49 protein-coding genes, 1 tRNA gene and 1 rRNA gene (1 of these 51 only partly in view) are annotated in these 56,724 nt (G+C 66.0%); 15 read left to right on the top strand and 36 right to left on the bottom strand.

Annotation, left to right across the window (positions count from 1 at the left end):
• From DID99_RS17935 to DID99_RS17910, 5 genes are all read right to left on the bottom strand, one after another.
• Nucleotides 1-722, bottom strand: the 5' portion of a protein-coding gene (locus DID99_RS17935; RefSeq protein WP_044844206.1) for a ribonucleotide-diphosphate reductase subunit beta. 490 nt of this gene lie to the left of the window's left edge; 722 of the gene's 1,212 nt are visible here — the first part of the coding sequence; it begins with the start codon at nt 720-722; the stop codon falls past the left edge of the window.
• 363 nt (nt 723-1,085) lie between these two features.
• Complete coding sequence (locus DID99_RS17925) at nt 1,086-4,082, bottom strand: ribonucleoside-diphosphate reductase subunit alpha (protein ID WP_124667240.1); 2,997 nt, start codon at nt 4,080-4,082, stop codon at nt 1,086-1,088.
• Nucleotides 4,083-4,545: 463 nt separating this feature from the next.
• Entirely contained in the window at nt 4,546-5,136 is a 591-nt protein-coding gene (gene ampD / locus DID99_RS17920; protein ID WP_124571475.1) for a 1,6-anhydro-N-acetylmuramyl-L-alanine amidase AmpD, read from the bottom strand.
• The gene (locus tag DID99_RS17915; protein ID WP_124488231.1) at nt 5,133-5,447 is read right to left on the bottom strand and encodes a PP0621 family protein; all 315 of its coding nucleotides are present in this window, start codon (nt 5,445-5,447) and stop codon (nt 5,133-5,135) included. Before DID99_RS17915 ends, ampD begins: the two co-directional genes overlap by 4 nt.
• Nucleotides 5,448-5,460: 13 nt before the next feature.
• The gene (locus DID99_RS17910) at nt 5,461-6,354 is read right to left on the bottom strand and encodes an inner membrane protein YpjD (RefSeq protein ID WP_124571476.1); all 894 of its coding nucleotides are present in this window, start codon (nt 6,352-6,354) and stop codon (nt 5,461-5,463) included.
• Between the two features lie 90 nt (nt 6,355-6,444).
• Between DID99_RS17910 and ffh the strand changes: the two genes are divergently transcribed.
• Together ffh and DID99_RS17900 are read left to right on the top strand one after the other, a co-directional pair.
• Entirely contained in the window at nt 6,445-7,812 is a 1,368-nt protein-coding gene (gene ffh, locus DID99_RS17905; RefSeq protein WP_039317379.1) for a signal recognition particle protein, read from the top strand.
• A 94-nt stretch (nt 7,813-7,906) separates the two neighbouring features.
• Nucleotides 7,907-8,458, top strand: a complete 552-nt coding sequence (locus DID99_RS17900) for a hypoxanthine-guanine phosphoribosyltransferase (RefSeq protein WP_044844211.1) — start codon at nt 7,907-7,909, stop codon at nt 8,456-8,458.
• An 85-nt stretch (nt 8,459-8,543) separates the two neighbouring features.
• On the opposite strand, the gene DID99_RS17895 is transcribed toward DID99_RS17900, so the two are convergent.
• Nucleotides 8,544-9,152 carry a MarC family protein gene (locus DID99_RS17895; RefSeq protein ID WP_124667239.1) on the bottom strand — a complete coding sequence of 203 codons (609 nt, stop codon included), beginning with the start codon at nt 9,150-9,152 and terminating at the stop codon, nt 8,544-8,546.
• A 21-nt stretch (nt 9,153-9,173) separates the two neighbouring features.
• Nucleotides 9,174-10,910, bottom strand: coding sequence for a proline--tRNA ligase (locus DID99_RS17890; RefSeq protein WP_044844213.1), 1,737 nt, complete (start codon nt 10,908-10,910; stop codon nt 9,174-9,176).
• A gap of 217 nt (nt 10,911-11,127) precedes the next feature.
• Between DID99_RS17890 and DID99_RS17880 the strand changes: the two genes are divergently transcribed.
• Together DID99_RS17880 and DID99_RS17875 are read left to right on the top strand one after the other, a co-directional pair.
• On the top strand, nt 11,128-11,775 hold the full coding sequence (locus tag DID99_RS17880; protein ID WP_044844214.1) for an RNA pyrophosphohydrolase: 648 nt from the start codon (nt 11,128-11,130) through the stop codon (nt 11,773-11,775).
• Nucleotides 11,776-11,788: 13 nt separating this feature from the next.
• Entirely contained in the window at nt 11,789-12,397 is a 609-nt protein-coding gene (locus tag DID99_RS17875; RefSeq protein WP_044844215.1) for a CNP1-like family protein, read from the top strand.
• Between the two features lie 102 nt (nt 12,398-12,499).
• Here the strand turns inward: DID99_RS17875 and proB are convergent, their stop codons facing one another.
• The 4 genes from proB to rplU form a co-directional block, all read right to left on the bottom strand.
• Nucleotides 12,500-13,618, bottom strand: a complete 1,119-nt coding sequence (gene proB, locus DID99_RS17870; protein WP_044844216.1) for a glutamate 5-kinase — start codon at nt 13,616-13,618, stop codon at nt 12,500-12,502.
• A 90-nt stretch (nt 13,619-13,708) separates the two neighbouring features.
• Entirely contained in the window at nt 13,709-14,821 is a 1,113-nt protein-coding gene (gene cgtA, locus DID99_RS17865) for an Obg family GTPase CgtA (RefSeq protein ID WP_044844217.1), read from the bottom strand.
• A gap of 188 nt (nt 14,822-15,009) precedes the next feature.
• Nucleotides 15,010-15,273, bottom strand: a complete 264-nt coding sequence (rpmA, locus tag DID99_RS17860) for a 50S ribosomal protein L27 (protein ID WP_006476999.1) — start codon at nt 15,271-15,273, stop codon at nt 15,010-15,012.
• 24 nt (nt 15,274-15,297) lie between these two features.
• Nucleotides 15,298-15,609 carry a 50S ribosomal protein L21 gene (gene rplU, locus DID99_RS17855; RefSeq protein WP_006025184.1) on the bottom strand — a complete coding sequence of 104 codons (312 nt, stop codon included), beginning with the start codon at nt 15,607-15,609 and terminating at the stop codon, nt 15,298-15,300.
• Between the two features lie 210 nt (nt 15,610-15,819).
• On the opposite strand from rplU, the gene DID99_RS17850 reads away from it, so the two are divergent.
• From DID99_RS17850 to DID99_RS17810, 9 genes are all read left to right on the top strand, one after another.
• Nucleotides 15,820-16,815, top strand: coding sequence for a polyprenyl synthetase family protein (locus DID99_RS17850; RefSeq protein WP_044844218.1), 996 nt, complete (start codon nt 15,820-15,822; stop codon nt 16,813-16,815).
• Between the two features lie 148 nt (nt 16,816-16,963).
• Nucleotides 16,964-17,040: transfer RNA gene (locus tag DID99_RS17845), tRNA-Pro, on the top strand.
• A gap of 149 nt (nt 17,041-17,189) precedes the next feature.
• Nucleotides 17,190-18,476 carry an HlyC/CorC family transporter gene (locus tag DID99_RS17840; RefSeq protein WP_124571478.1) on the top strand — a complete coding sequence of 429 codons (1,287 nt, stop codon included), beginning with the start codon at nt 17,190-17,192 and terminating at the stop codon, nt 18,474-18,476.
• A gap of 82 nt (nt 18,477-18,558) precedes the next feature.
• The gene (locus DID99_RS17835; RefSeq protein WP_124571479.1) at nt 18,559-19,836 is read left to right on the top strand and encodes a GspE/PulE family protein; all 1,278 of its coding nucleotides are present in this window, start codon (nt 18,559-18,561) and stop codon (nt 19,834-19,836) included.
• A 5-nt stretch (nt 19,837-19,841) separates the two neighbouring features.
• Nucleotides 19,842-21,047 (top strand): type II secretion system F family protein, encoded by a 1,206-nt coding sequence (locus DID99_RS17830; RefSeq protein ID WP_124571480.1) that lies wholly within the window; start codon nt 19,842-19,844, stop codon nt 21,045-21,047.
• Nucleotides 21,048-21,092: 45 nt separating this feature from the next.
• Entirely contained in the window at nt 21,093-22,004 is a 912-nt protein-coding gene (locus DID99_RS17825; RefSeq protein ID WP_124488226.1) for an A24 family peptidase, read from the top strand.
• 84 nt (nt 22,005-22,088) lie between these two features.
• On the top strand, nt 22,089-22,697 hold the full coding sequence (gene coaE / locus DID99_RS17820; RefSeq protein ID WP_124571481.1) for a dephospho-CoA kinase: 609 nt from the start codon (nt 22,089-22,091) through the stop codon (nt 22,695-22,697).
• A 108-nt stretch (nt 22,698-22,805) separates the two neighbouring features.
• The gene (gene zapD / locus DID99_RS17815; protein WP_044844223.1) at nt 22,806-23,561 is read left to right on the top strand and encodes a cell division protein ZapD; all 756 of its coding nucleotides are present in this window, start codon (nt 22,806-22,808) and stop codon (nt 23,559-23,561) included.
• A gap of 28 nt (nt 23,562-23,589) precedes the next feature.
• Entirely contained in the window at nt 23,590-23,790 is a 201-nt protein-coding gene (locus tag DID99_RS17810) for a DNA gyrase inhibitor YacG (RefSeq protein ID WP_039317342.1), read from the top strand.
• 61 nt (nt 23,791-23,851) lie between these two features.
• Here DID99_RS17810 and DID99_RS17805 read toward each other — a convergent pair whose 3' ends face one another.
• The 4 genes from DID99_RS17805 to secA form a co-directional block, all read right to left on the bottom strand.
• On the bottom strand, nt 23,852-24,295 hold the full coding sequence (locus DID99_RS17805) for an NUDIX domain-containing protein (protein ID WP_124571482.1): 444 nt from the start codon (nt 24,293-24,295) through the stop codon (nt 23,852-23,854).
• Nucleotides 24,292-25,161 carry an ATP-binding protein gene (locus DID99_RS17800; RefSeq protein ID WP_044844225.1) on the bottom strand — a complete coding sequence of 290 codons (870 nt, stop codon included), beginning with the start codon at nt 25,159-25,161 and terminating at the stop codon, nt 24,292-24,294. Before DID99_RS17800 ends, DID99_RS17805 begins: the two co-directional genes overlap by 4 nt.
• A 19-nt stretch (nt 25,162-25,180) precedes the next feature.
• On the bottom strand, nt 25,181-26,422 hold the full coding sequence (gene argJ, locus DID99_RS17795) for a bifunctional glutamate N-acetyltransferase/amino-acid acetyltransferase ArgJ (protein ID WP_124488224.1): 1,242 nt from the start codon (nt 26,420-26,422) through the stop codon (nt 25,181-25,183).
• Nucleotides 26,423-26,565: 143 nt separating this feature from the next.
• Nucleotides 26,566-29,364, bottom strand: coding sequence for a preprotein translocase subunit SecA (gene secA, locus DID99_RS17790; protein ID WP_124488223.1), 2,799 nt, complete (start codon nt 29,362-29,364; stop codon nt 26,566-26,568).
• Between the two features lie 267 nt (nt 29,365-29,631).
• Here secA and DID99_RS17785 point away from each other — a divergent pair, with 267 nt between their 5' ends.
• Nucleotides 29,632-30,111, top strand: coding sequence for a DUF721 domain-containing protein (locus DID99_RS17785; RefSeq protein WP_124667238.1), 480 nt, complete (start codon nt 29,632-29,634; stop codon nt 30,109-30,111).
• Nucleotides 30,112-30,198: 87 nt separating this feature from the next.
• On the opposite strand, the gene lpxC is transcribed toward DID99_RS17785, so the two are convergent.
• The 18 genes from lpxC to coq7 all read right to left on the bottom strand — a co-directional run bounded on the left by lpxC (nt 30,199) and on the right by coq7 (nt 50,485).
• Nucleotides 30,199-31,116: a UDP-3-O-acyl-N-acetylglucosamine deacetylase gene (lpxC, locus tag DID99_RS17780; protein WP_124571483.1), complete on the bottom strand. Its 918-nt coding sequence runs from the start codon at nt 31,114-31,116 to the stop codon at nt 30,199-30,201.
• A gap of 240 nt (nt 31,117-31,356) precedes the next feature.
• On the bottom strand, nt 31,357-31,863 hold the full coding sequence (locus DID99_RS17775) for a peroxiredoxin (RefSeq protein WP_044844230.1): 507 nt from the start codon (nt 31,861-31,863) through the stop codon (nt 31,357-31,359).
• A gap of 189 nt (nt 31,864-32,052) precedes the next feature.
• On the bottom strand, nt 32,053-33,246 hold the full coding sequence (ftsZ, locus tag DID99_RS17770; protein WP_044844231.1) for a cell division protein FtsZ: 1,194 nt from the start codon (nt 33,244-33,246) through the stop codon (nt 32,053-32,055).
• 111 nt (nt 33,247-33,357) lie between these two features.
• On the bottom strand, nt 33,358-34,590 hold the full coding sequence (gene ftsA, locus DID99_RS17760) for a cell division protein FtsA (protein ID WP_044844232.1): 1,233 nt from the start codon (nt 34,588-34,590) through the stop codon (nt 33,358-33,360).
• A gap of 26 nt (nt 34,591-34,616) precedes the next feature.
• Entirely contained in the window at nt 34,617-35,369 is a 753-nt protein-coding gene (locus DID99_RS17755; protein ID WP_124520021.1) for a cell division protein FtsQ/DivIB, read from the bottom strand.
• A gap of 19 nt (nt 35,370-35,388) precedes the next feature.
• Entirely contained in the window at nt 35,389-36,330 is a 942-nt protein-coding gene (locus DID99_RS17750) for a D-alanine--D-alanine ligase (RefSeq protein WP_040143319.1), read from the bottom strand.
• A 1-nt stretch (nt 36,331) separates the two neighbouring features.
• Nucleotides 36,332-37,729 carry a UDP-N-acetylmuramate--L-alanine ligase gene (murC, locus tag DID99_RS17745; RefSeq protein WP_044844234.1) on the bottom strand — a complete coding sequence of 466 codons (1,398 nt, stop codon included), beginning with the start codon at nt 37,727-37,729 and terminating at the stop codon, nt 36,332-36,334.
• Nucleotides 37,726-38,829 carry an undecaprenyldiphospho-muramoylpentapeptide beta-N-acetylglucosaminyltransferase gene (gene murG, locus DID99_RS17740; protein ID WP_124667237.1) on the bottom strand — a complete coding sequence of 368 codons (1,104 nt, stop codon included), beginning with the start codon at nt 38,827-38,829 and terminating at the stop codon, nt 37,726-37,728. Before murG ends, murC begins: the two co-directional genes overlap by 4 nt.
• A 121-nt stretch (nt 38,830-38,950) precedes the next feature.
• Entirely contained in the window at nt 38,951-40,234 is a 1,284-nt protein-coding gene (ftsW, locus tag DID99_RS17735; protein ID WP_044844236.1) for a putative lipid II flippase FtsW, read from the bottom strand.
• The gene (gene murD, locus DID99_RS17730) at nt 40,231-41,742 is read right to left on the bottom strand and encodes a UDP-N-acetylmuramoyl-L-alanine--D-glutamate ligase (RefSeq protein ID WP_044844237.1); all 1,512 of its coding nucleotides are present in this window, start codon (nt 41,740-41,742) and stop codon (nt 40,231-40,233) included. Before murD ends, ftsW begins: the two co-directional genes overlap by 4 nt.
• Before the next feature lie 28 nt (nt 41,743-41,770).
• A complete protein-coding gene (gene mraY, locus DID99_RS17725; RefSeq protein WP_006752439.1) occupies nt 41,771-42,940 on the bottom strand; it encodes a phospho-N-acetylmuramoyl-pentapeptide-transferase in 1,170 nt (389 codons plus the stop codon).
• Nucleotides 42,941-42,956: 16 nt separating this feature from the next.
• On the bottom strand, nt 42,957-44,363 hold the full coding sequence (gene murF, locus DID99_RS17720) for a UDP-N-acetylmuramoyl-tripeptide--D-alanyl-D-alanine ligase (RefSeq protein ID WP_124667236.1): 1,407 nt from the start codon (nt 44,361-44,363) through the stop codon (nt 42,957-42,959).
• Entirely contained in the window at nt 44,360-45,898 is a 1,539-nt protein-coding gene (locus DID99_RS17715) for a UDP-N-acetylmuramoyl-L-alanyl-D-glutamate--2,6-diaminopimelate ligase (RefSeq protein WP_124667235.1), read from the bottom strand. Before DID99_RS17715 ends, murF begins: the two co-directional genes overlap by 4 nt.
• Entirely contained in the window at nt 45,895-47,742 is a 1,848-nt protein-coding gene (locus tag DID99_RS17710; protein ID WP_124667234.1) for a penicillin-binding protein 2, read from the bottom strand. Before DID99_RS17710 ends, DID99_RS17715 begins: the two co-directional genes overlap by 4 nt.
• A complete protein-coding gene (gene ftsL / locus DID99_RS17705) occupies nt 47,739-48,080 on the bottom strand; it encodes a cell division protein FtsL (RefSeq protein ID WP_044844241.1) in 342 nt (113 codons plus the stop codon). The genes DID99_RS17710 and ftsL overlap by 4 nt, the downstream gene beginning before the upstream one ends.
• Entirely contained in the window at nt 48,077-49,018 is a 942-nt protein-coding gene (gene rsmH / locus DID99_RS17700; protein ID WP_044844251.1) for a 16S rRNA (cytosine(1402)-N(4))-methyltransferase RsmH, read from the bottom strand. Before rsmH ends, ftsL begins: the two co-directional genes overlap by 4 nt.
• A 23-nt stretch (nt 49,019-49,041) precedes the next feature.
• Nucleotides 49,042-49,470, bottom strand: a complete 429-nt coding sequence (gene mraZ, locus DID99_RS17695) for a division/cell wall cluster transcriptional repressor MraZ (RefSeq protein WP_006400450.1) — start codon at nt 49,468-49,470, stop codon at nt 49,042-49,044.
• A gap of 388 nt (nt 49,471-49,858) precedes the next feature.
• Nucleotides 49,859-50,485, bottom strand: a complete 627-nt coding sequence (gene coq7 / locus DID99_RS17690; RefSeq protein ID WP_059608158.1) for a 2-polyprenyl-3-methyl-6-methoxy-1,4-benzoquinone monooxygenase — start codon at nt 50,483-50,485, stop codon at nt 49,859-49,861.
• A 277-nt stretch (nt 50,486-50,762) separates the two neighbouring features.
• Here coq7 and DID99_RS17685 point away from each other — a divergent pair, with 277 nt between their 5' ends.
• Nucleotides 50,763-51,920 carry a porin gene (locus DID99_RS17685; RefSeq protein ID WP_044844243.1) on the top strand — a complete coding sequence of 386 codons (1,158 nt, stop codon included), beginning with the start codon at nt 50,763-50,765 and terminating at the stop codon, nt 51,918-51,920.
• A gap of 387 nt (nt 51,921-52,307) precedes the next feature.
• Here DID99_RS17685 and DID99_RS17680 read toward each other — a convergent pair whose 3' ends face one another.
• From DID99_RS17680 to rrf, 3 genes are all read right to left on the bottom strand, one after another.
• Nucleotides 52,308-53,981: a long-chain fatty acid--CoA ligase gene (locus DID99_RS17680; protein ID WP_124667233.1), complete on the bottom strand. Its 1,674-nt coding sequence runs from the start codon at nt 53,979-53,981 to the stop codon at nt 52,308-52,310.
• Between the two features lie 136 nt (nt 53,982-54,117).
• Complete coding sequence (locus DID99_RS17675) at nt 54,118-56,193, bottom strand: molybdopterin-dependent oxidoreductase (RefSeq protein WP_124667232.1); 2,076 nt, start codon at nt 56,191-56,193, stop codon at nt 54,118-54,120.
• 391 nt (nt 56,194-56,584) lie between these two features.
• Nucleotides 56,585-56,697 (bottom strand): 5S ribosomal RNA (gene rrf / locus DID99_RS17670).
• Between the last annotated feature and the right edge of the window lie 27 nt (nt 56,698-56,724).

The following is a 56,724-nucleotide window of genomic DNA, read 5'->3' as shown; positions in this document are numbered from 1 at the left end:
ATCAGCGACTTCAGCAGCTTCTGATCCGCTTCGAGCGTGCCGGTCTTGAAGGCCGGGTCAGTCAGCGTGTGGATGAACGGGATCAGGAATTCGTCCTTCGCGCGGATCGACGTGACCTCGTGGTACGCGTTGAAGATCTCGCCTTCGTCGAGACCGAGCGATTCGACGATGTATTGGTACGCGTGCGTGTGGATCGCCTCTTCGAACGCCTGGCGCAGCAGGAACTGCCGGCACTCGGGCGCCGTGATGTGGCGGTACGTGCCGAGCACGATGTTGTTCGCGGCGAGCGAATCGGCCGTCACGAAGAAGCCGAGGTTGCGCTTGACGATGCGGCGCTCGTCCTCGGTCAGACCGTTCGGATCCTTCCACAGGGCGATGTCGCGGGACATGTTGATTTCCTGCGGCATCCAGTGGTTCGCGCAACCCGCCAGATACTTTTCCCACGCCCACTTGTACTTGAACGGCACCAGCTGATTGACGTCAGTCTGGCCGTTGATGATGCGCTTGTCTGCAACGTTGACCCGCGCTTCCGAACCGCCGGCGGGAACAGCCGATGCTTGCGGCGGCACCGCAAGATCGCCTTCGAAAATGTCGCGGACCTGATGGGCGGCAGGCGTTGCAGCCTGCATTCCGACAGCCATCCCTGCGGAGGTGCGCAACGCGTTTTGCTGCGCTCCGCTCGCGGGGGTTACGGCAGTCTTCTCGTCATCCCAGTTGAGCATAAATTCTCACCATCAATTTAGAACGGTTTGTACCATCTTTTCCTGAGCGATAAAAGGGCTCGCTCACGAAAAATCCTTTTTTCGATTCGCGTTGCGACCTCGATACAACACTTTGAGCAACGCATCGTCGTTCATGCAGCGCGCGACGTGTGTCGCACGTGTATCGCGAGGTGCGCTCGACGCATCGAACGCTGATCGAAACGCGACGTCGTCGGGGATGTTTCGATCGCTTGTCACTGCCTGCAACGCGAGTGCCGCGTTACAGATTCCTTATCATTTTTTTAGTTGAGAGCGGCGCACACTTCAACCTCGATCGGTTGTCGTGCGCGCCGCCCGAACCTTCTTCAGGTCATGCGCGCCGCGTTACTGGCAGGCTTCGCACTCGTCGAAGCCGGGATCGCCCGGGCGCATCGTGCATACCGGACCGTCCGCTTCAACCGGCGCGAGTGCCGGTGCCGCGTCGACTGCGCCCGACGACGACGCTGCGCCGCCCGCTGCACCGAAGCCGCCTGCCGCGCCTTGCGCGCCGCCGCTGCTCGAGCCGCCGCTCGTCGGCACCGCGTTCAGCGCGCCGTGTGCGACCGTCGACTTCTCGACGTGCGTCGCTGCCATCGTGCGGAGGTAGTAGGTCGTCTTCAGACCGCGCAGCCAGGCGAGCTTGTAGACCTCGTCGAGCTTCTTGCCCGACGCGCCGCCCATGTAGATGTTCAGCGACTGAGCCTGGTCGATCCACTTCTGGCGACGCGATGCCGCTTCGACCAGCCACGTCGGGTCGACTTCGAACGCGGTCGCGTAGATCGCGCGCAGGTCGGCCGGGATACGGTCGATGCGCGACAGCATGCCGTCGAAGTACTTCAGGTCGGCGACCATCACTTCGTCCCACAGGCCGCGTTCCTTCAGGTCGCGGACGAGGTACTCGTTGACCACCGTGAATTCGCCCGACAGGTTCGACTTCACGTACAGGTTCTGGAAGGTCGGCTCGATGCATGCCGACACGCCGATGATGTTCGAGATCGTCGCCGTCGGCGCGATCGCGACGCAGTTCGAGTTGCGCATGCCGTGTGCGGCGATCCGCGAACGCAGCGTCGTCCAGTCGAGCGACTCGGACGTGTCGACCTCGACGTAGCCGCCGCGCGCTTCCGTCAGCAGCTTCAGCGTGTCCTGCGGGAGGATGCCGCGATCCCACAGCGAGCCGCGGTAGCTCGAGTAGCGGCCGCGTTCCTCGGCCAGCTCGGTCGACGCGTAGTACGCGTAGTAGCAGACCGCTTCCATCGAACGATCGGCGAACTCGACCGCCGCTTCCGACGCGTACGGCGTGCGCAGCAGGTGCAGGCAGTCCTGGAAGCCCATGATGCCCATGCCGACCGGACGGTGCTTCAGGTTCGAGTTACGCGCCTTCGGCACCGCGTAGTAGTTGATGTCGATCACGTTGTCGAGCATGCGCATCGCGACGCTGATCGTGCGCTTCAGCTTGTCGTGGTCGAGCGCGTAGCTGCCGTCGGCCTGCTTCACCAGGTGGGCGACGAGGTTCACGGAGCCCAGGTTGCACACCGCGATTTCGGTGTCGCTCGTGTTCAGCGTGATTTCCGTGCACAGGTTCGACGAGTGGACAACGCCGACGTGCTGCTGCGGCGAGCGCACGTTGCACGGATCCTTGAACGTGATCCACGGGTGGCCCGTTTCGAACAGCATGCCGAGCATCTTGCGCCAGAGCTGCTGCGCCGGGATCTTCTTGAACAGCTTGATCTCGCCGCGCGCGACCTTCTCTTCGTAAGCCGTGTAAGCCTTCTCGAAATCGGCGCCGAACTTGTCGTGCAGGTCCGGGCAGGTCGACGGCGAGAACAGCGTCCAGTCGGCGCCTTCCATCACGCGCTTCATGAACAGGTCGGGAATCCAGTTCGCCGTGTTCATGTCGTGCGTACGGCGGCGATCGTCGCCGGTGTTCTTGCGCAGCTCGAGGAACTCCTCGATGTCGAGGTGCCACGATTCGAGGTACGCGCACACCGCGCCCTTGCGCTTGCCGCCCTGGTTGACCGCGACGGCCGTGTCGTTGACGACCTTCAGGAACGGGACCACGCCTTGCGACTTGCCGTTCGTGCCCTTGATATGCGAGCCGAGTGCGCGCACGCGGGTCCAGTCGTTGCCGAGACCGCCGGCGAACTTCGACAGCAGCGCGTTTTCCTTCAGCGCTTCATAGATGCCGTCGAGATCGTCCGCGACCGTCGTCAGGTAGCACGACGACAACTGCGAGCGGTGCGTGCCCGAGTTGAACAGCGTCGGCGTCGAGCTCATGAAGTCGAAGCTCGACAGCACGTTGTAGAACTCGATCGCGCGCGTTTCGCGGTCGATCTCGTTCAGCGACAGGCCCATCGCGACGCGCATGAAGAATGCCTGCGGCATTTCGATGCGGCTGCCGTCGACGTGCAGGAAGTAGCGGTCGTACAGCGTCTGCAGGCCGAGGTAGCCGAACTGCAGGTCGCGGTTCGCGTCGAGCGCTTCGCCCAGACGCTTCAGGTCGAACTGAAGCAGCTTGTCGTCGAGCAGGCCGGCGTCGACGCCGCGCTTCAGGAACTGCGGGAAGTATTCCGCGTAGCGGGCCGACATCTCGGCCTGGACCACTTCCTCGCCGAGGATCTCGCGACGGATCGTGTGCAGCAGGATGCGGGCCGTGACCTGGCTGTATGCCGGATCCTTTTCGATCATCGTGCGCGCAGCGAGGATCGCCGAGTCGTAGACCTGGCTCATCGGCACGCCGTCGTACAGGTTCTTCACCGTTTCCGCGACGATCGGCTCAGGGTTAACCGCAGCGCCGAGACCGTCGCATGCCGACACGATCAGCGCGCGCAGTGCGTTCAGGTCGAGCGGGCGCGTGACGCCGTTGTCGACGACGTTGATGCCGGTGCTCGACTCGCCGCCCGCTGCCGCTGCTTCCTCGCCCGCATGCTGGCGCTCGAGGTGACGCTTCTCGCGATACAGCACGTACGCACGCGCGACGTTGTGCTCGCCGCCGCGCATCAGCGCGAGTTCGACCTGGTCCTGGATGTCTTCGATATGGAACGTACCGCCGTTCGGACGGCTGCGCACGAGCGCGCGCACGACGTTGTGCGTGAGTTGCTCGACGAGTTCGCGTACGCGTGCCGATGCCGCGCCCTGCCCGCCATTGACGGCCAGGAAAGCCTTGGTCACCGCAATCGCGATCTTCGAAGGCTCGAACGACACCACGCTGCCGTTGCGGCGGATCACCTTGTAGTCGGCGAACGTGGCCTGCGGCGCGAGCGCCTGCGCGCCCTGTTCGGTCCCGCCGAGCGGACGGCTCGAGGCGCTCTCGTACTGGGACGTCGCGTTGTCGGTGGTTTGCATGTGCAAAGCTCCTGGTGTTGGATGGTGCGGAGAGAACCGCGGATTAAAACGAACGCTGCGCTATCGGATGCGCGAGCGGTAAGAGGCGAGCGATGCGTCGGGGAAGCCGGTTCGGTCGATGCGCGACAACCGATCCGGTCGTGTGCTTCGTCATGTGTACGCTGCCCCGTCGAAGTTCGCTGCGCTTGATTGCGACGCCCGGACCGCCCGGCCTGGCGCGCCGCACTGAGAACCCTGGCCGCCGGCGTTGCCCGCCGGCCGGTGCCGCTCGGGTTTCCCCTGCGACACACACTATATCTAGTACAGAACCGCTCAACTGGCACCAAGTATAGTGGACATTCCGGCGACATCAAAACGGAGAATTTTCGCCGGAGGTATTGACATCAACCCGGCCGCCCGGACGGGCAGACGCGACAAGGCATTGGTCGGAAAAAAAAATTTCGCCCGCTCAAAAACCCTGCGATCAGTGCTGACGGAAAGGAAAGTATTCGGCGGAAAACCCGGCATCGCTCGCGAAGCGTTGCCAATCGAAGTGCGGACCCGGGTCGGTCTTGCGGCCCGGCGCGACGTCCGAATGCCCGGCCACCGCATCGATCGGATAGCGTGCGGCGAGCGTGCGTGCGAGCACCCCGAGCGTCGCGTACTGTGCCGCGTCGAACGGCACGTCGTCCGCACCTTCGAGTTCGATGCCGATCGAGAAGTCGTTGCAGCGCGACCGGCCGAAGAACTCGGACGCGCCCGCATGCCATGCACGCTCGTCGCACGACACGAACTGCACGAGTTCGCCGTCGCGGCGGATCAGGAAGTGCGCGGACACGCGCACGTCGCGCAGGTGGCGCTGGTAATAGGGGTGCGTATCGCAATCGAGGCGATTCAGGAACAGCGCCTCGATCGCATCGCCGCCGAACTCGCCGGGGGGCAGGCTGATGTTGTGGACGACGACGAGCGTCGGCACCGCGCCCGCGGGCCGCGCCTCGAAATTCGGCGACGGCGCGTGGCGCGCTTCGCGCACCCAGCCGTTCGCGTCGACCGACAGCAGCGCTGCGTCGCTCATCGGGCGTCGTGGCCGCTCGCGTGTGCGCCGTGGCGCTGCGCGTGCTCGGTGCTGCAGAAGTATTCGCCGCCCGCGGCGACGGCGTCGCCCTGCGGCGTATGCACGCCGCACTCGGCGCAACGCACCATCGGTTCGGGCAGCGAGCGCGCGTCGCCGTTCGGGCGTGCCGCCCCGGCGCCAGGACCCGGTGCGCCGTCGTTGCCGCCACCGCGGCCGGCGCGCGCCTGCGCGTGCTCCTGGGCCTGGCGCAGCTTGCGCGTGAGCCACGAACCCGCGAAGAAGAGAAGAATCAGGAGAAGAATCTGTCGCATCGGAAACCTGCGTTCAAACCACGGAGCGGTGCAGCAGCACCTCGAAAACGAACCGGCTGCCGACATACGCGAGCAGCAGCGCGGCAAACGACACGAGCACCCAGCGCGCGGCGCCGCGCCCGCGCCAGCCCGACGTCTTGTGCGCGATCAGCAGGCCGCCGAACATCAGCCACGACAGCACCGCGAACACGGTCTTGTGATCGAGCCGCAGCGCGCGTGCATCGACCTGCTCGCTGAACAGGATCCCCGACGCGAGCGTCAGCGTCAGCAGCACGAAGCCGGCGCCGATCAGACGGAACAGCAGCTTCTCGAGCGTGAGCAGCGGCGGCAGCGTTTCGAGCCAACTCGCGATCCAGCCGGTCGAGCCGTCGCGCCCGCCGCTCCTCAGCGACTGCAGGCGCCGCTCGACCATCAGCATCAGGACCGCGTGCAGCGCGGCGATCGCGAAAAGGCCGTACGCGATGTTCGCGATCAGGAAGTGCATCTTGAACAGCGGCGCTGCGGCATAAGGCAGCACCCGCACGCCACCGAACACGAGCGGCAGCAGCGACGCGCCGCACGCGAGCGGCAGCACGAGCAGGCGCAGGCTGTCGAGCGGGAAGAAGAAGCTCTCGATCCAGTAGATGCCGGCGCCGAGCCAGAACATCGCGGACAGCGCGAACGCGAAGCCGAAGACCATCGCGTCGTGCGGGAAGATCGTCGTGTGCAGCAGCACGCCGTGCGCGACGAGCGCCGCGAACAGCAGCGCGCGGCCGGCGCCGCTCATTCCCGACGCGGCGGACGCCGGCACCGGCACGGCCGGCACGCTCGCGACGAGCGGCGTCGCACCCTGGCGGTGCGTGCGCCAGCCTGCGACGGCGAGGCCGCCGTACAGGAATGCGGTGAGGGCATACAGTACAATATCCATGTTCGAAGTTTACACTAGGCCCCCTTCCCGCGACGGCTCCCTTTTGTACGGTTCCGTTGCGCCTTCGGGCCCCACTGTCCATCGCTCCCCATGCTCGACAATCTCACTCAACGGATGGCGCGCGTCGTCAAGACGCTGCGCGGCGAGGCCCGGCTTACCGAGGCGAACACCCAGGAGATGCTCCGCGAGGTGCGTCTCGCGTTGCTGGAAGCCGACGTCGCGCTGCCGGTCGTCCGCGAATTCATCGCCAAGGTCAAGGAAAAGGCGCTCGGCGAGGAAGTGATCAGCAGCCTGTCGCCGGGCCAGGCGCTCGTCGGCGTGGTCCAGAAGGAACTGACCGCCGTGATCGGCGGCGACTACGAAGGCAAGGCCGCCGAGCTGAACCTCGCGGTCACGCCGCCCGCCGTGATCCTGATGGCCGGCCTGCAGGGCGCCGGCAAGACCACGACCGCCGGCAAGCTCGCGAAACTCTTGCGCGAGAAGTACAAGAAGAAGGTGCTGACGGTGTCGTGCGACGTGTATCGCCCGGCCGCCATCATGCAGCTGAAAACGGTGAGCGAACAGGTCGGCGCCGATTTCTTCCCGTCGACGCCGGACCAGAAGCCCGTCGACATCGCACTCGCGGCCGTCGACTGGGCGAAGCGCCACTACCATGACGTGCTGATCGTCGACACGGCCGGCCGCCTCGGTATCGACGAGGCGATGATGCAGGAAATCGCCGCGCTGCACGGCACGCTGAAGCCGGCCGAAACGCTGTTCGTCGTCGACGCGATGCTCGGCCAGGACGCGGTCAACACCGCGAAGGCGTTCAACGACACGCTGCCGCTCACCGGCGTCGTGCTGACCAAGCTCGACGGCGATTCGCGCGGCGGTGCCGCGCTGTCGGTGCGCCACATCACGGGCAAGCCGATCAAGTTCGTCGGCGTCGCCGAGAAGCTCGACGGCCTCGAGGTGTTCCACCCGGACCGGATGGCGAACCGGATCCTCGGCATGGGCGACATCCTCGCGCTCGTCGAGGAAGCGCAGCGCGGCGTCGACGTGCAGGCCGCGCAGAAGCTCGCCGACAAGGTCAAGAAAGGCGGCGACTTCGACCTGAACGATTTCCGCGCGCAGATCTCGCAGATGAAGAACATGGGCGGCCTGTCGTCGCTGATGGACAAGCTGCCCGCGCAGTTCCAGCAGGCGGCGGCCGGCGCCGACATGGGCCAGGCCGAGAAGTCGATCCGCCGGATGGAAGGCATCATCAGCTCGATGACGCCCGCCGAGCGCGCCAAACCCGAAATCATCAAGGCGACGCGCAAGCGCCGCATTGCAGCCGGCGCGGGCGTGCCGGTGCAGGAAGTCAACCGGATGCTGAACCAGTACGACCAGATGCGTACGATGATGAAGAAGCTGAAGGGCGGCAACATGCAGAAGATGATGCGCGGCTTGAAGGGCATGATGCCCGGCATGCGCTGATTCCGCCCGTCGGCCGGCGCGCGGGTTTTTGCCGTAGCGCGCGCCAGCCGTTCTGCTTCATTCTTATTTGTATACCGACTGCCCGCCAGAACTCATGAACCGCGAAGAAGCCCTCCACATTTTCGAACACTCCGAAGAGATCGTCTCGGCGGACGCCGTCAACGCGTCGATCGCCCGGATGGCCGAAGCGATCCGCGCCGAGATCGGCGACGCGTTCCCGCTCGTCCTCTCGGTGATGGGCGGCGCCGCGGTGTTTACCGGGATGCTGCTGCCGCATCTCGATTTCCCGCTGGAATTCGACTACATCCACCTGACCCGCTACCGCAACACGACGCAGGGCAGCCCGGAGATGCACTGGCGCGTCGCGCCGCGCGAATCGGTGAAGGACCGCATCGTGCTCGTGCTCGACGACATCCTCGACGAAGGCGAGACGATGGCCGCGATCCGCGACCGCATCCTCGACATGGGCGCGAAGCGCTTCATGTCCGCGGTGCTGTGCGAGAAGACGCTCACGAAGGCGAAACCGCTGCATCCCGACTTCTGCGGCTTCTCGGTGCCCGACCGCTACGTGTTCGGCTGCGGGATGGACGCCAAGGGCTACTGGCGCAACCTGCCGACGATCCGTGCGCTGACCGCGAACGTCTGATCGCCGCCCTGCCCGCTATATAAATGGAAAGCGGCGCTCCGGTTACCCGGAGCGCCGCTTTTTTTCGTCGGTACGCACCAACGCGTTACATCTGCAGCTGGTGCACGAACGCCTTGATGCCGGCGAGCAGCATCTCGACCGAGATCGCGACGAGCACGAGACCCATCAGCCGCTCGAACGCGGCGACGGTCCGCTCGCCGAGCCACTGCTGGATCCGTTCGGCCAGCACCAGCGTGATCGCGCAGACGATCATCGTGACCGTCAGCGCGCCGACCCACTCGAACATCTTGCCCGGCGCCTGCGACGTCAGCAGCATCACCGTCGCGAGCGCGGACGGCCCAGCGAGCGCGGGAATCGCGAGCGGCACGATGAACGGTTCACCGCCGGCGCGCGGATCGCTGCCGAGCGCGCCGTCCGGATGCGGGAAGATCATCCGCAGCGCGATCAGGAACAGCACGATCCCGCCGCCGAGCCGCAGCGACAGGTCGGTGAGGTTCATCATCCGCAGGAAGCGGTCGCCGACCACCATGAAGAACAGCAGGATCACGAACGCGGTCCCGACTTCACGCAGGATCAGCTTCACGCGCCGCTCGCGCGGCACATCCCGCATCGCCGTGATGAACAGCGGGATGTTGCCGAGCGGATCCGTGATCAGCACGAGGAGCACGGTGGCCGACAGGAAGGTGTATTCCACCGTGTCCTCCGGTCGAAGCGCTTAGCGCGCGAGCGCGGCGCGGATCTTCTCCGTCACCGTCGCCGCGGCCGCGTCGGCCGGCAGCAGCGTCGCCTCGGCGTCGCGGCGGCCCTGATACTCGATCTTGCCTTCCTTCAGGCCGCGCTCGCCGATCACCAGGCGATGCGGCACGCCGATCAATTCCCAGTCGGCAAACATCACGCCCGGGCGCTCGCCGCGATCGTCGAGGATCACGTCGATGCCGGCCGCGGCCAGTTCCGCGTACAGCTTGTCGGCGGCCTCGCGGACCATGTCGCTTCGATCGTAGCCCATCGGGCACAGCACGACTTCGAACGGCGCGATCGACTCGGGCCAGATGATGCCGCGCTCGTCGAAGTTCTGTTCGATCGCCGCGCCGAGAATGCGCGTGACGCCGACGCCGTAGCAGCCCATCAGCATCGGCTGCGGCTTGCCCGACTCGTCGAGGAACGTCGCGCCCATCGCTTCCGAGTACTTGGTGCCGAGCTGGAACACGTGGCCGACTTCGATGCCGCGGCAGATGTCGATCTCACCCTTGCCGTCCGGCGACGGATCGCCCTTCTTCACGTTGCGCACGTCGGCGACGTCCGGCTCCGGCAGGTCGCGGCCCCAGTTCACGCCGGCGATGTGATAGTCGACCTCGTTCGCGCCGACGACGAAGTCGCTCATGTTCGCGACCGTGCGATCGGCGATCACCTTCACCGGCTTCTTCGTGCCGACCGGGCCGAGGTAGCCCGGCGGCGTGCCGAACCACTCGACGATTTCCTGCTCGGTCGCGAAGCGGTGGTTCTTCAGCCCCGGCAGCTTCGACACCTTGATCTCGTTCAGGTCGTGGTCGCCGCGCAGCATCACGAGCCAGATGGTCGGCTCGGCGCCTTCGTTGTCGGTGGCGAGCACGATCGACTTGATCGTGCGCTCGAGCGGGATCGACAGCAGTTCGGCGACGGCCTCGCACTTCGCCTTGCCGGGCGTCGCGACCTTTTCCATCGCTTCGGCGGGTGCCGCGCGTTCGGCGATCAGCGGCAGCGCTTCGGCCGCTTCGACGTTCGCCGCGAAGTCGGACGTCGGACAGTAGGCGATCGCGTCCTCGCCGGTATCGGCGATCACGTGGAACTCGTGCGAGAAGTTGCCGCCGATCGAGCCGCTGTCGGCCGCAACCGCGCGGAACTCGAGGCCGAGGCGCGTGAAGATGCGCACGTATGCGTCGTACATCTTGCGATATGACTCGTTCAGGCCGGCCGCGTCCTTGTCGAACGAATACGCGTCCTTCATGATGAACTCGCGGCCGCGCATCACGCCGAAGCGCGGACGGATCTCGTCGCGGAACTTCGTCTGGATCTGGTAGAAGTTCACCGGCATCTGCCGGTAGCTCTTGATCTGGTTGCGCGCGATGTCGGTGATGACTTCCTCGTGCGTCGGCCCGATCACGAAGTCGTTGTCCTTGCGGTCCTTGAAGCGCAGCAGCTCGGGGCCGTACTGCTCCCAGCGGCCCGATTCCTGCCACAGCTCGGCCGGTTGCACGGCCGGCATCAGCAGCTCGATGGCGCCTGCCCGGTTCATTTCCTCGCGCACGATCGCCTCGACCTTGCGAATCGAACGCAGGCCGACCGGCAGGTAGTTGTAGATGCCGCCGGCGACGCGACGGATCATGCCGGCGCGCACCATCAGCTTGTGGCTGACGATCTCTGCGTCGGCCGGTGCTTCTTTGAGGGTGCCGATAAAGAAACGGGAAGCTTTCATGCGGACGGTTCCAAATACGGCGCCCCAGGCGGGGCGCCCGAAAAAGTTTCAAGGTGAAAAAGCTGCGCGCGACGAACGACGATGGCGCAGATGACTTAGCAGACAAATCAGGGACAATTCAGCCGGTGTACCCCGCGCGGTTTCGCTCCGTCACGGTGCGCAGCGCCCGTTATCTGTTTATAATCAAAGCAATTTTAAAGGATTCGAAGGTGGTTGTATGCTGGATCGTGAAGGCTTTCGCCCGAACGTCGGCATCATCCTCTTGAACGCGCGCAACGAGGTGTTTTGGGGCAAGCGGCTCCGCGAGCATTCCTGGCAGTTTCCTCAAGGTGGGATCAAGTACGGCGAGACCCCCATGCAGGCGATGTACCGGGAGCTGCACGAGGAGACGGGCCTGCACCCGGAACACGTCAAGATAATCGGCCGCACTCGCGACTGGTTGCGTTACGAGGTGCCTGACAAGTTCATCAAACGCGAAGTACGCGGACATTACCGCGGCCAGAAGCAGATCTGGTTCCTTCTGCGGATGGTCGGACGCGATTGCGACATTTGCTTGCGCGCGACCGACCACCCGGAGTTCGATGCGTGGCGCTGGAACGAGTACTGGGTGCCGCTCGATGCGGTGATCGAGTTCAAGCGGGATGTCTATCAGTTGGCGCTGACGGAACTGTCGCGCTTCCTGCGCCGCCCGGCGCAGCGAGCCGAAAAGCCGCGTGGGCCGCGTCTGTCGCGCTATCCGCGCGTCATCGGCGCGCAGGCCCAGCAGACGCTGACGATTGTCGACACATCGGTGGTCTGTTCCGAGATCGAAGTGGAGGCGAGCACGCTCGACGAGATGCCGCCCCGCGTGATCGTCGGCAAATGACGAGTCGGACTGCATGACCGGGCGCGACCTTGGTGTCGCGCCCTTTTTTTACGAGGAATGCATATTGAAAGCGATTGCTCTCGCGCTCGCATCGATCGTCGCGGCGGCCACGCTGGCCGGGTGCGCGAATTCGAAGACGCCGACCAACAAGGATGACAGCGAGTTCGTGTACCTGCTGGACCGCCAGGGCAACTGGAAGGAAAACCCGGTCGACACGCTGCCGCCGCTGCCGCAAGCGGGCGATCTGCTGCCGTTCAACGTGTCGCAGAACACGCCGCTCAAGTTCTCCGTCGATGCGAAGTCGCTCGCGGTCGGCAGCGACGGCGTCGTGCGCTACGCAGTCGTCATCACGAGCCCGGCCGGCGCGCGCAACGTGAACTACGAAGGCATCCGCTGCGACACCTACGAATGGCGTCAGTATGCAGGCCTGAATTCGGATCACGACGGCTGGGACCGCACGGTCGAGAACGACTGGCGTCGCATCGAGAACGGCGAGCTGAACGCGTACCACTCGGCGCTGTACCAGGACTATTTCTGCGCGAACAAGATGCCGCAGGGCACGACCCAGCAGATCCTCGAGAACATCAAGTTCCACCGCACCGCGATGAGCCAGCTGCGCTGACCGCGCAACCGAGGCCGGCTGCCCGGCCTCGTTTCGCTTCGTCACAACAAAAAGCCCGCGCGATGCGGGCTTTTTGCTGTCTCGCGACGCCTGGCCGAACGGTTACACGAGCACGAGGTTGTCGCGGTGAATCAGCTCCGGCTCCAGCATGTAGCCGAGCACCGTCTCGATCTCGCCGCTCGGCTTGCGGTGAATCAGCTTCGTTTCCGCGCTGCTGTAGTTCGTGAGGCCGCGCGCCACTTCACGCCCGTCGGGGCCGACACACGCGATCACCTCCCCGCGTGCGAACGCGCCCTGCACGCCAGTCACGCCGATCGGCAGCAGGCTCTTGCCGCCGGCCGTCAGCTTCTCGACCGCGCCCGCATCGATCACGACGTGCCCGCGCACCTGCAGGTGATCGGCCATCCATTGCTTGCGCGCGGCCATCCGCGCGGTGCGCGCGATCAGCTGCGTGCCGATCGCCTCGCCCGCCGCCAGCCGCACCAGCACGTCGGCTTCGCGGCCGCTCGCGATCACGGTGTTCGCGCCGCTGTGCGCCGCGCGCTTCGCCGCGAGGATCTTCGTCAGCATCCCGCCGCGGCCGAGGCTCGAGCCTGCGCCGCCGGCCATCGCCTCGAGCTCCGGCGCGCCCGCGCTGGCTTCCGCGACCAGCGTCGCATTCGGATCCTTGCGCGGATCGGCGGTGAACAAGCCCGTCTGGTCGGTCAGGATGATCAGCGCATCGCCTTCGATCAGGTTCGCGACGAGCGCGCCGAGCGTGTCGTTGTCGCCGAACTTGATTTCGTCGGTGACGACCGTGTCGTTCTCGTTGATGATCGGCACGACGCCGAGCCGCAGCAGCGTCAGCAGCGTCGAGCGCGCATTCAGGTAGCGCTCGCGATCGGCCAGGTCGGCGTGCGTCAGCAGGATCTGCGCGGTGCGGATATCGTGCTCGGTAAAGCGGCTTTCATAAACTTGCGCGAGCCCCATCTGGCCGACCGCGGCGGCGGCCTGCAGCTCGTCGATCTCGCGCGGACGCTTGCTCCAGCCGAGCCGCTGCATCCCTTCCGCAATCGCGCCCGAGCTGACGAGCACCACTTCCTTGCCCTGCGCGCGCAGTGCGGCGATCTGGGCCGCCCAGCGGCCGATTGCAGCATGATCGAGCCCCTTGCCGTCGTTGGTCACGAGGCTGGAGCCCACCTTCACCACCAATCGCTTCGAATCCGCGATGATCGAACGCATCGTGCGCCGTCTCCTGTATCTGATGCCTGCCCGGCCGGGCGCAATTGAATTCAGGCACCGGACGCGATGCCCGGTGCGTGTCGGGCCCGCTCAGGCGTCGTCGCCGGGCGTCGCGCCGCCATCGGCTTGCGGCGCATCGCGGAACCGTACGTCCGCGGCCAGATCTTCCTCTTCCGCCGCACGATGTGCGTCCGAATGCTCGGCGAGGTAATCGTAGATCGCGTAGCAGAGCGCTTCGCAGCCCTGGCCCGTGAGCGCCGAAATCTCGAACACCGGGCCGTCCCAGCCGAAACGGTCGAGGAAATCGGCGACGCGCGCCTCGCGCTCGTCTTCCGGCACCATGTCGAGCTTGTTGAGGACGAGCCAGCGCGGCTTCTCGTACAGCGCCTCGTCGTACTTGCGCAGCTCGCCGACGATCGCGGTCGCTTCAGCGACCGGGTCGACGCTTTCGTCGAACGGAGCCAGATCGACGAGATGCAGCAGCACGCCGGTGCGCTGCAGGTGTCGCAGGAACTGGTGGCCGAGGCCCGCGCCTTCGGCGGCGCCCTCGATCAGCCCCGGAATATCGGCGATCACGAAGCTCTTGCTCGGGCCGACCCGCACGACGCCAAGGTTCGGAGCGAGCGTCGTGAACGGATAGTCGGCGATCTTCGGCTTCGCGTTCGACACCGACGAGATGAAGGTCGACTTGCCGGCGTTCGGCATGCCAAGCAGACCGACGTCGGCGAGCACCTTCAGCTCGAGCCGCAGCATGCGCCGTTCGCCGGGCTTGCCGTCGGTTTTCTGGCGCGGCGCGCGGTTCGTGCTCGACTTGAAATGCAGGTTGCCGAGACCGCCTGCGCCGCCCTTCGCGAGCATCACCTGCTGATCGTGCTCGGTCAGGTCGGCGATCAGCTCGCCCGTATCCATGTCGGTCACGACCGTGCCGACCGGCATGCGCAGCGTGACGTCGTCCCCGCCCTTGCCGTAGCAATCCGAGCCGCGACCGTTTTCGCCGTTGCGCGCCAGGTGCTTCTTCGCGTAACGGTAGTCGATCAGCGTGTTGATGTTGCGGTCGGCGATCGCGTAGACGTTGCCGCCCCGGCCGCCGTCGCCGCCGTCCGGCCCGCCGAACGGAACGAATTTCTCGCGGCGCATCGACGCGCTGCCATCGCCTCCGTCGCCGGCGATGACTTCGATTCGTGCTTCGTCAATGAACTTCATTCGTCACTCCGACCAGTATTTCCGCTATTGTGCCGCGCGCCGGCGCGCTTGAACAATCTGCCGTTCGGCCGATTGCCCGCCAGTGTCGCGACAGCCGCCGGCGCGCACATGCGCCCGGCGGCCAAATAAAAAAAGGCCCCGCGAAGACTGCGGGGCCTTTCGGCTACGAAGCCCGTGGGTGCCTGAACTTAGGCAGCCGCCGGGACAACGATGACCAGATGCTTCTTGTCCGCGCCCTTGGTCGCGAACTTGACGTGACCGTCGACCAGCGCGAACAGGGTGTGATCCTTGCCCATGCCGACGTTCTCGCCAGCGTGCATGCGCGTACCGCGCTGACGCACGATGATGCCGCCAGCGTTGATCGCCTGGCCGCCGTACACTTTCACGCCGAGACGTTTCGACTCGGAGTCGCGGCCGTTCCGGGAAGAGCCGCCTGCCTTTTTGTGTGCCATCTGATTGCTCCTTTACCGAGGCGCTTACGCGTTGATCGCGTCGATGCGCAGCTCAGTGTAGTTCTGGCGGTGGCCGCCGTGCTTTTGGTAGTGCTTCCGGCGACGCATCTTGAAGATGGTGACCTTGGCATGACGACCGTGCGACACAACGGTGGCCTTGACGGAAGCCCCACTGACCAGCGGCGTACCGAACTTAATCGATTCGCCTTCGCCCACTGCGAGAACCTGGTCGAGCGTGATTTCAGCGTCAATGTCAGCCGGTATCTGTTCTACTTTGAGTTTTTCGCCAACGGCAACCTTGTACTGCTTGCCGCCGGTTTTTATGACCGCGTACATTGAGAACCTCACTCTGGATCCAATTTTTCCGCACACCACGCGCGGAAAACACGTGATTATACATGGGCTTAGCACCCAAGTCAAAGCCGATCCACGATTGCCGCCCGCAAGCCCTGGCCGGACGGCCAAAATCACCGGGCAGACACGTCCGACAGACCGGCATATCGCGGATTCGACTTATAATCCGCGGCATCACCCATTTCGATCATCATGTCGTCGTCCACCGCCTCCCCCACCCTCAGCGCCGCCCACCTGCTCGCCCCGATCGCCAGCGACATGGAGCAGGTGAATCGCGTTATCCGGCAAAGCCTCGCGTCCGACGTGCTGCTGATCAACCAGATCGCCGAGTACATCATCGGCGCGGGCGGCAAGCGGCTGCGTCCGGCCCTGCTGCTGCTCGTCGCCGGCGCGCTCGGCGAGACGTCGCACCAGCGGCACGTGCTGGCCGCCGTCGTCGAATTCATCCACACGGCCACGCTGCTGCATGACGACGTCGTCGACGAATCCGAACTGCGGCGAGGCCGCCAGACGGCCAACGCGCTGTTCGGCAACGCGGCGAGCGTGCTGGTCGGCGACTACCTCTATTCGCGTTCGTTCGAGATGATGGTCGGCGTCGGCAAGATGCGCGTGATGGAAATCCTGTCGGAAGCGACGACGATCATTTCCGAAGGCGAAGTGCTGCAGCTCCTGAACATGCACGACGCGGACGTCGACGAGACGCGCTACATGCAGGTGATCCGCTACAAGACGGCGAAGCTGTTCGAGGCATCGGCCCGCCTGGGCGCGGTGCTCGCCGGCGCCGATGCGCCGACCGAAGCCGCCGCCGCCGAATACGGCCGCCGGATCGGCACCGCATTCCAGATCATGGACGACTGGCTCGACTACGCGGGCACGGCCGAAGCGATGGGCAAGAATGCCGGCGACGACCTGCGCGAAGGCAAGCCGACACTGCCGCTCATCTATCTGATCGAACGCGGCACGCCCGAGCAATCGGCGCTCGCCCGCGAGGCGATCGAACAAGGCGGCACCGATCGCTTCGACACGATCTTCGACGCGATCACGCGTTCGGGCGCGCTCGACCATACGCTCGAATGCGCGCGCCAGGAAGCACAGGCCGCCGCGGCCGCGATCGCCGCGTTCCCGGATTCGATCTACAAGGAAAGCCTGCTCGCGCTGTGCTCGTACTCGACGTCGCGACAGTCGTAAGCGCGCGGCGACCACGACACGAACCGCATTTCGAAAAATTTCTTCATCAAGGTATTCCCTTTTCGAAAAAACATCGTTATAGTTACGTTCTTGCTTGTGACGACGCAGCGATCTGAACGAAAGCGGCGAAGTCGGAAGAGCAAAAAATCGGGGTGTAGCTTAGCCTGGTAGAGCGCTACGTTCGGGACGTAGAGGCCGGAGGTTCGAATCCTCTCACCCCGACCAGATTTTGAAAAAACCGTGCACCGTGTGCACGGTTTTTTTTTGCCTTCTTCTGCCTGGTCTCGCGAGCGCGCGTGTCGCGCACGACACATCCCGGCCGCCGGCCTCTGCTATATTCCCTCCATCCCTGTCCTTCACTGCCCTTCTGACGCGTGGACCAAATTCCCTTATGGGCGCAAATCGGCGCCGTCTTCCTGCTTCTCCTCTGCTCCAGCTTCTTTTCCATTTCCGAGACCGCGATGATGGCGCTCAACCGCCATCGGCTGAAGCATCTCGCCGGCCAGGGCGTGCTCGGCGCGAAAACCACGCAGGGTCTCCTCACGCGCACCGACCTGCTGCTCAGCGTGATCCTGATCGGCAACAACCTGTTCAACACGATCATCCCGGTCCTGACGACGTCGCTCGCGCTGCACACGTTCGGCCGTAACAACCTGGCGCTGTCGATCGCGACCGGCATCGTCGCGTTCCTGATCATCGTGTTCGCGGAAATCGCGCCGAAGATCGTCGGCGCGACCTTTCCCGAACGCATCGCGCTGCCCGCCAGTCTCGTGATCGCGCCGCTGATGCGCGTGTTCAAGCCGGTCGTCTGGTTCGTCAATGAACTGGCGAACGGCGTTCTCTGGATGCTGCGCATCAATACGAAGAAGGGCCGCGACCAGCGGATGTCCGCCGACGAGCTGCGCGCGATCGTGCTCGAGTCGAGCAGCTTCATGCCGACCAAGCACCGCAGCATCCTGCTCAACCTGTTCGACCTCGAGAACATCACGGTCGACGACGTGATGGTGCCGCGCCGCCAGATCGAGTCGCTCAACTTCTACGCGCCGCTCGACGACATCCTGCATCAGCTCGAGACCTGCTATCACAACCGCCTTGTCGTCTACGAAGGCGACATCGACAAGGTGCTCGGCGTGCTGCACGTCCGCAAGACGCTCACCGCACTGCACAACCAGGATTTCGACCGCGAAACGTTGCGCACGCTGCTCGCCGAGCCGTACTACGTGCCGTCGGGCACGCCGGTCGTCCAGCAGCTCCAGTATTTCCAGGAAAGCCGCCAGCGGACCGCGCTCGTCGTCAACGAGTACGGCGAACTCGAGGGGCTCGTCACGCCCGAGGACATCATCGAGGAACTGATCGGCGAATTCACGACGTCGATGCCGCGCGGCGAACGCGCGGGCGGCTGGAACGAGAACGGCGAATGCATCGTCGCCGCCAGCATGCCGCTGCGCGAACTGAACCGCTGGCTGCACCTGCAACTGCCGACCGACGGACCGAAGACGCTCAACGGCCTGATCCTCGAAATCCTCGAGGAAATTCCCGAAGGCGACGTGTGCCTGAAGATCCGCGACGTGATGCTCGAGGTCATGCGCAGCGACGACCAGGCCGTGCGCACCGTCAAGCTCTTCAAGCCGCGCAGCACGCGCGCACGCGGCGCGCGCTAGCCGAACGGCCGACTGTCGGCGCCGCGCACGATACGCGACCATTTGCCGGTCACGATCAACAGGCGGCCGAGCGCCGGCTCACATGCACTTCCCACTTCCCGGGGCGCCGCTGCACACGCAGCGGCCGCCTGTCTCCACCGACGCATCGCCCGCCGAAACACCGCGGTCGCTCGATGCGGCGCAACTCGACGACTCACCCGCCGTACGGCTGCTGACCGACACGCTGCACGCCGCCCGCGTGCGCGACGCGTCCGACATCCACGTCGAACCGTTCGAAGCAGGCTGGCGCATCCGCCTGCGCATCGATGGCGTCCTGCATGAACACGCGCGGCCGCCCGCTCATCTGCGCGACGCGCTCGTGACGCGGATCAAGGTGCTCGCCCGCATGGACATCGCCGAGCGCCGGCTTCCGCAGGACGGCCGGCTGCGCATCGCGGTCGACGGCGGCACGCGCGGCGACTACCGGGTCAGCTCGCTGCCCACGCTGTTCGGCGAGAAGCTCGTGTTGCGCCGCCTCGAAACGCTGCCGCCCGACCTCACGCTCGCGCGTCTCGGCTTCGACGCGCGGCAGGCCGCGGCGATGGAAGCCGCGATACGCGCGCCGCACGGTCTCGTGCTCGTGACCGGGCCGACCGGCAGCGGCAAGACGCTGTCGCTCTACTGCGCGCTGCAGATGCTCGACCGCGATGCGCACAATGTGTGCACGGTCGAGGATCCGGCCGAGATCCAGCTCGACGGCATCAACCAGGTCGGCGTCGCCGAAAAAGCCGGGCTGACGTTCGCCACTGCGCTGCGCGCGCTGCTGCGTCAGGACCCGGACGTCATCATGGTCGGCGAGATTCGCGATGCGGAGACGGCCGACGTCGCGATCAAGGCCGCTCAGACCGGGCACCTCGTGCTGTCCACGCTGCATACGAACGACGCGCCGGCAGCCGTCGCGCGACTGCTCGACATCGGCGTCGCGCCATACAACCTCGCCGCCGCGTTGCGCCTCGTCACCGCGCAACGCCTCGTGCGGCGCCTGTGCCCCACCTGCCGCGTGCGTTCGGACGCGTCGGTGCGCGCGCTGCGCGAAGCAGGCTGCAATCCGGCAGCACTGGAATCCGGGTGGCGCCCGTTCGTCGCGCGCGGCTGTGCCGCCTGTCACGGCATCGGTTATCGAGGCCGCATCGGCCTGCATCAGACGATGCCGGTTTCACCGGAGATGGCGGAACGCATCGTCGCGCGCGCAAGCGTCGGTGCGCTCGCGCAATGCGCGGCAGCCGAGGGCGTACGTAGTCTGCGCGACGCGGCACTCGCGCACGTTCGCGACGGTACGACGAGCGTCGCGGAAGCACTGGCCGCGACGCCCGACGCGTGATCGCGATGCCTGCACCGCCGCACGAGACGCGTTTCGCGTGGCGTGGCCGTCGTCGCGACGGCACGCCATGCCGCGGGAACGTCATCGCCTTCGACGCCGCCGCCGCACGTGCGGCGCTCGCGCGCGACGGCGTCACGGTGCTGTCGCTCGATGTCCGCGGCACGGCCCGGCCGCCGTCGGCCGGCGCGCGGGAAGTCACGCGCTTCACGCGTCAGCTCGCGAGCCTGCTGCAGGCCGGACTGCCGCTCGCACCGTCGCTCGAGATGCTCGCGCGCACCCGCACGCGCGACGGGCTGCCGCGCATCGCCGCCGGCCTCGCACGCGAGATCGTCGGCGGGCAACGCTTCGCCGCCGCGCTCGCACGCTACCCGTCCCAGTTCGGCACGCTGTATCGCCAGTTGATCGAGGTAGGCGAAGCATCGGGCGCGCTCGGCACCATACTGACCCGCGTCGCGGAGCACCGCGAACGTGCCGACGCGCAATGGCGCAAGCTGCGTGCCGCGCTCGCCTACCCGGTCGCCGTCATCGTGTTCGCGCTCGCGATCTCAGCCGCGCTGATGGTGTGGGTCGTGCCGACGTTCCGGCAGATCTTCGACGGCTTCGGCGCGGCCTTGCCGGCGCCGACCCGAGCCCTGCTCGCCCTCTCGTCCGCGACCTCGGCCTGGGGCGGCACGTTCGTCGCCGGGGCAGCGGTGGCGGGGCTCGCCGCACGTCACGCGCTGCGGCGCTCGCCATCGCTGCGCTACACGGCCGCGCGGCACGTGCTGGATGCGCCGCTCGTCGGCGGCGCGCTCACGCGGTTCGCCACCGCGCGCTGGTGCCGCTCGCTCGCAACGCTGCTCGGTGCGGGCGTCCCGCTCGCCGATGCATTCGCCACGCTCGAACGCACCGCCGGCCATCCGGTGTTCGAGCAGGCCACCGCGCAGATCGCGACGCACGTGCTGCGCGGCGCGCGTCTCGCCGATGCGATGCACGCGGCGGGCTGCTTCCCGGACGACGTCGTGCAGCCGATCGCCGTCGCCGAGGAAACCGGCGCGCTCGACACGATGCTCGCCGATATCGCCGCGCTATGCGAGCGTCAGCTCGACGCACGGCTCGATGCGCTCGCCGCGCTCGGCGAGCCGCTGATCGTGATCGTCCTGGGTGCGCTCGTCGGCGGCCTCGTGATCGCGATGTATCTGCCCATCCTTCAGCTGGGCAACGTGGTGTAGCATCGCAACCGATTCTGTCGCCTTTCAAGCCCGAACCCGAGCCCCATGACGCCCGCGCCCCTGACCACCGTTTTCGACTCGCCCGACAGCACGTTGCACGCGCTGGCGATGCTGCCGCTCGCGGTGCAGTATGCGTTCGCCGTCGTGCTCGGCCTGTGCGTCGGCAGCTTCGTGAACGTCGTCGTGCACCGGGTCCCGGTGATGATGCAGCGCGCGTGGCAGGCCGAAATCGCGGAAGCAACCGGCAGCGCAAGCTCGCCGCCGGACGACGGCTATCCGCCGCACTACGATCTGTGGCGCCCGCGCAGCGCCTGTCCGCATTGCGGTCACGTGCTGCGTGCGTGGGAAAACATCCCGCTCGTGAGCTACCTGCTGTTGCGCGGGCGCTGCCGTCAGTGCGGCCATGCGATCGGCGTGCGCTATCCGCTCGTCGAGCTCGCCGGTGCGCTGCTCGCCGCCGGTTCGCTCGCCGCGTTCGGCCCCACCGTTGCCGCACTCGCCGCGTTCGGACTGTGCGCCGCGCTGCTGGCGATGAGCGCGATCGATATCCAGACCGGCTACCTGCCCGATTCGATGACGCTGCCTCTGCTGTGGGCCGGGCTCGCACTGAATCTCGGCGGCACGTTCACGTCGCTGCGTTCGGCCGTGGTCGGCGCGATGGCCGGCTACCTGTTCCTGTGGTCGGTCTACTGGCTGTTCAAGTGGCTGCGCGGCATCGAGGGCATCGGCTTCGGCGATCTGAAGTTGCTCGCCGCGCTCGGCGCGTGGATGGGCTGGGCCGCGCTGCCGCAGGTCGTGCTGTTCGCCGCGGTGACGGGTGCGCTCGTCGGGCTCGTCGCGACCTGGCGCGGTCGCATGCGCTTCGAGGAGCCGATTCCGTTCGGCCCGTTCCTCGCGGCAGGCGGTGTCGCCACGCTGTTTTTCGGTACCCCTTTCTATTCGGCGCTCGGCGGCTGACATGACACGCTGCCGGCGTCCGCCATGTTCGCTGCGTCGCGGGGAGGCGCTTCGCTTCCGCGCGGCCGCCCGGCGGAGGCTCACATGTTTGCAATAGGACTGACCGGCGGCATCGGCAGCGGCAAGACGACCGTCGCCGACCTGTTCGCCGCACGCGGTGCATCGCTCGTCGACACCGACCTGATCGCGCACCGCATCACCGCCCCGGCCGGTCTCGCGATGCCCGCGATCGAACACGCATTCGGACCGGACTTCGTCGCGGCCGACGGCTCGCTCGATCGCGCGAAGATGCGCGCACTCATTTTCAGCGACGACGACGCACGCCGGCGCCTCGAGGCGATCACGCATCCGCTGATCCGCGCCGAAACCGATCGCGAAGCCCGCGCAGCGCGGGGCCCTTACGTGATCTTCGTCGTGCCGCTGCTCGTGGAGTCAGGTAACTGGAAGGCGCGCAGCGATCGAGTGCTCGTGGTCGACTGTCCGGTCGAAACGCAGATCGCACGTGTGATGCGACGCAATGATTTCACGCGCGAACAGGTCGAAGCGATCATCGCGAGACAGGCAACGCGCGAGGCGCGTCTCGCAGCGGCCGACGACGTGATCGTCAACGACGCGACGACACCCGATGCGCTCGCCGCGCAGGTCGATGCACTGCACCAACGCTATCTCGCATTGGCGGCTGCCGCGCACTGATCGCGGCGTGCGATCGGATGGTGTACGAAATTGGTGCGTTGCTAGGGTAGACAGTGAGCATTAGAATGTCCTGCATTGTTTCAATCCCTACCCTAGAGGCGAGCGCGCTTGATTCTTTACGAGTATCCGTTCAACGAGCGAATTCGCACGCTGTTGCGCCTCGAAGACCTGTTCGAGCGCTTCGCGTTCTTTTTGGCTCAGGAGGACCCGCGTGAGCATCACGTCGCGCTGACGACGCTGTTCGAAATCGCCGAGGTCACGGGCCGCGCGGACCTGAAATCGGATCTGATGAAAGAGCTCGAACGTCAACGCCAGACGCTCGCCCCCTTTCGCGGCAATCCGGGCATCGAACAGAATGCGCTCGAGTCCGTGCTCGGTGAAATCGAGCAGACGCTCGCCAATCTTGCGCAGATGCAGGGCAAGACCGGGCAGCATTTGGTCGACAACGAGTGGCTCGCCAGCATCCGCAGCCGCGCGGTGATTCCCGGCGGCACGTGCAAGTTCGACCTTCCGTCGTACTACGCGTGGCAGCAATGGCCCGCGGAACAGCGGCGCCAGGACATCGCGAAATGGATCCTGCCGCTGCTGCCGCTGCGCGATGCCGCGGCGATCGTGCTGCGGCTCGCTCGCGAATCGGGCCAGGCGTCGAAGGTGATGGCGATGCAGGGCAGCTACCAGCAGATGCTGTCGGGGCGCACCTATCAGCTGATGCAGGTGCGCGTGCCGCCGGAGCTGCGCGTGATTCCCGAAGCGAGCGCCAACAAATACATGTTGTGGGTACGGTTCACCATGCAGGACGGCGACGTGCGGCCGCGCGCGGTGGACATCGACGTGCCGTTCCATCTGACACTGTGCAATCTGTAACGGCCGTGTGCCGGTTCGACGCTTTCGTATGACTACCGTTGTGAAATGTCCTTCGTGCGGCGCAGAAGTGCGCTGGACGCCTGAAAACAAGTTCCGTCCCTTCTGTTCGGCCCGCTGCAAGCAGCTCGACCTCGGTGCATGGGCCGCGGAAAAGTACCGGATCGGCGGGTCCTCCGACGAGGGTCCGTCGTCGGAGGAAGACGGCACCGACGGCCGCCGAGATAGCTGAGCGGCGCACGGCACCGCCCATGGGCGGATGTGGCCCGCCTTCCAGGCGAGCCGTCACGGCGTCATTGCGACGCCGCTTCCTTCTCGAGCAGTTCCAGCACCGGCAGCGCCGCCGGCAACAGCGGCGCGACCTCGACCGGCAGTTGCTGCCATACGAACGCCTGCCCTTCCTTGCTGTGCGGCTCACCCGTCCAGCCCGTCACCTTGCAGAAATAAAGCCGCACGTACGCGTGCGGATAATCGTGCTCGAGCGTATGCCAGCGGTGGCTGGCCGTGACTTCGATGCCGAGTTCCTCGTGCAGCTCGCGCGCCAGCGCGTCCTCGACGCTCTCCCCGGCCTCCAGCTTGCCGCCCGGAAACTCCCAATAGCCTTCATACGGCTTGCCCTGCAGCCGCTGCGCGAGCAGGTAGCGACCGTCTGGCTGCACCAACACGCCGACCGCGACTTCCGTCACCTTCCGGCCGTCGGGCGCGCGCACGGCGCTCGTTACGGAATCCGTGCTCATGCCTGCTCCTTGCGGCCCGACCAGTCGCGCGCGAACTGCCATGCGACACGCCCCGAACGCGAACCGCGCTCGAGCGCCCAGACGAGCGCATCGCCGCGTGCCGTCTCGATCTCGGCGTCCGCGCAACCGAAATGGCGCAGCCAGTGCGCGACGATGTCTAGGTAGTCGTCCTGCTTGAACGGGTAGAAGCTGACCCACAGGCCGAAGCGCTCCGACAGCGAGATCTTTTCCTCGACGACTTCGCCGGGGTGGATCTCGCCGTCCGGCAGATGCTTGTACGACTCGTTGTCGCTCATGTACTCGGGCAGCAGATGGCGGCGATTCGACGTCGCGTAGATCAGCACGTTGTCGGACTGCGCGGCGATCGAGCCGTCGAGCGCGACCTTCAGCGCCTTGTAGCCCGATTCGCCGTCCTCGAACGACAGGTCGTCGCAGAACACGATGAACCGCTCCGGACGCTGCGAGATCACCTCGACGATGTCGCCGAGATCGTGCAGATCGTCCTTGTCGACTTCGATCAGGCGCAGCCCGTCCTTCGCATAGGCGTTCAGGCACGCCTTGATCAGCGACGACTTGCCGGTGCCGCGGGCACCGGTCAACAGCACGTTGTTCGCCGGCTTGCACTGCACGAACTGTCGCGTGTTCTGCTCGATCAGCCCTTTCTGCCGATCGATGTTGTGCAGGTCGTCGAGCGTGATCGTCGACGCTGCCGGCACCGGTTGCAGATAGCCGCGCCCCTGGCGCTTGCGCCAGCGGAACGCGGTGGCGGCGTTCCAGTCGACGGCCGCCGGCGCCGGGGGCAGCATCCCCTCGAGGCGGCCGAGCAGCGCTTCCGCGCGCGTCAGAAACTGTTCGAGCTTGTCCATGTCGTTCGAGCGCTCCCGATCAGGAGCGGTAGTCCGCGTTGATGCTCACGTAATCGTGCGACAGGTCGCACGTCCAGACCGTTGCCTGCGCGTCGCCGCGGCCGAGCAGCACGCGAATCGTGATTTCGCTCTGCTTCATCACGCGCTGGCCGTCCTCTTCCTGATAAGCCGGGTTGCGGCCGCCGGCCTTCGCGACGAGCACGTCGTCGAGATAGAGATCGATCTTGCCGACGTCGAGATCCGTGACGCCCGCGTAGCCGATCGCCGCGAGAATCCGGCCCAGGTTGGGGTCGGATGCATAGAAGGCCGTCTTCACCAGCGGCGAATGCCCGATCGCATACGCGATCTGGCGGCACTCGGCGACACTCTTGCCGCCCTCGACCTGCACCGTCATGAATTTCGTCGCGCCTTCGCCGTCGCGCACGATCAGCTGCGACAGCTGCTGGGCAACCTGCGTCACTGCATCGCGCAGCGCCGCATAAGCCGGCGAGTCGGTCGACGTGATCGCGGGCAGCGTGCTCTTGCCCGACGCGATCAGGATGAACGAGTCGTTCGTCGACGTGTCGCCGTCGATCGTGATGCAGTTGAACGAGCGGTCGGCCACTTCCTTCACGAGCGTGTCGAGTACCGGCTGCGCGACGTTCGCATCGAACGCGAGGAAGCCGAGCATCGTCGCCATGTTCGGCTTGATCATGCCCGCGCCCTTGCTGATGCCCGTCAGCGTGACCGTATGGCCGTCGATCGTCACCTGGCGCGACGTGGCCTTCGGCAGCGTGTCGGTCGTCATGATCGCCTGCGCGGCGTCGTACCAGTTCGCGGCCTTGCGGTTCGCGAGCGCGGCCGGCAGCCCGGCCTTCAGGCGGTCGATCGGCAGCGGCTCGAGAATCACGCCGGTCGAGAACGGCAGCACCTGTGCGGCGTCGAGGCCCGCGAGACGCGCGAGTTCCGCGCAGGTTTCGCGGGTGTTCGCGAGGCCTGGCTCGCCGGTGCCCGCATTCGCGTTGCCCGTGTTCACGACGAGCGCGCGGATGCCCGCGCCGCCCGCGCGCACCTTCGCGAGATGCTCGCGGCACACGATCACGGGCGCGGCGCAGAAGCGGTTCTCGGTGAATACGCCAGCGACCGTCGCCCCTTCGTCGACGGAGATGACCAGCACGTCCTTGCGATTCGGCTTGCGGATGTTCGCTTCCGCCCAGCCGAGCGTGACGCCGGCGACGGGATGGAGTTGGGCGGGATCGATCGACGGAAAATTGACAGCCATGGGGCACACCTGCCGGATGGAAAATGCCGGCACGCGCCGGCATCGATTGGAAGAACCGGCGGCCGCACGCGCGGGCCGCCGCAACTCACGTCACTGACTCGAAGCTGCGAACGAAGCGGCACGCGGATGCGCGCCGCCGCCGATCATGACAGCTTCCCGTGACATTGCTTGTACTTCTTGCCGCTGCCGCACGGGCACGGGTCGTTGCGGCCGACCTTCGGCATCTCGCCGCCGGGGCCGCTGTGGGTCATCGCACTGCCGACCATGTCGGCCGTCGCCGTGGCCGCGGTGGCGGCCGCGACGTTCGCGACCGGCGCGCCGGATTCCGCGTAGTCGGCGTGCTGAAACTCGACGTTTTCGAGATGGCCGCCGCGCTCCTCGATCTGCTCGGCGGCTTCCTCGAGCTGCTCAGGCGACTGGATCTGCACGTTCATCACGATGCGCGTGACTTCCTGCTTGATCGCGTCGAGCATCGCGGCGAACAGCTCGAACGCTTCGCGCTTGTATTCCTGCTTCGGGTTCTTCTGCGCATAGCCGCGCAGGTGGATGCCCTGGCGCAGGTGGTCGAGCGCCGCGAGGTGCTCGCGCCACAGCCGGTCGACCGTCTGCAGCATCACCGAACGCTCGAACGCGCTGAACGATTCGCGCCCGACCAGCGCGACCTTCGCCTCGTACTGCTCGTCGGCGGCGGTCGTCACGGCTTCGAGAATCTCCTCGGCCGTGATCGACGACGACTCGTTCACCATTTCCTGGATCGCGAGGTCGAGCTGCCAGTCGTTGCGCAGCGCTTCCTCGAGCTCGGGCACGTCCCACTGTTCCTCGATGCTGCCTTCCGGCACGAACTGGCGGACGACTTCGGTGATCACGCCGTGACGCATCGCCGAGATCGTCTCGGTGATGTCGTGCGCTTCGAGCAATTCGTTGCGCTGCTGGTAGATCACCTTGCGCTGGTCGTTCGACACGTCGTCGTATTCGAGCAGCTGCTTGCGGATGTCGAAGTTGCGCGCTTCGACCTTGCGCTGCGCCGATTCGATCGAACGCGTGACGATGCCGGCCTCGATCGCCTCGCCTTCCGGCATCTTCAGGCGATCCATGATCGAGCGCACGCGGTCGCCCGCGAAGATGCGCAGCAGCGGATCGTCGAGCGACAGATAGAAGCGCGACGAGCCCGGATCGCCCTGGCGGCCCGCACGGCCGCGCAACTGGTTGTCGATCCGGCGCGATTCATGGCGCTCGGTGCCGATGATGTGCAGGCCGCCCGCGGCCTTCACCTGCTCGTGCAGCGTTTCCCACTCGTCGTGCAACTGCTTGATGCGGCGCGCCTTTTCGTCGGCCGGGATCGCTTCGTCGGCTTCGATGAATGCGGCCTGCTTCTCGGCGTTGCCGCCGAGCACGATGTCGGTACCGCGACCGGCCATGTTGGTCGCGATCGTGATGCGCTTCGGACGGCCGGCTTCCGCGACGATCGCCGCTTCACGCTCGTGCTGCTTCGCGTTCAGCACCTCGTGCGGCAGCCCGGCCTGCTTCAGCAGGTGCGACAGCAGTTCCGAGTTCTCGATCGAGGTCGTGCCGACCAGCACCGGCTGACCGCGCTCGTAGCACTCGCGAATGTCGCGGATCACCGCGTCGTAGCGCTCCTTGGCCGTCTTGTAGATCTGGTCCTGCTTGTCGATCCGCTTCGGCGGACGGTTGGTCGGGATCACGACCGTCTCGAGGCCGTAGATCTCGTTGAATTCGTACGCTTCGGTGTCCGCCGTGCCCGTCATGCCCGCGAGCTTTGCGTACATCCGGAAGTAGTTCTGGAACGTGATCGAGGCGAGCGTCTGGTTCTCGCTCTGGATCTTCACGTGCTCCTTCGCCTCGACCGCCTGGTGCAGGCCGTCGGACCAGCGGCGGCCCGCCATCAGGCGGCCCGTGAATTCGTCGACGATCACCACTTCGCCGTTCTGCACGACGTAGTGCTGATCCTTGTGGAACAGCGTGTGGGCGCGCAGCGCCGCGTACACGTGGTGCATCAGCGTGATGTTCTGCGGCGCGTACAGGCTCTCGCCCTCGCCGATCAGGCCCCACTCGGCGAGCAGCCGCTCGGCCTTCTCGTGGCCCGACTCCGTCAGGAACACCTGGCGCGACTTCTCGTCGAGCGTGTAGTCGCCCGGCTTCTCGACGCCCGTGCCATCGGCCTTCTCCTCGCCGATCTGGCGCTCGAGCAGCGGGGGCAGCGCGTTCATCCGCACGTACAGCTCGGTGTGGTCTTCCGCCTGGCCCGAGATGATCAGCGGCGTACGCGCCTCGTCGATCAGGATCGAGTCCACTTCGTCGACGACCGCGAAGTTCAGGGCCCGCTGCACGCGCGCGTCGGTCTCGTAGACCATGTTGTCGCGCAGGTAGTCGAAGCCGAACTCGTTGTTCGTGCCGTAGGTGATGTCCGACGCGTAGGCCTGCTGCTTCTGGTCGTGCTCCATGCCGGACAGGTTGATGCCGACCGACAGACCGAGGAAGTTGTAGAGGCGCGCCATCCATTCGGCGTCGCGCTGCGCGAGGTAGTCGTTGACCGTCACCACGTGCACGCCACGGCCGGCCAGCGCATTCAGGTACACGGGCAGCGTCGCGACGAGCGTCTTGCCCTCGCCGGTGCGCATTTCCGCGATCTTGCCGTAGTGGAGCACCATGCCGCCGATCAGCTGCACGTCGAAATGGCGCATCTTCAGCACGCGGCGGCTCGCCTCCCGGCAGACTGCGAACGCCTCGGGCAGCAGCTTGTCGAGCGACTCGCCGCCCGCGATCCGCTGGCGGAACTCATCCGTCTTACCGCGCAACTGGTCGTCCGTCAGCTTCTCGATCTGCGTTTCGAGCGCATTGATCGTCGCGACGGTCTTTTGGTATTGCTTGACGAGCCGCTGGTTGCGGCTGCCAAAAATTTTCTGGAGAAAACCGGTTGTCATCGGATCGGATCCTGCGTCGCAGCACCGGCGCCCGGCGCGTGTTGCGCGCCCCGACGCCCGAGCCTCGGCGGCTTAGCGAATTAGTGGAATCAAACGAGGAATTTTAGCACGCGAGGAAGCATGCGCCGGTGTCCCGGCCCGACCCACGCCGCACGCCGAACCCGTGCAGGCAACCGGGCGCACGGCCCGAAAGCCGCCCGTGCGGGAGCCGGCGCGGGTACAATCGGCGTCAACGTCCGCGCCCGTGCGCGCCCGAAGAATGCCTCGATGAACCTATTTTCCAAGCGTTTCGGCCCGCTCCCCGCATATCGCCCGCAACCCGTGTCCGAAGTGCTCAACCGCACCGACGCGTTCGCGGCGCTGCGCGCCGGCGTCGAACAGGTCGCGTCGCTGCAGCGCGACCTCGCGGCGCTCCTGCCCGACTATCTTGCGAGTCATGTCGAACCGGGCTCCATCAAGGACGGCACCCTGACCCTCTTTGCCGCGCACAATGCGCTCGCGGCCCGCCTGCGGCAGGTCGAGCCGCGCCTGCTCGCCGATCTCCAGAAGCGCGGCTGGCCGGTCTCGGCGCTGCGCGTACGCGTGCGGCCGAAGGACGCGCCGGAACCGCCGCACGTGAAGCAGGCGCGCATGACGACCGTCGGCGCCGCCGCGTTGCGCGAGCTCGCCGATCACCTCGAGCCGTCGCCGCTGCAGGCCGCGCTCGCGCGGATGGCCGCACGGCACGGCGCGAAGTCGTCGCGCTGAACGCGCGCCGCCGCCCGTGCGGGCCGGCCGCCCAATAAAAAAGCGACCCGAAGGTCGCTTTTTTTATCGCGGGGCGCCGGACGCCGATCAGGCGAAGGCCGTCTGCGCGTCGAACGCGAAGCCCTTCGGCGCAGCCTGCGGGTCGTCGAACGTGACGATCTCGTACGCGTCTTCGTGCGCGAGCAGTTCGCGCAGCAGCGCGTTGTTCAGCCCGTGCCCCGACTTGTACGCGGTGTACGACGCCAGCAGCGGATGGCCGACCACGTACAGGTCGCCGATCGCATCGAGCATCTTGTGCTTCACGAACTCGTCGTCGTAACGCAGCCCGTCGTTGTTCAGGATCCGGTACTCGTCGAGCACGATCGCGTTGTCCATGCTGCCGCCGCGCGCGAGACCCAGCTCGCGCATCATTTCGACTTCATGGGCAAAACCGAACGTGCGCGCACGCGCGATCTCGCGCACGTACGACGTATTCGCGAAATCGACCTCGAGTTCCTGGCCGGTCTTGTCGACGGCCGGGTGACGAAAGTCGATCGTGAACTTCAGCTTGAAGCCGAAATACGGATCGAGACGCGCGAACTTGTCGCCGTCGCGGATTTCGACCGGCTTCTTCACCTTGATGAAGCGCTTCGGCGCGTTCTGCTCCTCGATGCCCGCGGACTGGATCAGGAACACGAAGGACGCGGCGCTGCCGTCCATGATCGGGATTTCCTCGGCCGTCACGTCGACATAGAGGTTGTCGATGCCGAGGCCGGCGCACGCCGACATCAGGTGCTCGACGGTCGACACGCGCGCTCCATCCTTCTGCAGCACCGACGCGAGCCGCGTGTCGCCGATCGACATCGCGGATGCCGGAATGTCGACAGGCGTGGGCAGGTCGACGCGCGAGAATACGATCCCCGTGCCCGGCGCGGCCGGGCGGAGCGTCAGTTCGACCTTGCGGCCCGAGTGGAGACCGATGCCCACGGTCTTCACGATCGCTTTGATGGTGCGCTGCTTCAACATGGTGTTCTTCGTCTTGATTGAGAATATCAATCAGGAGTTATATTCGATAGGTGAGATTATAGCGTAATTCCCTATTCGACGCTGTTTGAAACTGCGTATCAATCTGTTTCGACTGGTTACCCGCGCCGATACGGGACGGGCCGATGCCCGGAACGGAGGCGTTTCCGGTCATCGGCCCGTGTTACAACTGCCCTGAGGCCGGTGAGCAGCGTTGCCGGCAGGCAACGGCGCACCGCACGATCAGGACTTCAACGTCGCGAGCACACTCGCCGCATCGCTCACTTCGAACTTGCCCGGCGCTTCGACGGCCAGCGTCTTGACCACACCGTCGTCGACCACCATCGCGTAGCGCAGGGAACGGATTCCCATACCACGCGCGGACAAATCCTGCGTCAGCCCCAGCGCATGAGTGAAAGCAGCGCTGCCGTCCGCCATCATGCGCACCTTGCCCGCGGTGTGCAGATCACGTCCCCATGCGCCCATCACGAATGCGTCGTTGACGGACACGCACCAGAGCTCGTCGATGCCCGCCGAGCGCAGTTGCTCGGCGTGCTCGACATAGCCCGGCACATGCTGCGCCGAGCAGGTCGGCGTGAAAGCTCCCGGCAATCCGAAGATCACCACCCGCTTTCCCGCAACCTGGTCGCGCACGCTGAAGGCATTCGGCCCCAGCGTGCAGCCTTCGCGCGCGTCGTCGATGAACTCGAACAGTTGCGCGTCGGGCAGCGCGTCGCCCACTTGAATCATGGCTGGTCCCTCATAGCGATACGGTTTTTCAGCGTGTTGCGGACAGCACGGCCCATCCCGCCTCGCTCGAGCGAAGAGGGCACGTTTCCCGGCCCGGCGTCGCATCCGACGCGGCCTGTCGTGGTCCGTGGCATCCGTCACGCCGGCGTTACCGCGGCAAACTTGCCGCGGCTTCGCCTGTGTGCGTCGTCAGTCAGCCTGCTTGCGCAGGAAAGCCGGGATGTCGTACGTGTCGACACCCTTCTCCTGCAGCGCCTGCACGTGCGATGCCGCGGTTTCGCGCGAGTTGCGCCACACCGCCGGCGTATCGAGCGCGCCGTAGTCGGCCGTGCTGACGTGCTGCGGCTGCGCATAGCCGTGCGAGACGTTCACCGGCTGGTTGTCGGTGCCGGTGCGCAGCAGCGTCATCGGAGCCGATTGCTGCTTCTTCGCCGCACGGCCCAGACCCGTCGCCACGACCGTCACGCGCAGCGCATCGCCCATCGCGTCGTCGTACACCGCACCGAAGATCACCGTGGCATCTTCCGCCGCGTAGCTCTTGATCGTGTTCATCACTTCGCGCGTTTCCGACAGGCGCAGCGAACGGCTCGACGTGATGTTGACCAGCACGCCGCGCGCGCCCGACAGATCGACGCCTTCGAGCAGCGGGCTCGCCACGGCCTGTTCGGCCGCGAGGCGTGCGCGATCGACGCCGGCGACCGTCGCCGTGCCCATCATCGCCTTGCCCTGCTCGCCCATCACCGTCTTCACGTCTTCGAAGTCGACGTTCACGAGGCCATCGACATTGATGATTTCGGCAATGCCCGCAACCGCGTTGTTCAACACGTCGTCCGCGCACTGGAAGCACTTGTCCATCTCGGCGTCATCGCCCATCACGTCGAACAGCTTGTCGTTCAGGACGACGATCAGCGAGTCGACGTGATCCTCCAGTTGCTGCGAGCCTGCTTCCGCGACGCGCATGCGCTTGCCGCCTTCGAATTCGAACGGCTTGCTGACGACACCAACCGTCAGGATGCCCATCTCCTTCGCGATCTGCGCGACCACCGGCGCCGCGCCCGTGCCCGTGCCGCCACCCATGCCGGCCGTGATGAACACCATGTGCGCGCCACGCAGTGCGTCGGCGATGCGCTCGCGCGCCTCTTCCGCCGCCGCCTTGCCCATTTCCGGCTTCGCGCCGGCGCCGAGGCCCGTGTTGCCGAGCTGGATCACGGACGGTGCGCGCGCACGCGACAGCGCCTGTGCGTCGGTGTTCATCACGATGAAGTCGACGCCCTGCACGCCACGGTTGATCATGTGCTGAACGGCATTGCCGCCAGCGCCGCCAACGCCGACCACCTTGATGATGGTGCCGTTGGTTTCGGTTTCCAGCATTTCGAATTCCATTGTTGCCTCCGTCAAGAAAATAGAACTACTCGGCCGTTATTCGGCAGGAGATCGGGCAACCCCCTGTCGCGCGCCAGCCGCCGGCACCGGCGCGAATTTCGATTCGGTATGTCAAAAGTTGCTCAGGAACCATTCCTTCATCCGCGAGAAGATCTGCCCCGCGTTGCCGGACTGCACGGCGACCTTGCGGCCGCGCATGCGCTGTGCACTGCCTTCGACCAGCAGGCCCATCGCCGTCGAGTAGCGCGGGTTGCGCACCACGTCGGCGAGGCCGCCTGCGTATTCCGGCGCGCCGATGCGCACCGGTTTCAGGAAAATGTCTTCGCCGAGCTCGACCATGCCCGGCATCATCGAAGCCCCGCCGGTAATGACCACGCCGGAGCTCAGCAGTTCTTCGTAACCCGACTCGCGCACGACCTGCTGCACGAGCGAGAACAGTTCCTCGACGCGCGGCTCGATCACGGCGGCAAGCGCCTGGCGCGACAGCGTGCGCGGACCGCGTTCGCCGAGGCCCGGCACTTCGACCATCTCGTCCGGATCGGCGAGCGCCTGCTTCGCGATCCCGTAGCCGACCTTGATGTCTTCCGCGTCCGGCGTCGGCGTGCGCAGCGCCATCGCGATGTCGCTCGTGATCTGGTCGCCGGCGATCGGAATCACCGCGGTGTGGCGGATCGCGCCTTCGGCGAAGATCGCGATGTCGGTCGTGCCGCCGCCGACGTCGACCAGCACCACGCCGAGATCCTTCTCGTCTTCAGTCAGCACGGCCAGCGACGACGCGAGCGGCTGCAGGATCAGGTCGTTCACTTCCAGCCCGCAGCGGCGCACGCACTTGACGATGTTCTGCGCGGCGCTGACCGCACCGGTCACGATGTGCACCTTCACCTCGAGGCGGATCCCGCTCATGCCGATCGGCTCGCGCACGTCTTCCTGGCCGTCGATGATGAATTCCTGCGTGAGGATGTGCAGCACCTGCTGGTCGGTCGGGATGTTGATCGCCTTCGCGGTCTCGATCACGCGCGCGACGTCGGTCTGCGTGACTTCCTTGTCCTTGATCGCGACCATCCCGCTCGAGTTGAAGCTGCGGATGTGGCTGCCGGCGATCCCCGTGAACACGTTGGTGATCTTGCAGTCGGCCATCAGCTCGGCTTCCTCGAGCGCGCGCTGGATCGACTGCACGGTGGCCTCGATGTTGACCACCACGCCCTTCTTCAGACCTTTCGACTCGCTCTGGCCGAGGCCGATCACCTCGTAATGGCCTTCGCCCTTCAGCTCGGCGACGATGGCCACCACCTTCGACGTGCCGATGTCGAGGGAAACCAGCAGATCCTTGTAGTCTTTGCTCATAAAGTGCTCTTGCGTGTGATCTCTCGTTACTTCTTGCGCTTGTCGGTATCGGTCAGGAACCGCATGCCTGCCGCACGAATCGCGAATCCGTTCGGATAACGCAGGTCCGCGTACTCGATGTCGTTGCCCCAACGCTCCGTGACAGCCGGCCACGCGGCGACGAGGCGCTGGCTCCGGTCATGCAGCGACTCGCTGTTGCGTTCCTTGCCCAGCTCGACCTGCATGCCGTTCGACAGCTTCACCGTCCACGCGTAGCGCGCCGACAGCGTCACTTCTTCCGGCGCCGCCTTCAGCGGCGCAAACCAGTTCGCGAAGTCGTGATACCGCGTGACGACTTCCTTCGCACTGCCCTCCGGGCCGTCGAACGCGGGCAATTCCTGATCCAGTTCGCCCTGGTTCGCGGTGAACAGCTCGCCGTCGACGCTCACGAGCTGCGCACTGCCCCAGGTCCCGAGCGGTTTGTACTCCTCGAGCGTGACAGCCAGCGCATTCGGCCACACCCGGCGCACGCTCGCGTGGCGCACCCACGGCATCTGCTCGAACGCGGCCCGCGCCGCGTCGAGATCGACCGTGAAGAAATTGCCCTTCAGCCGGCCGACCACGCCCGCACGCACCGTCGGCGAGTTGATGTGCTCGGTGTCACCATCGATCCGGATTTCGCGCAGCGCGAACGTCGGACGCTGGATCAGCCAGTAGCAGCCGGCCGCCGCCAACACGAGCAGCAACAGCGCGTACAGCGCGCTGGCGGCAAGGTTGAGTTGGCGAACGTTGTTCCACATACGTCGTTCCGTTCCTGCGTCAGTCGTTGAGCGTAAGCGACAGCACCTTCACGACCAGCTCCGAATAGCTGATGCCGATCGAGCGCGCGGCCTTCGGCGGCAGCGAGTGGTCGGTCATCCCGGGGGCCGTGTTCACTTCCAGGAAATACGCGTTGCCGGCGGCGTCGAGCATGAAGTCCGCCCGGCCCCAGTCGGTGCAACCGAGCACGTCGAACGCGCGGCGCGCGATGCGCTTCAGTTCCGCTTCCTGTTCGGCGGGCAGCCCGCACGGAATCAGGTACTGCGTGTCGTCGGCGACATACTTCGCGTGGTAGTCGTAGAACTCGCCGGCCGGCACGATCTTGATCAGCGGCAGGTCGAGATCGCCGGCGATGCACGCGGTGTATTCGCCGCCGCCTTCGATGCTCTTCTCGACGATCACGATCTTGTCGTGCGTCGCCGCTTCCGACAGTGCGGCGGGCAACGCGTCGGCCGTCTTCACCTTCAGCACCGCGACGCTCGAGCCTTCGCTCGCCGGCTTCACGAACAGCGGCAGGCCGAGCTTCGCGACGATGTCCGTCGCGCGCGCCGCGTAGTCGTCGCCGCGCATCACCGTCTCGAACGGCGGCGTCGGCACGCCCGTCTGCTGCCACACGAGCTTCGTGCGGAACTTGTCGAGGCCGAGCGCCGAGCCGAGCACGCCGCTGCCCGTGTAGCGGATCCCGTAGAAATCGAGTGCGCCCTGGATCTGGCCGTTCTCGCCGTAGCCGCCGTGCAGCGCGTTGAACGCGCGCACGAAGCCTTCGTCCTTCAGCGCCGACAGCGGCCGCTCGGCCGGGTCGAACGGATGCGCGTCGACGCCCGCGTCGCGCAGGCCCTGCAGCACGAGGCGGCCCGAGGTGAGCGACACCTCGCGCTCGGCGGATTCGCCGCCGAACAACACCGCCACCTTGCCGAAACGTTTCGGATCGATCCCGCTCATGTCATGCCTTCTGTTGAGTGTGTTGCACGAGCTTCGCCGGCACGCCGCCGATCGAACCCGCGCCCATCGTGATCACCACGTCGCCGTTCTGCGCGACCTTCGCCAATGCATCCGGCACGTCGTCGACCGTCGCGACGAACACCGGGTCAACCTTCCCCACCGCGCGCAGCGCACGCGACAGCGCGTCGCCGTTGGCCGTCGCGATCGCCGCTTCGCCCGCGGCATAGACTTCCGTCAGCACCAGCGCGTCGACCGTCGACAGTACGTTGACGAAATCGTCGAAGCAGTCGCGCGTGCGCGTGTAGCGGTGCGGCTGGAACGCCAGCACGAGGCGGCGGCCCGGGAACGCGCCGCGCGCGGCCGCGATCGTCGCGGCCATCTCGACCGGGTGGTGGCCGTAATCGTCGATCAGCGTGTACTGGCCGCCGTCCGCGCTCGGCACCTCGCCGTAGCGCTGGAAGCGCCGGCCGACGCCGTTGAATTCCGCGAGCGCCAGCTGGATCGCGTCGTCCGCCACGCCGAGATCGGTCGCGATCGCGATCGCCGCGAGCGCGTTCTGCACGTTGTGCAGGCCCGGCAGGTTCAGCACCACCGCGAGCGGCGCACGGCCTTCGCGGATCACCGTGAAATGCATGCGGCCGTCGCGCGCGTCGATGTCTTCCGCGCGCACCTGCGCGTCCGGCGACAGCCCGTAGCGCACGACCGGCTTCGAGATGAACGGGATGATCTGCCGCACGTTCGGATCGTCGACGCACACCACCGCGCTGCCGTAGAACGGCAGGCGCTGCGTGAACTCGATGAACGCCTGCTTGAGCCGCGCGAAATCGTGGCCGTAGGTGTCCATGTGATCGGCGTCGATGTTCGTGATGACTTCGATCACCGGATACAGGTTCAGGAACGACGCGTCCGACTCGTCGGCCTCGGCGACGATGAAGTCGCCCGTGCCGAGCCGCGCGTTCGCGCCGGCGCTGATCAGCCGGCCGCCGATCACGAAGGTCGGGTCGAGGCCGCCTGCCGCGAGCACGCTCGCGACGAGGCTCGTCGTCGTGGTCTTGCCGTGCGTGCCGGCGATCGCGATGCCCTGCTTCAGGCGCATCAGTTCCGCGAGCATCACCGCGCGCTGCACGATCGGCACGCGCTGGCTACGCGCGGCCAGCACCTCGGGGTTGTCCGAGCGCACGGCCGTCGATACGACGACCGCGTTCGCGCCCTCGATGTTCGCCGCGTCGTGGCCGATCGCGATCCGCGCGCCGAGCGCCTCGAGACGGTCGGTCACCGCGTTGCGCGACAGGTCGGAGCCGCTGACCTCGTAGCCGAGGTTGACGAGCACTTCTGCGATGCCGCTCATGCCCGCGCCGCCGATCCCGACGAAATGAATGTGTTTGACGATGTGTTTCATTGCAATTTTTCCAGGTTCGCGCCGGCCGCCTTCGCGCAGACACGCGCGACTTCGTCGGTGGCCTCGGGCTTCGCCAGCGAGCGCGAACGCTCCGCCATGTCCGCGAGCGACGCCCGCGACTGGGCGCGCAGCCAGTCGGCGAGCAGTTCCGCCGACAGGTCGCGTTGTTGCACCAGCACCGCCGCGCCCGCATCGGCGAGGAACGCGGCGTTGGTCGTCTGGTGGTCGTCGACCGCGTACGGGAACGGCACGAACAGCGCCGCCACGCCCACCGCCGCGATCTCCGACACCGTCATCGCGCCGGAACGGCAGATCACGAGATCCGCCGCCGCGTACGCGCTCGCCATGTCGTCGATGAACGGCACGAGCCGCACGTCTTCGCCGGCCGCGAAACCGGCCGCTTCGTAATTCGCCTTCAGCGCGTCGATGTGCTTCGCGCCGGCCTGGTGCACGACGCGCGGGCGCTCGTCCGGCGTCAGCAGCGCCAGCGCGCGCGGCACGACTTCGTTCAGCGCGGCCGCACCGAGGCTGCCGCCGACGACTAGCACGTTCAGCGGGCCGCTGCGCGACGCATAGCGTGCTTTGGGCGGTTCCGTGTGCGCAAGTTCCGCACGAATCGGGTTGCCCGTCCATTCCGCGTGCGGCAGCGCGCCGGGAAACGCGACGAGCACGCGTTTGGCCAGTTTCGCGAGCACCTTGTTGGTCAGGCCCGCGATCGAATTCTGTTCGTGCAGCACGAGCGGACGGCCCGACAGCGCGGCCATCACGCCCGCCGGGAACGTGATGTAGCCACCCATCCCGAGCACGACGTCCGGCCGCACGCGGCGCAGCGCGCCGAGGCTCTGCCAGCATGCGCGCAGCAGGTTGAACGGCAGCGTCAGCTTGGTCTTCAGGCCCTTGCCGCGCAGTCCGCCGAAGCGCACGTATTCCATCGGAATGCCGTGCTTCGGCACGAGCGTCGCTTCCATCCCGGCCGGATTGCCGAGCCACACGACGCGCCAGCCCGCCGCTTCCATCCGGTGCGCGACCGCGAGCCCCGGGAACACGTGGCCCCCGGTGCCGCCTGCCATCACCATCAGCGTGCGTCGCGACGCGGTCATACCTTCCCTCCCCGCATCAGCAAGAATGAACGAACGTTTTGGCTACGGCCGCTACGCTTAACTTCGCACGCTTCGCGCACGAAGTTAGCCTTCGCCGAAATCGCGTCCTGACGCAGGGAGGTCATACCTTCCCTCCCCGCATCAGGACGCGATTTTCATAATCGACCCGCAGCAGCACCGCGAGCGCGACACAGTTCAGCAGGATGCCCGAACCGCCATAGCTCACGAGCGGCAGCGTCAGGCCCTTGGTCGGCAGCAGGCCGAGGTTCACGCCCATGTTGATGAACGTCTGCGCGCCGAACCAGATACCGATGCCCTTCGCCGTCAGGCCCGCGAACGTGCGATCGAGCGCGAGCGCCTGGCGGCCGATCTCGAACGCGCGGCGCACGATCCAGTAGAACAGCAGGATCACGACCATCACGCCGACGAAGCCGAGTTCCTCGCCGATCACCGCGAGGATGAAGTCGGTATGCGCTTCGGGCAGGTAGTTCAGCTTCTCGACGCTGCCGCCGAGGCCGACGCCGAACCACTCGCCGCGGCCGAACGCGATCAGCGAATGCGTGAGCTGGTACGCCTTGCCCTGCGCATACCGTTCGTCCCACGGATCGAGATACGCGAAGATCCGCTCGCGACGCCACGGCGACAGCCATACGAGCATCGTGAAGGTGCCGACCGCCGTCGCGACCAGGCCGCCGAACAGCTTGCCGTTCACGCCGCCGAGGAACAGCACGCCCATCGCGATCGCGGCGACCACCATGAACGCGCCCATGTCCGGCTCGAGCAGCAGCAGCGCGCCGACGAGACCGACCGCGAACGCCATCGGCAGAAAGCCTTTCGCGAAGCTCTGCATGTACTCCTGCTTGCGCACCGTGTAGTTCGCCGCGTAGATCGTCACCGCGAGCTTCATGATTTCCGACGGCTGCATGTTCGTGATGCCGAGCGGAATCCAGCGGCGCGCGCCGTTCACGCCCTTGCCGACGTGCGGGATCAGCACGATCACGAGGCCGACCAGCGCGATCAGGAAGAGATGCGGCGCGTATTTGTCCCAGGTCGACACGGGCACGCGGAACGCGATCACCGCCGCGATGAACGCAACGACGAGCGACACGCAGTGGCGCATCAGGAACGCGTAATCGTGATACGACGCGTATTTCGGCGAATCGGGCATCGCGATCGACGCCGAATACACCATCACGACGCCGAGCCCGAGCAGCGCGATCGCGACCCACAGCAGCGAGTAGTCGAAGTCGAGCATCCGCGAGCGGCTCGGCCGCACGCCGTTGACGACGCTCGCGAGGCCGCCGGTCGCAGCGCGCGTGGCGGACGCGACGCGGCCGCCGGCGGCATTGCCGCCGGTGTCGCGCCGGTCGTTGAAACGGGAGACGAGGCGATCGGACCAGCTCATGGCGTCGCTCCTTTGTCGATGGCGACTTCATCCACCGCCGCGCGGAACACCTCCGCGCGATGGGCGTAGTTCCTGAACATGTCGAGGCTCGCGCACGCGGGCGACAGCAGCACCGCATCGCCCGGCTCGGCGAGCTCGGCGGCGGCACGCACCGCGCCTTCGAGCGTCGCGTGGTCCGCGAGCGGCACGCCGGTTTCGGCGAGCGTGTCGCGAATCGCCGGCGCGTCGCGGCCGATCAGCATCACCGCACGACACCAGCGCGCGACCGGCGCGACCAGCGGCGCGAAATCCTGCCCCTTGCCGTCGCCGCCGGCGATCAGCACGATCTTCTGCGCGAGCCCGTCGAGCGCGGCCACCGTCGCGCCGACGTTCGTTCCCTTGCTGTCGTCGACGTAGTCCACGTCGTCGATCGTCGCGATCACTTCGACGCGATGCGCCTCGCCGCGGTATTCGCGCAGCGCGTGCAGCAGCGGCGCTGCGGCCAAGTCGATCGCACGCGCAAGCGCGAACGCGGCCAGCGCGTTCGCCGCGTTGTGCAGCCCGCGGATGCGCAGCGCGTCGACCGGCATCAGGCGCTTCTGCGCGATGTCGGGCGTATGCGCGCCGTCGCGCTTGCGCCGGCGGGTCGTCGTCGTTTCGTCCGGCGCGTCGCGGTCGACCGCTTCGACCAGCCACGCGATACCGTTATCGCGCGACAGCCCGTAGTCGCCGTCCTGCACCGGTTCGTTCAGCCCGAACGTGACCGTGCGCGCCGCATCGGCCGCGCCGGCGGCCGGCGCGAACTTCATCACGGCCGCATCGTCGCGGTTGAGCACGCGCGTCGTCGTCGCGCCGAAGATCCGGCCCTTCGCGGCCGCATACGCGTCGAAGCTGCCGTGCCAGTCGAGGTGATCCTGCGTGATGTTGAGAATCGCGGCCGCGTCGGGTGCGAACGTGCGCGCCGTCTCGAGCTGGAAGCTCGACAGTTCGAGCACCCAGACGTCGGGCAGCGCCGTCTCGTCGATCGCGCCCGCGAGCCGGTCGAGCATCGCCGGGCTGATGTTGCCGGCGACGGCGACCTTCTTGCCCGAACGCCGGCACAGCAGGCCCGTCAGGCTCGTCGTCGTGGTCTTGCCGTTGGTGCCGGTGATCGCGAGCACCTTCGGCTGGTAGCCGCTCGTGCCGAGCGCGCGCAGCGCCTGCGCGAAGAATTCCAGTTCGCCCCAGACCGCGATCGCGCGCTCGTTCGCGGCCGCGATCAGCGCCGCCAGCGCCGGTTCGAGCGGCGACAGGCCGGGGCTCAGCCCGACGATCTCGACGCCGCCGTCGAGCAGCGCGGGCGTGAACGGCCCGCCGACGAACTCCGCATCGATGCCTTCGGCCTGCAGCGCGGCAAGGTTCGGCGGCGCCTCGCGGGTATCGGCAATACGCAGCCGGCACCCGTGCCTCGCGCACCACCGCGCGATTGCGAGGCCCGATTCACCGAGCCCCAGTACGAGCACCATCGGCCGCTGCCGATCTCCAAACATCTCGCCAGACATCCTTGTTACCTTTCCTTTACCGCAGCTTGAGGGTGGACAGACCGAACAGGCACAGCATCAGCGTGATGATCCAGAAACGCACCACCACCTGCGTTTCCTTCCAGCCGGACAATTCGAAATGGTGATGCAGCGGCGCCATCTTCAGCAGGCGCCGCCCTTCGCCGTAACGCTTCTTCGTGTACTTGAACCACGACACCTGCAGCATCACCGACAGCGTTTCCGCGACGAAGATGCCGCCCATGATGAACAGCACGATTTCCTGGCGCACGATCACCGCGACCGTGCCGAGCGCGCCGCCGAGCGCCAGCGCGCCGACGTCGCCCATGAACACCTGCGCGGGGTGCGTGTTGTACCAGAGGAACGCGAGCCCCGCCCCGCCCATCGCGGAACAGAAGATCAGCAGTTCACCGGCGCCCGGGATGTGCGGGAACAGCAGGTATTTCGAATAGACCGAGCTGCCCATCACGTACGCGAACACGCCGAGCGACCCGCCGACCAGCACGACCGGCATGATCACGAGCCCGTCGAGGCCGTCGGTCAGGTTCACCGCGTTGCTCGCGCCGACGATCACGAAATACGTCAGCACGATGAAGCCCCAGACGCCCAGCGGATAGCTGATCGACTTCAGGAACGGCAGCATCAGGTCGGCCCGCGCCGGCAGCCCCATCGACAGGCCGCTCCTCACCCACGCCATGAACAGGTCGAACACGCGCACGTTGTTCGCCTCGGACACGCTGAATGCGAGGTAGACCGCCGCGAACAGCCCGATCACCGACTGCCAGAAATACTTTTCGCGCGACGACATCCCGCGCGGGTCCTTGTAGACGACCTTGCGGTAGTCGTCGACCCAGCCGATCACGCCGAAGCCGAACGTGACGAGCATCACGATCCAGATGAAACGGTTCGTCAGGTCGCCCCACAGCAGCGTCGCGACCGCGATGCCGATCAGGATCAGCACGCCGCCCATCGTCGGCGTGCCGGACTTGACGAGATGGCTTTGCGGGCCGTCCTTGCGCACGGCCTGCCCGACCTTCATTTGCGTCAGCTTGCGGATCACCCACGGTCCGCACACGAGCCCGATACCGAGCGCGGTGATGGTAGCCATCACCGCACGGAACGTCAGGTACGTGAACAAGCGCAAAAAGCTTGCGTCTCCCTGCAGCCATTGCGCCAGCGCCAGCAGCATGCTTCCTTCCTTCTACTCAGTGTGCAGCGGGCACCGTGCCCGCCGCGGGTTGGTTCGTCAGCGCGTCGACCACGCGCTCCATCTTCATGTACCGCGAGCCCTTCACGAGCACCGTCGCCCGCGCGCCATAGCCCGCCGCGAGCAGCGCCGTCACCAGCGCGCCGACGTCGCCGAAGTGGCGGGCCGTCTCGCCGTACGCCGTGCACGCATCGCGCGACGCATCGCCGAGCGCGAACAGCGCATCGATGCCGCGCTCGCGCGCATACGCACCGATCTCCCGGTGAAACGCCGGGCCTTCGTCGCCGACTTCACCCATGTCGCCGATCACCAGCACGCGCGGCGCCGGATGGGCAGCAAGCACGTCGATCGCCGCACGCATCGAATCGGGGTTCGCGTTGTACGTATCGTCGACGACCGTCGCGCCCGCGAGGCTGCCGGCGATCGCCTGCTTCACCTGGAGCCGGCCCTTGACCGGTTCGAACGACTCGAGGCCCTGCTTGATCGCCGACAGTTCGACACCCGCGCCCAGCGCCGCGGCCGTCGCGGCCAGCGCGTTGCGCGCGTTGTGCTCGCCGAGCGCACGCAACCGCACCGTGACGGCGCCCGCCGGCGTGTCGATCGCGAGTTCGCCGCCGTGAAGGCGACCGACGACCTGCGCATCGTTCTGCCGTTCGGCGTCGTGCAGTGCGAAATCGAGGATCCGGTTGCCGGTCGCCGCGACGCGCCAGATGCCCGCGTACGCATCGTCGGCCGGGAACACCGCGACGCCGTCCGGCGGCAGCGCGTGGATCACGGCCGCGTGTTCGAGCGCGACGGCTTCGACCGTCGCCATGAATTCCTGGTGTTCGCGCTGCGCGTTGTTGACGAGCGCGACCGTGGGCGCGGTGAGGCGCGCCAGAACTTCGGTTTCGCCCGGGTGATTCATGCCGATCTCGATTACCGCGAGGCGATGCGCGGTCGACAGGCGCAGCAACGTCAGCGGCAGCCCGACGTCGTTGTTCAGGTTGCCGGCCGTCGCGAGCCGCGCGTCGGTACCGACCGCCGCGGCGAAGATCGACGCGATCATTTCCTTGACGGTCGTCTTGCCGTTGCTGCCCGTCACCGCGACGAGCGGCAGCGCGAATCGTTTGCGCCAGCCGTGCGCGAGCGCGCCGAGCGCGGCACGCGTTTCACCGCCTTCGATCGTCGGCATCGCGAGGCCCGCTGGCACGTGTGCGACGAGCGCCGCCGACGCGCCGCGCGCGGCCACGTCGCCGAGGAAGTCGTGCGCGTCGAAGCGCTCGCCCTTCAGCGCGACGAACAGGTCGCCGGGGCCGACCGTGCGGCTGTCCGTCGACACGCGCTCGAACGTGGTGTCCGGATCGCCGTGGACGGTGGCGCCGGGAATCAGGCGGGCGGCTTCGCCCAGACTGAGCATCGTCATTCGCCGCCTCCCTTGCCGTGCGTCGCGCGTGCCGCGAGTGCGAGCCGCGCGTGATCCTGATCGGAGAACGTGCGCTTCTTGCCCATGATTTCCTGCGTTGCCTCGTGCCCCTTGCCGGCCAGCACGACGACATCCTCGCGGGCGGCGCCGCGCACGGCCTGCAGGATCGCGCTCGCGCGATCCTCGATGCGGCGTGCGCGATCGGGCGCGGTCATGCCCGAGATGACCTGATCGATGATGCGCTGCGGATCCTCGCTGCGCGGGTTGTCGCTCGTGACGACGACTTCGTCGGCGAGCCGCTCGGCGATCGCGCCCATCAGCGGACGCTTGGTCGCATCGCGATCGCCGCCGCAGCCGAACATGCAGACGAGCCGGCCGCCGCGCGCCGCCGCGATCGGGCGCAACGCGTCGAGCGTCTTCTCTAGCGCGTCGGGCGTATGTGCATAGTCGATCACGACCAGCGGTTCATCGTTCGCCAGCCGGCCGCCAAGGCGCTGCATGCGGCCGTTGACGGACTCGAGCCGCGCAATCTCCGCGACCGCCGCGTCGAACGGCAGGTCGGCCGCGAGCAGCGAGCCGAGCACCGCGAGCAGGTTGCTGACGTTGAACGTGCCGAGCGTGCCGACCTCGATGTCCGCGTCGCCCCACGACGAGCGCAGGCGGAATGCCGTGCCCGTGGCGGTCGCGCGCACGTCGAGCGCGACCAGCTCGCGATCGGCGTCGGCTGCGTGCACGTCGCCGATCCCGTAGGCGATCGTGCGCACGCGGCCGGCCAGCTTCTCGAGCAGGCGGCGGCCGGCTGCGTCGTCGCGATTGACGACCGCCGCGCGCAGGCCGCGCCATGCGAACAGCTTCGACTTCGAGGCTTCGTACGCATCGAACGTGCCGTGATAGTCGAGGTGATCCTGCGTGAGGTTCGTGAACACGGCGATGTCGAACGCCGTGCCGTTCACGCGGCCCTGGTGCAGCGCGTGCGACGACACTTCCATCGCGACGGCCTTTGCGCCCGCGTCGTGCAGTTGCGCGAGGCTGCGCTGCAGCTGCGGCGCGTCCGGCGTCGTGAAGCCGGTCGGCACCAGCTGCCCCGGCATGCCGCTGCCGAGCGTGCCGATCAGCGCGCACGGCTGGTGCAGCGCCGTCAGCGCGGCCGCGATCCAGTGCGTGCACGACGTCTTGCCGTTGGTGCCGGTCACGCCGATGACGAGCAGGCTGTCGCTCGGGTCGCCGTACCAGCCGCTGGCGATCTCGCCGGCCAGCTGGTCGAGCGCCGGCACTGCGAGTGCGACGGGTGCGGCCGGCGCGGCTGCGAGGCCTTCCGGCTGGTACAGCACGGCGGCCGCACCGCGGGAGACGGCCTCGGCAATGAAGGCGCGATTGTCTGCCCCGTCGACCGCATAGCCGAGAAACACGTCGCCTGCCTGCAGGCTGCGCGTGTCGGCATGCAGTTGCGCCGCGGGGGCCACATGCTGGCGCAGCCACGCAAGCGCGGCCGCGATCTGCTGATGCGCCGGATGGGAACTGCGAGCGGCGCTCATCGAACAACTCCTGGTGAATTACGTGTCGTGCTGGATACGATCATATGCTTCGCACTGCCGCCGGCGGCGAGCTTTTGCGGGCCCGTCTTGGCGGGCGTGCCCGGCGTGTCGTCGGACACGACCAGTTGCTTGATCGGCATGTTCGGCGGCACGTTCAGCGCACGCATCGTGTCGCCCGCGATCGCCGAGAATACGGGGCCCGACACCTGGCCGCCGAAGTGGCTGCCGGCGGTCGGCTCGTCGACCGACACCGCGATCACGACGCGCGGATTCGGCATCGGCGCCATCCCGACGAACGACGCGCGGTACTTGCGCGTGTAGCCGTGACCCTCATGCTTGTACGCGGTACCGCTCTTGCCGCCGACCCGATAACCCGGCACGGCCGCATCCGGCGACGTGCCGCCCGGCGCGACCACCGTCTCGAGCATCGCGCGCACTTCGCGCGCGGTGGTCGGGTTGAACACCTGCGTGCCCACGATCGGCTGATTGGGGTCGGTCTTGAAAATGGTCACGGGCATCAGCTCGCCGTCGTGCGCGATCGCCGTGTAGGCGCGCGCGAGCTGGAACAGCGACACCGACAGGCCGTAGCCGTACGACATCGTCGCCTGCTCGATGCGCCGCCAGCTCTTCCACGGACGCAGGCGGCCGGCCACCGCGCCCGGGAACCCGACCTTCGGCGCCTGACCGAGGCCGATGCTCGTATACATATTCCACATTTCCTCGGGCCGCATCGTCATCGCGATCTTCGTCGCGCCGATGTTGCTCGACTTCTGGATCACGCCGCCGACCGTCAGCGTGCCGAAACCCGCGTCGTCGGTGATCGGCGCGCCGTCGAGCACGAAATGCCCGTTGCCCGTTTCGACGAGCGTGTTCGGCGTCACGCGGTGCAGGTCGAGCGCGAGCGACACCGTAAACGGCTTCATGATCGAGCCCGGCTCGAACACGTCGGTCATGATCCGGTTGCGCAACTGCTCGCCCGTCATGCGCGAACGGTCGTTCGGGTTGTACGTCGGATAGTTGACGAGCGCGAGCACCTCGCCGGTACGCACGTCGACCACCATCGCCGCGCCGGCCTTCGCCTTGAACTTCTCGACGGCGGCCTTCAGGTTCGCATACGCGATGTACTGGATCTTGCTGTCGATCGACAGGTCGACGTCTGTCCCGTTGTGCGGCGGAATCTGCTCGGCGACGTCCTCGACGATGTGCCCCATCCGGTCCTTGATCACGCGGCGCACGCCGGACGTGCCGGACAGCATCTTCTGGTCGCCGAGCTCGACGCCTTCCTGCCCTTCGTCCTCGACGTTCGTGAAGCCGATCAGGTGAGCGGTGATCTCGCCCTCCGGATAGAAGCGCTTGTATTCGTTGCGCTGATAGACGCCGGGGATGTCGAGCGCGGCGACCTTGTCCGCGATGTCGATCGGCACCTGGCGCTTCACGTAGACGAAACCCTTGTCTTCCGACAGCTTCACGCGCAGTTCCTTCGGCGTCATGCCGAGGAGCTTGCCGAGCTGATTGACCTTGTCCGCGCCGAGATCGTCCGGCACCGCATCCGGAATCGCCCAGATCGCGCGCACGGGCAGGCTCGTCGCGAGCACGAGCCCGTTACGGTCGAGGATCTTGCCGCGCGTGGCCGGCAGCTCGATCGTGCGCTGGTAGCGGCTTTCGCCCTGCTTCTGATAGAACGCGTTGCCGGGCCCCTGGATCCAGAACGCCCGCGCGGCCAGTGCGACGAACGCCATGAACAGCAGGAACACGACGAATTTCGAGCGCCACATCGGCAGGTGCACGCCGAGCACGGGGCTCGACGAGAATTTCACGTCCTGGCGCTTTTGTGCCGGCTTCATCGCGCGCCTCCCCCGCCCTTGGCGGCCGTCTCGGCCGAAGCCGGAATCGGTGCGTCGATCGCCTTCACGGCGCCCGGCGGCAGCGTCAGGTATTGGGTGCGACCCGTCGTGATCGCCTGCATCTTCAGCGAATCGTTCGCGAGTTGCTCGATACGCGACGTCTTCGACAGCGCGCTCTGCTGATATTGAAGCTGCGCGTAGTCCTGCTGGAGCTGACGCTCCTGCGACTGCGCGCGCTGCAGCTGGATGAAGATCTGGCGCTGCTGGTTCGTCGAGTTGACGACCGACAGCGCGCAGCCCATCACGATGATCAGCAGGAAGATATTGAAGCGGCTCATGGCGTGACGCGCTCCGCGATGCGCATCACGGCCGACCGGGCGCGCGGATTCGCGGCAACTTCCGCTTCGCTCGGAAACTGGCGGCTGATGATCTTGAGCGGCGGGCTCGGGAGGTCGACGGCGCGGATCGGCAGGCGACGATCGACCGCAGGCGCGCTCGCGTGCGCCTGCATGAATCGCTTGACGATCCGGTCCTCGAGTGAATGAAAGCTGATGACCACCAGCCGCCCCCCTTGCTCCAGCAACGACAATGCCGCGTCTAGTACGACTTGCAGGTCCGCAAGCTCTTGATTGACGTGAATCCGTATAGCCTGAAAGGTGCGGGTTGCCGGATCCTTGCCCTTCTCACGGGTTTTGACGACGTTACCCACGATTTGGGCAAGCTCGCCCGTGGTGTCGAGAGGCCCAAGACGGTCGGACTCTGCCCGGCGAGCAACAAGCGCCTTTGCAATCTGAAAAGCAAACCGTTCTTCCCCATAATCCCGTATCACCTCCGTCAATTCCTGCACCGAAGCCCGCGCGAGCCACTCGGCCGCCGACTCGCCGCGCGTCGGATCCATTCGCATGTCCAGCGGGCCATCCGCGCGAAAGCTGAAGCCGCGCGCCGGATCGTCCACCTGCGGCGAGGACACGCCCAGGTCCAGCAACACACCCGACACCTTCTCGACGCCGCGCGCCGCAAGCGCGTCGCGCATCGATGCAAAGCTGTCATGCACGATCGAGAAGCGCGCATCCTCGATGCGCTGCGCCGTCTCGATCGCCCTCGGATCCTTGTCGAACGCGATCAGCCGGCCGGCCGCCGCCAGCCGCGCGAGCACCGCGCGGCTGTGACCGCCGCGCCCGAACGTACCGTCGACATAAATGCCGTCCGGCCGCGTCACGAGCGAATCGACCGCTTCGTCCAGAAGCACGGTCCGATGCTGCAATTCGTTTCCCATCGCGGGCGTCTCCGTCACCGCAATCAGAACGTGAAATTCTTCAGCGCGTCGGGCATGCCCTGCGCCATCGCTGCCTGCTCCTTCGCGATGTAGGTCTGCGAATCCCACAGCTCGAAGTGACTACCCATTCCCAACAACATGACTTCCTTTTCCAGTCCGGCCGCCATCCGCAGCTCGGGCGATACGAGAATCCGGCCCGCGCTGTCGAGATCGACATCCATTGCATTGCCGAGAAAGATCCGCCGCCACCAATGTGCATCCATCGGCAGCGCGGCGATCTTGGCGCGGAATACCTCCCATTCGGGGCGCGGAAACAGCAACAGGCAGCCGTCCGGGTGCTTGGTCACAGTCACCCGTCCTTCTGCCTGTCCTTGCAGCGCTTCGCGATAGCGAGCCGGCACCGACATCCGCCCTTTCGCATCGAGCGTCAGCGCCGACGCCCCTTGGAACACTTTCCGCTCTCCCGTTCAGGGCACCGAAGCACCCGCTCAACGCTCAAGAATTTAGCCCGAATAGCCCGCCAAATCACACAAAAATACACTTTCTCACACTGTCTCCCACTTTAGAGGAAGGGTTTGGCACGGTCAAGGGAGCGGCCCGGTTTTTTGACGAATTTTGTTAGTTAGAACAAGGACTTACGCGCACATGCTCATGCGGCCCCTCATACCAAAAACCGTTATAAATGAATGAGCTAGTGCAACTTGTGAAGGTGATACGTGAGAAAGGCGGGCCAGACTGGCGTGCGGACGGGGCTTTCGGGGGCGGGAAAACGCGGAAAAAACGGGCGGTATCGATGGGTGACGGAGGTGGGCGGCGTCATGCGCCGCCCACCTCCGAATGTCACAGATAGTATGCAGTGCTCGTCATGACTTTCGACGCGGCGCGCATCAGCATCCGTGCGGGCAGCGGCAGTTCGATCCCGCCGGCATCGGTCGCGGCCTTGCCGTGCTTCACCTCGTCGAGCCGCATCTGCTCGACGATCGCGCGCGACGCCGTGTCGGTCGCCGGCAGCTCGGACAGGTGCCCGTCGAGGTGGCTCTCGACCTGACGCTCCGTCTCCGCCATGAAGCCGAGGCTGACCTTGTCGCCCAGCGTGCCGGCGACGACACCGATCGCGAGCGCGCCTGCGTACCACAGCGGGTTGAGCAGGCTCGGACGCGAATCGAGTTCCTTCAGCCGGTGCGCGGTCCACGCGAGATGATCCTCCTCCTCGCGCGCGGCTTCCTCGAACATCGCCTTCGACGACGACGAGCGCGCGGTCAGCTTCTGCGCCTGATAAAGCGCCTGCGCACAGACCTCGCCGACGTGGTTCACGCGCATCAGCCCCGCGGCATGCGTGCGCTCCGCGGGGGTCAGTTCGCCGGCCGGCGGCTCCGCCGGCGCGGGCACCGGGCGGCTCATCCGGCTAATGCCGGTCAGCGATCGCAGGCCGCGATCGAATTCGCTGATCAGTTCGTCCAACACCATCCTGTTCTCCTGGCTGCGTGCGCTGCCGCGGGCGGCAACGGCACGTGCTCCGCTACGTAACCGACTTGATTATTCAGCGGAAATTGCGGTTAACCCGTGATTTTAACCATTGTTGCATAAAGGAAACATGGGAACCTTGAGCCACGGCATTTCGCTTTGTCGGAAAAATCGGCTTTGCTACATTACGTGCGACTTCTTGCGAAGTTGATGGGGCCCGTCAACACACCATAACTATCCGCCCCGCCAAAAAAATTCAGTGATTCTTGGAGATCCGTTAATGAAAAAGTCGCTTCTCGCGCTCGTCGCGCTGGGCGCGTTTGCTGGCGCTGCACATGCGCAAAGCAGCGTGACGCTTTACGGCATCATCGATGAAGGCTTCATCTTCAACAACAACGCCAAGGGCGGCCATCTGTACGGCCTGGCAAGCGGCGTGATGCAAGGCAGCCGCTTCGGCCTGCGCGGCACCGAAGATCTGGGCAGCGGCCTGAAGGCGATCTTCGTGCTCGAGAACGGTTTTGACGTCAACTCCGGCAAGCTCGGCCAGGGCGGCCTGATGTTCGGCCGCCAGGCTTACGTCGGCCTGTCGAGCCAGTACGGTACGGTCACGCTGGGTCGCCAGTACGACTCCGTCGTCGACTTCGTCGGCCCGCTCGAGGCAGGCGACCAGTGGGGCGGCTACATCGCCGCTCACCCGGGCGACCTCGACAACTTCAACAACGCTTACCGTGTGAACAACGCGGTCAAGTACACGAGCCCGACCTACGGCGGCTTCTCGTTCGGCGGCCTGTACAGCTTCGGCGGTCAAGCCGGCCAGTTCTCGAAGAACCAGGTCTGGTCGCTCGGCGCCGGTTACAACAACGGCCCGCTGGTGTTGGGTGTCGGCTACTTGAACGCACGTACGCCGGCGAACTTCGGCGGCATGTTCAATACGGGCGCGTCGGCTGCGGCGACGGCCGTGTCGTCGCCGGTCTACGGCGCGTATGCGAACAGCGCGAACACGTACCAGGTCATCGGTGCGGGCGGCGCATACACGTTCGGCGCAGCGACGATCGGCGCGACGTACTCGAACACGAAGTTCAAGGGCTTCTCGGTCGGTCCGTTCGTGAACCAGACCGCGACCTTCAACAACGGCGAAATCAACTTCAAGTATCAGCTGACCCCGGCATTGATCGTCGGTGCGGCGTACGACTACACGCAAGGCAGCAAGATCGACGGCAACTCGGCAGCCAAGTACCACCAGGGCTCGCTGGGCGTCGACTACTTCCTGTCGAAGCGCACGGACGTCTACGTGATCGGCGTGTACCAGCATGCATCGGGCAACACGCTCGACTCGGCAGGCAACGTCGTTCAGGCACATGCTTCGATCAACGGTCTCGATCCGTCGACGACCAGCAACCAGGTCGCAGCGCGTGTCGGTATCCGTCACAAGTTCTAATCCGCTTGCCTGACAAGCCGCAGCATCTTGAAGGCGCCTTCGGGCGCCTTTTCTTTTGGGGCTGCGAAGCGGTGTGCGGTGTGCGGTGTGCGGTGTGCGGTGTGCGGTGTGCGGTGTGCGCGGAATGATCGCCGGGTAACGCACTCTTGCCGACGAATCGTTCGCGATGCTGACTCGACACGAACGCCACCATTTGCCGACTCCGGCGTGCAGCGAAGTGCCGCCCCGTTCGAATCGAGTCGGCGGCGGGCGGCCCGACCGGGGCGCTCCGCCCGCCGCGGCGCGCCCGGACGAACGCGCGCCGTTCCGATATGGCGCGGCAGCCCTGATGCGCACCACAAGCAAAAGAGCCCGGCACAGACCGGGCTCCTTCGTTCGACTTGGGTGTTACACGCGTCCGTCGCGCAGCTCGCGCCGCAGGATCTTGCCGACGTTCGTCTTCGGCAGCTCCGTGCGGAACTCGACGAGTTTCGGCCGCTTGTAACCGGTGAGCCGCTCCTTGCAGTACGCGAGGATGTCCTTGTCGGTCAGCGCCGGATCCTTCTTCACGACGAACAGCTTCACGGCTTCGCCCGAATGCTCGTCTGGCACGCCGACCGCCGCCACCTCGAACACGCCCGGGTGCGACGCCACCACGTCCTCGACCTCGTTCGGATACACGTTGAAACCGGATACCAGGATCATGTCCTTCTTCCGGTCGACGATCTTCACGTAACCGCGCGCGTCCATCACGCCGACGTCACCGGTCTTGAAGAAACCGTCCGCGAACATGACCTTCGCGGTTTCTTCCGGGCGGTTCCAGTAGCCGGCCATGACCTGCGGCCCGCGGATGCAGATCTCGCCCGGCTCGCCGAGCGCGACGTCGTTGCCGGCGTCGTCGCGGATGGCAATTTCGGTCGACGGCAGCGGCAGGCCGATCGTCCCGCTGTACTCGGTCGCCGTCACGGGGTTGCAGGTCGCGACCGGCGACGTTTCGGACAGGCCGTACCCTTCGATGATCGCCGTTTGGGTCTTCTCGTACCAGCGCTTCGCGACGCCTTCCTGGATCGCCATGCCACCGCCGTTGGCGATCACGAGCTTCGACAGGTCGAGCTGGTTGAATTCGGGATGGTTCAGCATTGCGTTGTACAGCGTGTTGACGGCGGGAATCGTCGAGATCTGGTATCCCTTCAGCTCCTTGATCATGCCGCCGATGTCGCGCGGATTCGGAATCAGGATGCCCATGCCGCCCGTGCGCATCGTCAGGAAGCCGCAGACCGTCAGCGCGAACACGTGATAGAGCGGCAGCGCGACAACCGTCACGAATTGCTTCACCTCCGGGTACTTCGCGTGCGCGGGATGGTGCCAGGCGCCGGCCTGCAGCACGTTCGACACGATGTTCCGGTGCAGCAGCGTCGCGCCCTTCGCGACACCCGTCGTACCGCCCGTGTACTGGAGGAACGCGACGTCGTCGGGGCCGATCTTCGGCGGCTTGAAGGTCTGCCGCGCCCCTTCGGACAGCGCGGCCTTGAAGCGCGTGAACGACGGGAGCTGCCAGGCCGGCACCATCTTCTTCACGTTGCGTACGACGTAATTGACGAGCCAGCCCTTGATGCCCAGCAGGTCGCCCATCGACGCGACCACGACATGCTTGACGTCGGTATTGGCGATAACGGCCTGCAACGTCGACGCGAAATTCTCAAGAATGACGATCGCCTCGGCCCCGCTGTCCTTCAGCTGATGTTCGAGCTCGCGCGGCGTATAGAGCGGGTTGACGTTGACGACGGTGTAGCCCGCGCGGAGCACGGCAACGATCGCCACCGGGTACTGCAGCACGTTCGGCATCATGAGCGCGACGCGTGCGCCGCGCTTCAGGCCACGCGACTGCAGCCACGCGCCGAACCGGCGTGACAGTGCATCGAGTTCGCCGTACGTGATGCTCTTGCCCATGCAGACGAACGCCTTGCGGTCGCGATACTGCGTGAAGCTCTCGTCGAGGAGATCCGGGACGGAAGGATATGGAGACGCGTCGATTTCGGCTGGAACGCCGGGTGGGTACGATTTCAGCCAAATTTTATCCATACCGCGCGTCTCCTCACTGATTTTCGAATGGTCGTGCTAAAACGCATCGTAGCGGCTCGCCCGTCCTGAGACAACAGGGTTAGATGTCCACTTCGAACTTTCGAACGCATTCGTCCGATCATATCTGGAAGTTCCGTCAAGTCCGCTCAACTTCCACCAAACAATCGTAAAAGGTCGCCGAGTTGCCGAGGTCGGTCAGCGCCTGACTCGTCACTTCGTTCGCGTTCCGACCGTCCGCCGACAATTTCTTCCACCAGATCGACAGTCCGACGACGAGCCCCGCCCGCGCGCGATCGGTCACTCTTGCGACCGCCTGCATCGATCCGCGGTCGTTGAATATGCGTACGACGTCGCCCTCCCCGATGCCGCGCGCATCGGCGTCGGCCGGATGAATATCGAGATGCGGCTGGCCTTCCGTGCTGCGCAGGCTGTCCACGTTCACGAATGTGCTGTTCAGGAAGTGTCGGGCCGGCGGCGAAATCATCGCGAGCGGGTAGCGGGCGGCGAGTTCAGGCGCCGCCTCCGCCGATTCGAACGGCGGCAGGTAATCGGGCACCGGGTCCATGCCCATCTGCTCGAGTCGCGCGCTGTAGAACTCGCATTTGCCGGACGGTGTGCGAAAGCCGCCATTCGCGAAAGGCGCGTCCGCCACCTTGAGCTTCAGCCAGCCGGCACGCTTCAACGTCTCCCAGTCGCTGTCGAGCGCCGGATCGTCCCAGCGAAGCGCCGCCTGCGCGACCTGTTCGTCGCTGTGATAAAGCGCGGGCTCGTCCAGCCCCATGCTGCGCGCGATGCCGCGAAAGATTTCGGTGTTCGGTCGTGCGTCGCCGACCGGCGGAATCGCCGGCAGATTCGCCATCACATAGGTGTGGCCGTACGACTTGTGGACGTCGAGATGCTCGAGCTGCGTCGTGGCCGGCAACACAATGTCGGCGAAGTCGACGGTATCTGTCTTGAAGTGCTCGAGAACGACCGTGAACAGGTCTTCGCGCGCGAACCCGGCGGCGACTTTCGACGAGTCGGGGGCAACCGCAACCGGATTCGAGTTGTAGACGATCACTGCTTCGACCTTCGGCCCGAAAGTCGCGTCGCCCGGATGCAGCAGTGCATCGCCGATGGCATTCATGTTGATGATGCGCGGCAGTTTCTCCGGCCAGCCGGGCATCAGATCGGGGCGCAGCAGCGCCGCCTGATTGACCGGTGCAGATTCCGACGACGACAGCAGCAGCCCGCCGGCCCGGTCGCGCCACGCGCCCGTCAGCGCAGGCAGGCTCGCAATCGCGCGCACGGCGTTGCCGCCCCCGCGCACGCGCTGCATGCCGTAATTGAGGCGGATCGATGCCTTGCGGGTCGCGCCGTAACGACGTGCGAGTTCGATCAGTTCCGACGCCTCGATGCCGCAGATTTGCGCGACACGCTCCGGCGGATAGGACAGGGCTCGCGCCTTGAGCGCATCGAAGCCGAGCGTATGGCGTGCGATGTAGTCGTGATCGAGCAGATCCTCGGTGATCAGCACATGCATCATGCCGAGCGCGAACGCTCCGTCGGTGCCCGGTTTCAATGCGATGTGCTGATGGCATTTCTCTGCCGTCAGCGAGCGGTAGGGATCGATTGCGACGAGACGGGCGCCGCGACGCTTGGCTTCCTGCGCACGGGTCCAGAAATGCAGGCTGGAGGCGATCGGGTTGGCGCCCCAGATCAGGATCAACTCGCTTTCCTCGAAATGCTCGAGATGCATGCCGACGCTTCCGCCATACGTATAGCGCAGCCCTGCTGCGCCGGCCGCCGCGCAGATGGCCCGCTCGAGCCGGGACGCACCGAGTTTATGGAAGAACCGCTGGGCGATGCCTTCGCCCTGCACGAGCCCCATCGTTCCCGCGTAGCTGTACGGCAGGATCGCCTCCGGCGCGCGCGCGGCGATTTCGCCGAGACGACGACCGATCTCGTCGAATGCTTCGCTCCAGCTGATCGGCACGAAGCGCCCCTCCCCCTTCGCGCCCACGCGCTTGAGGGGAACAGTGAGTCGGTCGGGATGATGAACGCGGTCGGCGTATCGGCTGACTTTCGTACACAGCACGCCTTGCGTCGGCGGATGGTCGGGATCGCCCGCGACCTTGATCGCCCGACCGTTTTCGACGGTCACACGCATTGCGCACGTGTCCGGACAATCGTGCGGGCATACGGCCCGAGCTATCTGAGTGGCGGCGTTCATCGTTCTGGATGCTACTGGGGTGGAGATTCGCAAATTCTACGTGGCCACGCCGAATAAGGCGTCATTTCGCACGAGTTTCCGGCCTATTTGGCTAAAAAGCGGAGGCGGCGGACGGCGAATATCGATACGGGACGAACTTTGAAAAGTCGGTGCGACGATGTGGAGCGGGTATGAATGGTGCCAGGCCAGCGGCTTCGCCGAGTTCGCGCGAGTCGATTATTGACCGAAGATAGAAGCGAACAGGCGGGCGAATGGTCCTGGAGGATGGAAAGTGGATATGCGTTGCGGCTTGAGCAACAAACGGGAGAGATTCGACGGCCTGAGATCGCGTATTTCTTTGCTGCAAATGCAAAAACCCCCGCCTTTCGGGCGGGGGTTTCTGGCTTAGGGAGCCTGACGATTACCTACTTTCACACGGGAATCCGCACTATCATCGGCGTAGAGTCGTTTCACGGTCCTGTTCGGGATGGGAAGGGGTGGGACCGACTCGCTATGGTCATCAGGCAAAGAGGGTTGTCACGTTGCTTCGCA

It is taken from the genome of Burkholderia sp. Bp8986, assembly GCF_003854225.1.
Taxonomy (GTDB): Bacteria; Pseudomonadota; Gammaproteobacteria; order Burkholderiales; family Burkholderiaceae; genus Burkholderia.
The sequence above is the reverse complement of the archived record's forward strand: the minus strand, read 5'-3'. Positions and strand labels throughout refer to the sequence as shown.

What these genes read in the sequence shown, in the direction of transcription:
- coaE (WP_124571481.1), top strand. Translation starts at nt 22,089, where the DNA reads ATGTTTGCAATAGGACTGACCGGCGGCATCGGCAGCGGCAAGACGACC.
- DID99_RS17675 (WP_124667232.1), bottom strand. Translation starts at nt 56,193, where the DNA reads ATGAACGCCGCCACTCAGATAGCTCGGGCCGTATGCCCGCACGATTGT.
- DID99_RS17925 (WP_124667240.1), bottom strand. Translation starts at nt 4,082, where the DNA reads ATGCAAACCACCGACAACGCGACGTCCCAGTACGAGAGCGCCTCGAGC.
- DID99_RS17890 (WP_044844213.1), bottom strand. Translation starts at nt 10,910, where the DNA reads ATGAAAGCTTCCCGTTTCTTTATCGGCACCCTCAAAGAAGCACCGGCC.
- DID99_RS17810 (WP_039317342.1), top strand. Translation starts at nt 23,590, where the DNA reads ATGACTACCGTTGTGAAATGTCCTTCGTGCGGCGCAGAAGTGCGCTGG.
- ftsZ (WP_044844231.1), bottom strand. Translation starts at nt 33,246, where the DNA reads ATGGAATTCGAAATGCTGGAAACCGAAACCAACGGCACCATCATCAAG.
- DID99_RS17775 (WP_044844230.1), bottom strand. Translation starts at nt 31,863, where the DNA reads ATGATTCAAGTGGGCGACGCGCTGCCCGACGCGCAACTGTTCGAGTTC.
- DID99_RS17805 (WP_124571482.1), bottom strand. Translation starts at nt 24,295, where the DNA reads ATGAGCACGGATTCCGTAACGAGCGCCGTGCGCGCGCCCGACGGCCGG.
- DID99_RS17710 (WP_124667234.1), bottom strand. Translation starts at nt 47,742, where the DNA reads ATGAAGCCGGCACAAAAGCGCCAGGACGTGAAATTCTCGTCGAGCCCC.
- DID99_RS17900 (WP_044844211.1), top strand. Translation starts at nt 7,907, where the DNA reads ATGAACCGCGAAGAAGCCCTCCACATTTTCGAACACTCCGAAGAGATC.
- DID99_RS17750 (WP_040143319.1), bottom strand. Translation starts at nt 36,330, where the DNA reads ATGAGCGGGATCGATCCGAAACGTTTCGGCAAGGTGGCGGTGTTGTTC.
- DID99_RS17850 (WP_044844218.1), top strand. Translation starts at nt 15,820, where the DNA reads ATGTCGTCGTCCACCGCCTCCCCCACCCTCAGCGCCGCCCACCTGCTC.
- secA (WP_124488223.1), bottom strand. Translation starts at nt 29,364, where the DNA reads ATGACAACCGGTTTTCTCCAGAAAATTTTTGGCAGCCGCAACCAGCGG.
- cgtA (WP_044844217.1), bottom strand. Translation starts at nt 14,821, where the DNA reads ATGAAGTTCATTGACGAAGCACGAATCGAAGTCATCGCCGGCGACGGA.
- ftsA (WP_044844232.1), bottom strand. Translation starts at nt 34,590, where the DNA reads ATGAGCAAAGACTACAAGGATCTGCTGGTTTCCCTCGACATCGGCACG.
- ftsW (WP_044844236.1), bottom strand. Translation starts at nt 40,234, where the DNA reads ATGAGCTGGTCCGATCGCCTCGTCTCCCGTTTCAACGACCGGCGCGAC.
- DID99_RS17785 (WP_124667238.1), top strand. Translation starts at nt 29,632, where the DNA reads ATGAACCTATTTTCCAAGCGTTTCGGCCCGCTCCCCGCATATCGCCCG.
- lpxC (WP_124571483.1), bottom strand. Translation starts at nt 31,116, where the DNA reads ATGTTGAAGCAGCGCACCATCAAAGCGATCGTGAAGACCGTGGGCATC.
- DID99_RS17755 (WP_124520021.1), bottom strand. Translation starts at nt 35,369, where the DNA reads ATGTGGAACAACGTTCGCCAACTCAACCTTGCCGCCAGCGCGCTGTAC.
- DID99_RS17715 (WP_124667235.1), bottom strand. Translation starts at nt 45,898, where the DNA reads ATGAGCGCCGCTCGCAGTTCCCATCCGGCGCATCAGCAGATCGCGGCC.
- ftsL (WP_044844241.1), bottom strand. Translation starts at nt 48,080, where the DNA reads ATGAGCCGCTTCAATATCTTCCTGCTGATCATCGTGATGGGCTGCGCG.
- ampD (WP_124571475.1), bottom strand. Translation starts at nt 5,136, where the DNA reads ATGAGCGACGCAGCGCTGCTGTCGGTCGACGCGAACGGCTGGGTGCGC.
- rsmH (WP_044844251.1), bottom strand. Translation starts at nt 49,018, where the DNA reads ATGGGAAACGAATTGCAGCATCGGACCGTGCTTCTGGACGAAGCGGTC.
- proB (WP_044844216.1), bottom strand. Translation starts at nt 13,618, where the DNA reads ATGCGTTCGATCATCGCGGATTCGAAGCGATTGGTGGTGAAGGTGGGC.
- murC (WP_044844234.1), bottom strand. Translation starts at nt 37,729, where the DNA reads ATGAAACACATCGTCAAACACATTCATTTCGTCGGGATCGGCGGCGCG.
- ffh (WP_039317379.1), top strand. Translation starts at nt 6,445, where the DNA reads ATGCTCGACAATCTCACTCAACGGATGGCGCGCGTCGTCAAGACGCTG.
- DID99_RS17825 (WP_124488226.1), top strand. Translation starts at nt 21,093, where the DNA reads ATGACGCCCGCGCCCCTGACCACCGTTTTCGACTCGCCCGACAGCACG.
- DID99_RS17875 (WP_044844215.1), top strand. Translation starts at nt 11,789, where the DNA reads ATGACCGGGCGCGACCTTGGTGTCGCGCCCTTTTTTTACGAGGAATGC.
- DID99_RS17685 (WP_044844243.1), top strand. Translation starts at nt 50,763, where the DNA reads ATGAAAAAGTCGCTTCTCGCGCTCGTCGCGCTGGGCGCGTTTGCTGGC.
- DID99_RS17800 (WP_044844225.1), bottom strand. Translation starts at nt 25,161, where the DNA reads ATGGACAAGCTCGAACAGTTTCTGACGCGCGCGGAAGCGCTGCTCGGC.
- DID99_RS17910 (WP_124571476.1), bottom strand. Translation starts at nt 6,354, where the DNA reads ATGGATATTGTACTGTATGCCCTCACCGCATTCCTGTACGGCGGCCTC.
- DID99_RS17835 (WP_124571479.1), top strand. Translation starts at nt 18,559, where the DNA reads ATGCACTTCCCACTTCCCGGGGCGCCGCTGCACACGCAGCGGCCGCCT.
- mraY (WP_006752439.1), bottom strand. Translation starts at nt 42,940, where the DNA reads ATGCTGCTGGCGCTGGCGCAATGGCTGCAGGGAGACGCAAGCTTTTTG.
- rplU (WP_006025184.1), bottom strand. Translation starts at nt 15,609, where the DNA reads ATGTACGCGGTCATAAAAACCGGCGGCAAGCAGTACAAGGTTGCCGTT.
- DID99_RS17880 (WP_044844214.1), top strand. Translation starts at nt 11,128, where the DNA reads ATGCTGGATCGTGAAGGCTTTCGCCCGAACGTCGGCATCATCCTCTTG.
- DID99_RS17830 (WP_124571480.1), top strand. Translation starts at nt 19,842, where the DNA reads ATGCCTGCACCGCCGCACGAGACGCGTTTCGCGTGGCGTGGCCGTCGT.
- coq7 (WP_059608158.1), bottom strand. Translation starts at nt 50,485, where the DNA reads ATGGTGTTGGACGAACTGATCAGCGAATTCGATCGCGGCCTGCGATCG.
- DID99_RS17915 (WP_124488231.1), bottom strand. Translation starts at nt 5,447, where the DNA reads ATGCGACAGATTCTTCTCCTGATTCTTCTCTTCTTCGCGGGTTCGTGG.
- argJ (WP_124488224.1), bottom strand. Translation starts at nt 26,422, where the DNA reads ATGGCTGTCAATTTTCCGTCGATCGATCCCGCCCAACTCCATCCCGTC.
- DID99_RS17680 (WP_124667233.1), bottom strand. Translation starts at nt 53,981, where the DNA reads ATGGATAAAATTTGGCTGAAATCGTACCCACCCGGCGTTCCAGCCGAA.
- murD (WP_044844237.1), bottom strand. Translation starts at nt 41,742, where the DNA reads ATGTTTGGAGATCGGCAGCGGCCGATGGTGCTCGTACTGGGGCTCGGT.
- murG (WP_124667237.1), bottom strand. Translation starts at nt 38,829, where the DNA reads ATGACCGCGTCGCGACGCACGCTGATGGTGATGGCAGGCGGCACCGGG.
- rpmA (WP_006476999.1), bottom strand. Translation starts at nt 15,273, where the DNA reads ATGGCACACAAAAAGGCAGGCGGCTCTTCCCGGAACGGCCGCGACTCC.
- murF (WP_124667236.1), bottom strand. Translation starts at nt 44,363, where the DNA reads ATGACGATGCTCAGTCTGGGCGAAGCCGCCCGCCTGATTCCCGGCGCC.